67 protein-coding genes and 2 tRNA genes (1 of these 69 running past the window's edge) are annotated in these 53,879 nt (G+C 72.0%); 50 read left to right on the forward strand and 19 right to left on the reverse strand.

The window, feature by feature from the left end; translation table 11 throughout:
- The 3 genes from I6A60_RS01585 to I6A60_RS01595 form a co-directional block, all read right to left on the reverse strand.
- Positions 1 to 1,681, reverse strand: a 1,681-nt coding sequence (locus I6A60_RS01585) for a hypothetical protein (protein ID WP_203055538.1), incomplete at its 3' end; no start/stop codon positions are given.
- 1 nt (position 1,682) lies between these two features.
- Complete coding sequence (locus tag I6A60_RS01590; RefSeq protein WP_238434573.1) at positions 1,683 to 2,078, reverse strand: pilin; 396 nt, start codon at positions 2,076 to 2,078, stop codon at positions 1,683 to 1,685.
- A complete protein-coding gene (locus I6A60_RS01595; protein WP_203020997.1) occupies positions 2,075 to 2,863 on the reverse strand; it encodes a hypothetical protein in 789 nt (262 codons plus the stop codon). The genes I6A60_RS01590 and I6A60_RS01595 overlap by 4 nt, the downstream gene beginning before the upstream one ends.
- A 551-nt stretch (positions 2,864 to 3,414) precedes the next feature.
- On the opposite strand from I6A60_RS01595, the gene I6A60_RS01600 reads away from it, so the two are divergent.
- The 3 genes from I6A60_RS01600 to I6A60_RS01610 are packed head-to-tail and all read left to right on the forward strand — an operon-like array spanning position 3,415 to position 5,157.
- The gene (locus I6A60_RS01600) at positions 3,415 to 4,119 is read left to right on the forward strand and encodes a hypothetical protein (RefSeq protein WP_203020999.1); all 705 of its coding nucleotides are present in this window, start codon (positions 3,415 to 3,417) and stop codon (positions 4,117 to 4,119) included.
- A complete protein-coding gene (locus tag I6A60_RS01605; protein WP_203021001.1) occupies positions 4,116 to 4,664 on the forward strand; it encodes a hypothetical protein in 549 nt (182 codons plus the stop codon). The genes I6A60_RS01600 and I6A60_RS01605 overlap by 4 nt, the downstream gene beginning before the upstream one ends.
- Positions 4,657 to 5,157 (forward strand): hypothetical protein, encoded by a 501-nt coding sequence (locus I6A60_RS01610; protein ID WP_203021003.1) that lies wholly within the window; start codon positions 4,657 to 4,659, stop codon positions 5,155 to 5,157. The genes I6A60_RS01605 and I6A60_RS01610 overlap by 8 nt, the downstream gene beginning before the upstream one ends.
- Before the next feature lie 65 nt (positions 5,158 to 5,222).
- Here I6A60_RS01610 and I6A60_RS43270 read toward each other — a convergent pair whose 3' ends face one another.
- Both I6A60_RS43270 and I6A60_RS43275 read right to left on the reverse strand, forming a co-directional pair.
- Entirely contained in the window at positions 5,223 to 7,688 is a 2,466-nt protein-coding gene (locus tag I6A60_RS43270; protein ID WP_203021004.1) for a site-specific integrase, read from the reverse strand.
- Entirely contained in the window at positions 7,678 to 8,787 is a 1,110-nt protein-coding gene (locus I6A60_RS43275) for a tyrosine-type recombinase/integrase (protein ID WP_203021006.1), read from the reverse strand. Before I6A60_RS43275 ends, I6A60_RS43270 begins: the two co-directional genes overlap by 11 nt.
- A 96-nt stretch (positions 8,788 to 8,883) precedes the next feature.
- Here I6A60_RS43275 and I6A60_RS01625 point away from each other — a divergent pair, with 96 nt between their 5' ends.
- The 5 genes from I6A60_RS01625 to xerC all read left to right on the forward strand — a co-directional run bounded on the left by I6A60_RS01625 (position 8,884) and on the right by xerC (position 13,703).
- Entirely contained in the window at positions 8,884 to 9,210 is a 327-nt protein-coding gene (locus I6A60_RS01625) for a recombinase family protein (protein WP_203021008.1), read from the forward strand.
- A complete protein-coding gene (locus I6A60_RS01630) occupies positions 9,207 to 10,409 on the forward strand; it encodes a site-specific DNA-methyltransferase (protein WP_203021010.1) in 1,203 nt (400 codons plus the stop codon). Before I6A60_RS01625 ends, I6A60_RS01630 begins: the two co-directional genes overlap by 4 nt.
- On the forward strand, positions 10,406 to 11,386 hold the full coding sequence (locus I6A60_RS01635; protein ID WP_203021012.1) for a site-specific DNA-methyltransferase: 981 nt from the start codon (positions 10,406 to 10,408) through the stop codon (positions 11,384 to 11,386). Before I6A60_RS01630 ends, I6A60_RS01635 begins: the two co-directional genes overlap by 4 nt.
- Positions 11,383 to 11,868, forward strand: a complete 486-nt coding sequence (locus tag I6A60_RS01640; protein WP_203042551.1) for a helix-turn-helix domain-containing protein — start codon at positions 11,383 to 11,385, stop codon at positions 11,866 to 11,868. The genes I6A60_RS01635 and I6A60_RS01640 overlap by 4 nt, the downstream gene beginning before the upstream one ends.
- A gap of 275 nt (positions 11,869 to 12,143) precedes the next feature.
- A complete protein-coding gene (xerC, locus tag I6A60_RS01645) occupies positions 12,144 to 13,703 on the forward strand; it encodes a tyrosine recombinase XerC (protein WP_203021016.1) in 1,560 nt (519 codons plus the stop codon).
- Positions 13,704 to 13,738: 35 nt separating this feature from the next.
- Here the strand turns inward: xerC and I6A60_RS01650 are convergent.
- From I6A60_RS01650 to I6A60_RS01675, 6 genes are all read right to left on the reverse strand, one after another.
- Positions 13,739 to 13,814: transfer RNA gene (locus I6A60_RS01650), tRNA-Arg, on the reverse strand.
- 175 nt (positions 13,815 to 13,989) lie between these two features.
- The gene (locus tag I6A60_RS01655; RefSeq protein WP_203021018.1) at positions 13,990 to 15,489 is read right to left on the reverse strand and encodes an acyl-CoA synthetase; all 1,500 of its coding nucleotides are present in this window, start codon (positions 15,487 to 15,489) and stop codon (positions 13,990 to 13,992) included.
- A gap of 105 nt (positions 15,490 to 15,594) precedes the next feature.
- Positions 15,595 to 18,267 carry a bacterial transcriptional activator domain-containing protein gene (locus I6A60_RS43280; protein WP_203021020.1) on the reverse strand — a complete coding sequence of 891 codons (2,673 nt, stop codon included), beginning with the start codon at positions 18,265 to 18,267 and terminating at the stop codon, positions 15,595 to 15,597.
- Positions 18,268 to 18,829: 562 nt separating this feature from the next.
- On the reverse strand, positions 18,830 to 19,114 hold the full coding sequence (locus I6A60_RS01665; RefSeq protein WP_203021022.1) for a hypothetical protein: 285 nt from the start codon (positions 19,112 to 19,114) through the stop codon (positions 18,830 to 18,832).
- Positions 19,115 to 19,133: 19 nt separating this feature from the next.
- Entirely contained in the window at positions 19,134 to 19,403 is a 270-nt protein-coding gene (locus I6A60_RS01670) for a pyrophosphorylase (protein WP_203021023.1), read from the reverse strand.
- Positions 19,400 to 24,340 (reverse strand): FtsK/SpoIIIE domain-containing protein, encoded by a 4,941-nt coding sequence (locus tag I6A60_RS01675; protein WP_203021025.1) that lies wholly within the window; start codon positions 24,338 to 24,340, stop codon positions 19,400 to 19,402. The genes I6A60_RS01670 and I6A60_RS01675 overlap by 4 nt, the downstream gene beginning before the upstream one ends.
- A gap of 161 nt (positions 24,341 to 24,501) precedes the next feature.
- Between I6A60_RS01675 and I6A60_RS01680 the strand changes: the two genes are divergently transcribed.
- A tRNA-Ser gene (locus I6A60_RS01680) sits at positions 24,502 to 24,591 on the forward strand.
- 72 nt (positions 24,592 to 24,663) lie between these two features.
- Here the strand turns inward: I6A60_RS01680 and I6A60_RS01685 are convergent.
- Positions 24,664 to 26,193, reverse strand: coding sequence for a tyrosine-type recombinase/integrase (locus I6A60_RS01685; protein WP_307838655.1), 1,530 nt, complete (start codon positions 26,191 to 26,193; stop codon positions 24,664 to 24,666).
- A 321-nt stretch (positions 26,194 to 26,514) separates the two neighbouring features.
- Here I6A60_RS01685 and I6A60_RS01690 point away from each other — a divergent pair, with 321 nt between their 5' ends.
- Complete coding sequence (locus I6A60_RS01690) at positions 26,515 to 27,681, forward strand: hypothetical protein (protein ID WP_203055539.1); 1,167 nt, start codon at positions 26,515 to 26,517, stop codon at positions 27,679 to 27,681.
- Here I6A60_RS01690 and I6A60_RS01695 read toward each other — a convergent pair.
- The gene (locus tag I6A60_RS01695; RefSeq protein WP_203021865.1) at positions 27,675 to 27,929 is read right to left on the reverse strand and encodes a hypothetical protein; all 255 of its coding nucleotides are present in this window, start codon (positions 27,927 to 27,929) and stop codon (positions 27,675 to 27,677) included. The two genes, I6A60_RS01690 and I6A60_RS01695, sit on opposite strands and share 7 nt — an antisense overlap.
- 46 nt (positions 27,930 to 27,975) lie before the next feature.
- Positions 27,976 to 28,203 carry a hypothetical protein gene (locus I6A60_RS01700; protein ID WP_203021866.1) on the reverse strand — a complete coding sequence of 76 codons (228 nt, stop codon included), beginning with the start codon at positions 28,201 to 28,203 and terminating at the stop codon, positions 27,976 to 27,978.
- Positions 28,204 to 28,402: 199 nt separating this feature from the next.
- Here I6A60_RS01700 and I6A60_RS01705 point away from each other — a divergent pair, with 199 nt between their 5' ends.
- Genes I6A60_RS01705 through I6A60_RS01715 form a run of 3 tightly spaced genes read left to right on the forward strand, consistent with a single transcriptional unit; the run spans position 28,403 to position 30,711 of the window.
- A complete protein-coding gene (locus I6A60_RS01705; RefSeq protein WP_203021867.1) occupies positions 28,403 to 28,630 on the forward strand; it encodes a DUF397 domain-containing protein in 228 nt (75 codons plus the stop codon).
- Positions 28,631 to 28,651: 21 nt separating this feature from the next.
- On the forward strand, positions 28,652 to 29,551 hold the full coding sequence (locus I6A60_RS01710; protein ID WP_203021868.1) for a radical SAM protein: 900 nt from the start codon (positions 28,652 to 28,654) through the stop codon (positions 29,549 to 29,551).
- The gene (locus I6A60_RS01715) at positions 29,548 to 30,711 is read left to right on the forward strand and encodes a methyltransferase domain-containing protein (RefSeq protein WP_203021869.1); all 1,164 of its coding nucleotides are present in this window, start codon (positions 29,548 to 29,550) and stop codon (positions 30,709 to 30,711) included. The genes I6A60_RS01710 and I6A60_RS01715 overlap by 4 nt, the downstream gene beginning before the upstream one ends.
- 68 nt (positions 30,712 to 30,779) lie before the next feature.
- Here the strand turns inward: I6A60_RS01715 and I6A60_RS01720 are convergent, their stop codons facing one another.
- From I6A60_RS01720 to I6A60_RS01735, 4 genes are all read right to left on the reverse strand, one after another.
- Positions 30,780 to 31,382 carry a GNAT family N-acetyltransferase gene (locus I6A60_RS01720; protein ID WP_203021870.1) on the reverse strand — a complete coding sequence of 201 codons (603 nt, stop codon included), beginning with the start codon at positions 31,380 to 31,382 and terminating at the stop codon, positions 30,780 to 30,782.
- Entirely contained in the window at positions 31,382 to 32,698 is a 1,317-nt protein-coding gene (locus tag I6A60_RS01725) for a helix-turn-helix domain-containing protein (protein WP_203021871.1), read from the reverse strand. Before I6A60_RS01725 ends, I6A60_RS01720 begins: the two co-directional genes overlap by 1 nt.
- 170 nt (positions 32,699 to 32,868) lie before the next feature.
- Positions 32,869 to 33,051: a hypothetical protein gene (locus tag I6A60_RS01730; protein ID WP_203021872.1), complete on the reverse strand. Its 183-nt coding sequence runs from the start codon at positions 33,049 to 33,051 to the stop codon at positions 32,869 to 32,871.
- A gap of 428 nt (positions 33,052 to 33,479) precedes the next feature.
- Positions 33,480 to 33,947, reverse strand: a complete 468-nt coding sequence (locus I6A60_RS01735; RefSeq protein WP_203021873.1) for a helix-turn-helix transcriptional regulator — start codon at positions 33,945 to 33,947, stop codon at positions 33,480 to 33,482.
- Positions 33,948 to 34,100: 153 nt separating this feature from the next.
- On the opposite strand from I6A60_RS01735, the gene I6A60_RS01740 reads away from it, so the two are divergent.
- The 24 genes from I6A60_RS01740 to I6A60_RS01855 all read left to right on the forward strand — a co-directional run bounded on the left by I6A60_RS01740 (position 34,101) and on the right by I6A60_RS01855 (position 45,166).
- Positions 34,101 to 34,346 carry a helix-turn-helix domain-containing protein gene (locus I6A60_RS01740; protein WP_203021874.1) on the forward strand — a complete coding sequence of 82 codons (246 nt, stop codon included), beginning with the start codon at positions 34,101 to 34,103 and terminating at the stop codon, positions 34,344 to 34,346.
- Positions 34,343 to 34,606 carry a hypothetical protein gene (locus I6A60_RS01745; protein WP_307838656.1) on the forward strand — a complete coding sequence of 88 codons (264 nt, stop codon included), beginning with the start codon at positions 34,343 to 34,345 and terminating at the stop codon, positions 34,604 to 34,606. Before I6A60_RS01740 ends, I6A60_RS01745 begins: the two co-directional genes overlap by 4 nt.
- Before the next feature lie 91 nt (positions 34,607 to 34,697).
- A complete protein-coding gene (locus I6A60_RS01750; protein WP_203021875.1) occupies positions 34,698 to 35,027 on the forward strand; it encodes a hypothetical protein in 330 nt (109 codons plus the stop codon).
- Entirely contained in the window at positions 35,024 to 35,272 is a 249-nt protein-coding gene (locus tag I6A60_RS01755; RefSeq protein ID WP_203021876.1) for a hypothetical protein, read from the forward strand. Before I6A60_RS01750 ends, I6A60_RS01755 begins: the two co-directional genes overlap by 4 nt.
- Positions 35,263 to 35,664 (forward strand): hypothetical protein, encoded by a 402-nt coding sequence (locus I6A60_RS01760; protein ID WP_203021877.1) that lies wholly within the window; start codon positions 35,263 to 35,265, stop codon positions 35,662 to 35,664. Before I6A60_RS01755 ends, I6A60_RS01760 begins: the two co-directional genes overlap by 10 nt.
- Positions 35,664 to 36,191 carry a transcriptional regulator gene (locus I6A60_RS01765; RefSeq protein WP_203021878.1) on the forward strand — a complete coding sequence of 176 codons (528 nt, stop codon included), beginning with the start codon at positions 35,664 to 35,666 and terminating at the stop codon, positions 36,189 to 36,191. Before I6A60_RS01760 ends, I6A60_RS01765 begins: the two co-directional genes overlap by 1 nt.
- Complete coding sequence (locus tag I6A60_RS01770; RefSeq protein ID WP_203021879.1) at positions 36,188 to 36,580, forward strand: hypothetical protein; 393 nt, start codon at positions 36,188 to 36,190, stop codon at positions 36,578 to 36,580. The genes I6A60_RS01765 and I6A60_RS01770 overlap by 4 nt, the downstream gene beginning before the upstream one ends.
- Positions 36,577 to 36,813, forward strand: coding sequence for a hypothetical protein (locus tag I6A60_RS01775; protein WP_203042518.1), 237 nt, complete (start codon positions 36,577 to 36,579; stop codon positions 36,811 to 36,813). The genes I6A60_RS01770 and I6A60_RS01775 overlap by 4 nt, the downstream gene beginning before the upstream one ends.
- A 44-nt stretch (positions 36,814 to 36,857) precedes the next feature.
- Positions 36,858 to 37,052: a hypothetical protein gene (locus I6A60_RS01780; protein WP_203021881.1), complete on the forward strand. Its 195-nt coding sequence runs from the start codon at positions 36,858 to 36,860 to the stop codon at positions 37,050 to 37,052.
- A gap of 48 nt (positions 37,053 to 37,100) precedes the next feature.
- Entirely contained in the window at positions 37,101 to 37,466 is a 366-nt protein-coding gene (locus I6A60_RS01785) for a hypothetical protein (protein WP_203021882.1), read from the forward strand.
- Between the two features lie 27 nt (positions 37,467 to 37,493).
- The gene (locus tag I6A60_RS01790) at positions 37,494 to 37,802 is read left to right on the forward strand and encodes a hypothetical protein (protein ID WP_203021883.1); all 309 of its coding nucleotides are present in this window, start codon (positions 37,494 to 37,496) and stop codon (positions 37,800 to 37,802) included.
- A complete protein-coding gene (locus I6A60_RS01795; protein ID WP_203021884.1) occupies positions 37,799 to 38,068 on the forward strand; it encodes a hypothetical protein in 270 nt (89 codons plus the stop codon). The genes I6A60_RS01790 and I6A60_RS01795 overlap by 4 nt, the downstream gene beginning before the upstream one ends.
- A gap of 23 nt (positions 38,069 to 38,091) precedes the next feature.
- Entirely contained in the window at positions 38,092 to 38,508 is a 417-nt protein-coding gene (locus I6A60_RS01800) for an HNH endonuclease signature motif containing protein (protein WP_203021885.1), read from the forward strand.
- Positions 38,505 to 38,687 carry a hypothetical protein gene (locus I6A60_RS01805; protein ID WP_203021886.1) on the forward strand — a complete coding sequence of 61 codons (183 nt, stop codon included), beginning with the start codon at positions 38,505 to 38,507 and terminating at the stop codon, positions 38,685 to 38,687. The genes I6A60_RS01800 and I6A60_RS01805 overlap by 4 nt, the downstream gene beginning before the upstream one ends.
- Entirely contained in the window at positions 38,687 to 39,979 is a 1,293-nt protein-coding gene (locus I6A60_RS01810; protein WP_203055540.1) for a hypothetical protein, read from the forward strand. The genes I6A60_RS01805 and I6A60_RS01810 overlap by 1 nt, the downstream gene beginning before the upstream one ends.
- Positions 39,980 to 39,987: 8 nt before the next feature.
- Positions 39,988 to 40,230, forward strand: coding sequence for a hypothetical protein (locus I6A60_RS01815; RefSeq protein ID WP_203025205.1), 243 nt, complete (start codon positions 39,988 to 39,990; stop codon positions 40,228 to 40,230).
- 166 nt (positions 40,231 to 40,396) lie between these two features.
- Positions 40,397 to 40,750, forward strand: a complete 354-nt coding sequence (locus I6A60_RS01820) for a hypothetical protein (protein ID WP_203025206.1) — start codon at positions 40,397 to 40,399, stop codon at positions 40,748 to 40,750.
- A gap of 77 nt (positions 40,751 to 40,827) precedes the next feature.
- On the forward strand, positions 40,828 to 41,322 hold the full coding sequence (locus tag I6A60_RS01825; protein ID WP_203025207.1) for a hypothetical protein: 495 nt from the start codon (positions 40,828 to 40,830) through the stop codon (positions 41,320 to 41,322).
- Positions 41,323 to 41,334: 12 nt separating this feature from the next.
- A complete protein-coding gene (locus tag I6A60_RS01830; protein WP_203025208.1) occupies positions 41,335 to 41,634 on the forward strand; it encodes a hypothetical protein in 300 nt (99 codons plus the stop codon).
- Positions 41,635 to 41,637: 3 nt separating this feature from the next.
- A complete protein-coding gene (locus I6A60_RS01835; protein ID WP_203025209.1) occupies positions 41,638 to 42,150 on the forward strand; it encodes a hypothetical protein in 513 nt (170 codons plus the stop codon).
- 22 nt (positions 42,151 to 42,172) lie between these two features.
- Positions 42,173 to 42,529: an acetyltransferase gene (locus I6A60_RS01840; RefSeq protein ID WP_203025210.1), complete on the forward strand. Its 357-nt coding sequence runs from the start codon at positions 42,173 to 42,175 to the stop codon at positions 42,527 to 42,529.
- 8 nt (positions 42,530 to 42,537) lie between these two features.
- Positions 42,538 to 43,125 (forward strand): hypothetical protein, encoded by a 588-nt coding sequence (locus I6A60_RS01845; RefSeq protein WP_203025211.1) that lies wholly within the window; start codon positions 42,538 to 42,540, stop codon positions 43,123 to 43,125.
- A gap of 187 nt (positions 43,126 to 43,312) precedes the next feature.
- Positions 43,313 to 43,732, forward strand: coding sequence for a hypothetical protein (locus I6A60_RS01850; protein WP_203025212.1), 420 nt, complete (start codon positions 43,313 to 43,315; stop codon positions 43,730 to 43,732).
- A gap of 339 nt (positions 43,733 to 44,071) precedes the next feature.
- Positions 44,072 to 45,166, forward strand: a complete 1,095-nt coding sequence (locus I6A60_RS01855) for a hypothetical protein (RefSeq protein ID WP_203025213.1) — start codon at positions 44,072 to 44,074, stop codon at positions 45,164 to 45,166.
- Between the two features lie 80 nt (positions 45,167 to 45,246).
- Here the strand turns inward: I6A60_RS01855 and I6A60_RS01860 are convergent, their stop codons facing one another.
- On the reverse strand, positions 45,247 to 45,501 hold the full coding sequence (locus I6A60_RS01860; RefSeq protein WP_203025214.1) for a hypothetical protein: 255 nt from the start codon (positions 45,499 to 45,501) through the stop codon (positions 45,247 to 45,249).
- A gap of 77 nt (positions 45,502 to 45,578) precedes the next feature.
- On the opposite strand from I6A60_RS01860, the gene I6A60_RS01865 reads away from it, so the two are divergent.
- The 13 genes from I6A60_RS01865 to I6A60_RS01925 all read left to right on the forward strand — a co-directional run.
- Positions 45,579 to 45,857: an HNH endonuclease gene (locus I6A60_RS01865; RefSeq protein ID WP_203025215.1), complete on the forward strand. Its 279-nt coding sequence runs from the start codon at positions 45,579 to 45,581 to the stop codon at positions 45,855 to 45,857.
- 53 nt (positions 45,858 to 45,910) lie between these two features.
- A complete protein-coding gene (locus I6A60_RS01870; protein ID WP_203025216.1) occupies positions 45,911 to 46,051 on the forward strand; it encodes a hypothetical protein in 141 nt (46 codons plus the stop codon).
- A 130-nt stretch (positions 46,052 to 46,181) separates the two neighbouring features.
- Complete coding sequence (locus I6A60_RS01875) at positions 46,182 to 46,700, forward strand: helix-turn-helix transcriptional regulator (RefSeq protein WP_203025217.1); 519 nt, start codon at positions 46,182 to 46,184, stop codon at positions 46,698 to 46,700.
- On the forward strand, positions 46,675 to 48,246 hold the full coding sequence (locus I6A60_RS01880) for a terminase large subunit (protein ID WP_203025218.1): 1,572 nt from the start codon (positions 46,675 to 46,677) through the stop codon (positions 48,244 to 48,246). Before I6A60_RS01875 ends, I6A60_RS01880 begins: the two co-directional genes overlap by 26 nt.
- A gap of 12 nt (positions 48,247 to 48,258) precedes the next feature.
- Positions 48,259 to 48,417, forward strand: coding sequence for a hypothetical protein (locus tag I6A60_RS01885; RefSeq protein ID WP_203025219.1), 159 nt, complete (start codon positions 48,259 to 48,261; stop codon positions 48,415 to 48,417).
- Positions 48,414 to 49,595, forward strand: a complete 1,182-nt coding sequence (locus I6A60_RS01890; protein WP_203025220.1) for a phage portal protein — start codon at positions 48,414 to 48,416, stop codon at positions 49,593 to 49,595. The genes I6A60_RS01885 and I6A60_RS01890 overlap by 4 nt, the downstream gene beginning before the upstream one ends.
- Positions 49,592 to 50,437, forward strand: coding sequence for an HK97 family phage prohead protease (locus tag I6A60_RS01895; RefSeq protein WP_203025221.1), 846 nt, complete (start codon positions 49,592 to 49,594; stop codon positions 50,435 to 50,437). The genes I6A60_RS01890 and I6A60_RS01895 overlap by 4 nt, the downstream gene beginning before the upstream one ends.
- Before the next feature lie 136 nt (positions 50,438 to 50,573).
- Positions 50,574 to 51,989: a phage major capsid protein gene (locus I6A60_RS01900; RefSeq protein WP_203025222.1), complete on the forward strand. Its 1,416-nt coding sequence runs from the start codon at positions 50,574 to 50,576 to the stop codon at positions 51,987 to 51,989.
- A gap of 46 nt (positions 51,990 to 52,035) precedes the next feature.
- Positions 52,036 to 52,380 (forward strand): hypothetical protein, encoded by a 345-nt coding sequence (locus tag I6A60_RS01905; RefSeq protein ID WP_203025223.1) that lies wholly within the window; start codon positions 52,036 to 52,038, stop codon positions 52,378 to 52,380.
- Between the two features lie 39 nt (positions 52,381 to 52,419).
- Positions 52,420 to 52,623 carry a hypothetical protein gene (locus tag I6A60_RS01910; RefSeq protein ID WP_203025224.1) on the forward strand — a complete coding sequence of 68 codons (204 nt, stop codon included), beginning with the start codon at positions 52,420 to 52,422 and terminating at the stop codon, positions 52,621 to 52,623.
- A 63-nt stretch (positions 52,624 to 52,686) separates the two neighbouring features.
- On the forward strand, positions 52,687 to 53,133 hold the full coding sequence (locus I6A60_RS01915) for a hypothetical protein (protein ID WP_203025225.1): 447 nt from the start codon (positions 52,687 to 52,689) through the stop codon (positions 53,131 to 53,133).
- Between the two features lie 3 nt (positions 53,134 to 53,136).
- The gene (locus I6A60_RS01920) at positions 53,137 to 53,607 is read left to right on the forward strand and encodes a hypothetical protein (RefSeq protein ID WP_203025226.1); all 471 of its coding nucleotides are present in this window, start codon (positions 53,137 to 53,139) and stop codon (positions 53,605 to 53,607) included.
- Between the two features lie 4 nt (positions 53,608 to 53,611).
- Positions 53,612 to 53,879, forward strand: the 5' end (the start) of a protein-coding gene (locus I6A60_RS01925) for a hypothetical protein (RefSeq protein WP_203055541.1). 356 nt of this gene lie beyond the right edge of the window; the window shows 268 of its 624 coding nt (coding positions 1-268); its start codon is at positions 53,612 to 53,614; the stop codon falls past the right edge of the window.

Consider the following 53,879-nt stretch of genomic DNA (forward strand, 5'->3'; position numbering starts at 1 on the left):
CGCATGGTCGCAAGATCGCATCGGAGCCGGCCCGATCCCACCCCGCGAGGCGGGGACCTTTTGGTGACCGGCCCGCGCCCCCCCGGCGCGGGGCTGCCCGGGGGCGGCGGGGGGGCCGCGGCGCCCGGGGCACACCGCGGGCCGGGCCGGAGCGCCGGACCCTGGGGACGCGGGTCAGCGGGATGAGCAGCTGACCGTCGGCGTTGGCTTCGACGTGGTCGTAGGGATCGGCCGGCCCGCCGCCAGGACCGCGGCGCGGCCCGCCGCCCCGTCCGCCGCGGCCCCGAGGCCCGCCTCGTCCGCCCCGGCCGCCGCCTCGTCCGCCGCGGGGGCGCTGGGGGTCGACCCCTCGGCGCCGCGGTCCGAACCCGCCGCGCAGCAGACCCATCGCGCGGCCGAGCACGTAGGCGCGCACAATCCGGCCGAGGATCCCGCGGCCCTGACCGATCCTCGGCATCAACCAGAACGGGATCTTGAACAGGAAATAGACCATGGTGATGGCCGCGAGGAGGTTCACCACCCCGTCCGGGGTCGGCCCGAGGAGGGAGAAACCGCCCGGGGTGAAGAACACCCTGAAACTGGCGATCAGGACGAACGCCTGGGCGATCTGGATACCCAGGACGCTGAAGAACGCGCGCCACCACCAGAACGCGATGCGTTCGGTCTGCGGGAGCGCGTGGCAGGCCAACGCGAGCGGCGCGATGCCGATCAGGACCACGGTCAGGACGATCCGGCCGATGTAGACACACAGCAGCGCGACGATCGCCCCAGCCAGGAACAGGCCGAGAAAGACGGCGAAGATGCCGCCGTTGACGCTGTCGGGACCGCCCCCGAGCGCGCCGAGGACGATCGCGCGCAGTTGCGTGGACGCGGATTGTGGGTCGAGGCCCTGGCCGAGAATGGCGCCGGGCAGAGGGTTCGCCAGCTCGATGGCCTTGGCTGCCGCGAACTGGGAGAACCCGGCGGCCAGGAAACCCAGGGGAATACGCGGGGCGATCTCCTTGATCGTGATGCGGGTCTGGGTCGAGCCGTAGGCCATGGCCGTGATCCCACCGGCCATGATCAGCAGGCTGTAGGCGGCGACGGTGATAGTCCACGAGGTCGACCACAGCTGGCCGATCGCCGGCACGTCTGAGGGTGTGGGTGTCGTCAACAATGTCCGGCCGAGCAGATCCAACAATGGGTTCAGCCCGCCAATCACCAGTCCGCGAAAGAAGCTGTCGATCGCTTTGGTGATGTTGTCGGCGATCCAGCCGGCGACCCCACCGGAACCCCCGTCGCCGGGGATAGTCGGCGCGGGTGGGGTCGTCGTCGGGGTCGGCGCCGAGGGCGTGGCCGGCGTGGCTGGGGCGGCCGGTGTACTCGGCGTGGCGGGGACGGTGGTGCAGGTCGGGTCTGCGCTGGCGCACCCCTGCGGAGCCGGGCCTGTCGGGGTGGGCGTGGTGTTCTGGGGCGTGGGGGAGGTGCCGCCGGGCACGGTGGGGGCCGGTCCGGGCGCTGCCTGCGGTGTCGCCGCGGGCGTGCCCGGAGCGGTCGAGGGCGGTGGGGGCGCTGGGGTGGCGTCCGCTGCCCAGGCCGACGCCGGAGCGGCGACGAGCAGCGCCAGCGCGAGCAGTGCCGCCGCGGCATACCTGGCCGGGCGCGTCCGGCGGACGTGGCGACCCGGCGCGACGGTCGCCATCTCAGAACCCGAAGATCGACTTGAGGACTTCGACGATCGTGGGCGCCAGTACGGCGAGCCCGACGCCCTTGAGTCCGTTCTGGAAAGAGTCTTTCGCCTTGGCGAGCTCGCCCGGGTCGCTGTTGGCGGCCAGGTAGCGCAGCCCGGCGAGGGTGAAGCAGACCCCGGCGTAGGCGCCCAGGATCCCCATCACCCAGTTGCGGATGTTGGTCAGGACCGTGTCGAGGCTCGGCGGCGGCGGCGCCGCTGGCGGCGGCGGGTCCGCCAGCGCGACACCCGCACCCACCAGCACGATGACCGTCACCAGGACGGTCAGGACCACGAGGCGGTGGCCCGCGAGACGCCGCCCCAGCGAGAAGGCACGGCGTGCCATGGCCTGCAGGCGCGGGGCGGTCATGCCGGCGCCCGCTCGGTGGCCGTCTCCTGTCGCCCGGTCGCGGCATCGCGACCAGGCGCCGACGGATCGGGAACCCGACCGCCGCGGGTGGGAGTCAGCGCGACGGCGAGGCGTTGTTCGGCCTGCTCGCGTCGCCGGTAGGCGGTCCGTTCCTTGGTCGCGTGGCCGGCCGCCCAGGCAGGGAGCGAAACGGCGCCGAGGCGGGTCGCGGTGATGAGGTCGGCTTCGGTCTCGGTCAGGACCCCGGCCCTGACAGCGACGGCCAGGACGTCGCGCGGACCGCGGGCCGGCGACGGGGCGATCGCCTGGGCGTCGAACAGGTCCTCATCGGGGTAGGGGATCTGCGGGGTCTGGGTCACCAGGCGCAGGCCGGCGCGGTAGGCGGCCCAGCGCAGCCGGACCGCGATCCGCGGCAGGTCCAGGCGAATGGTCGCGAGCGCGGTCAGGAACCCGGTCAGCACCTCGGCCTCGATGTCGGCCGGATCGAGGGGGCCGTGAGCATCCAGGCTGGCCGTGATTGCGCGCAGCGCGGGTAGGGCCATCCCCGCGGCGCCGACGGTCCATGCGGCGTCGCGCAGGCGGGAGCGGCGGATGACGATCGCCCACGCGGTGTCGCGCACCGCCGGCGGGCAGGACGCGGCCAGCAGCCGGTCGCGCAGCTCATCCAACGCCACCAGCCGGTCAGGCAGTCCAGGCACGAGCCCGCCGTCCAGGGCGAGGGGCTCGGGGCCCGCGACCAGTAGCGCGAAACTCTTCTGCAAGGTCGTCAGCGGCAACACCGGCACGCTCGGCTTGCGTACTCGCGGGGGAAGGGAAGACGTTTCCTCGGGCATTGTTTCGAGGTCCTTCGGGTGTCGTGGAATGCGGACAGCCATCAGGAAGCCACATCGAAGACAGCGAAAAGACAGCGCGATCTTCCCGAACATGCACAGCAAAGATCGCTGTGCAGACAGCGGCTGCACAGCGGCACCGTGCAACCCCCGCCAGCCACCCGCCGGCCGGGCACCGCCCAGCGGCTCCCCAGCGCCTGACAGCGGGCCTCTTAACTGCGAAGATGCAAGATCGCTGTCAGGTTTCCGGCGGGCCGCCGTCACCCTGACAGTGATCTTCACGGGTGCCCGCTGGCACCCTCCGCAAAAATCTTGAAAAAGTTTTCCGAAGGCCCGCGGTGGTGCCTCCGCCCGGCATGACAGCGATCAATAGTCCGGACGGACTAGTCGCGAGACAGCGGAAAAAATCTTGAAAGAAATGTGCACGCTGGTGGCAGAAACCCGCACAGCAGACGGTCTCCTTTCACGACGGCGAAAACGCTCCCTCGTGAAAGGCAGGACCACCGATGGCCCATGGCTTCGACCCCGACCGCAACGACGACCCAGCCGACACGGGCCGGCCGGTGAGTGTCTGGCCGTACCCACCGGACACCGTCGGACGGGAACCGGCCGGCTGGCTCCAGGCCGCCGTCCAACGGCTCGTCGTCGCCACCACCCGGCCCGGCGACCCGGTCCTGGTCCTGATCCCACCGGCCCCGTCCGGACCGGCGACCTGGCCGGGTGACGACACCGGCGACGAACTTGCCGAGACCGACCGGACCATCGCCCGACTCGGCCGACCCGTCCAGGTCCGCACCGCGCCCGCCCACCCGGCCCCCCGGCGAACCGAAACCGGACCCGGACCGGACCCGGCGCCCGGCCACGGCCCGGCCGAGAACCGATACCGGCTGGTCGTCACGGTCCTGGACCCGACCCGGCTCGACTGGGTCCACCACATCGACTGGGACCGGCTCCTGACCACCGGCGGCACCCTCGCAGTGATCACCCGCAGCGACAGCCTCTCCGGCTGGCTGATCGACCCCACCGTCGACCTGACCGCCGCCACCGGCCGCCACAAGCTCCTGCTGCTGGACCGCTTCGTCCTGCTCGAAGTCCCCCTCGACGAGCTCGACGGCCCCTCGACACCCTCCCTCCGCGGGAGAACGGCCCGGCGCGTGCATGCGGATCTTCTTCTCTTCACCACGATCACAAGCGAAGGGCAGGGCCGGTGAGCCCCGCGCCCACCCCGGGCCGCGGGGCGACCGGCGGGATGATCCTCGACGCGGCGCCCGACGGCGGGTCCTGGACCGGACCCGGACCGGTCGACCTGGTCCTGAGGGCGATCGAACCGCCCGGCGCCGACGGGCATCCCGGTCTGGGCAGCGACCGGCCGCGCGGGCGGCGGGCCGACTACCGGGTCCTGGCCCGGTCCGGCGGTCACCTTGTCGTCCTCACCCCGCCACAGGTCGTCGGCCGGACTGACTACGCCAGTCAGACCGACGCCGCCGGCAGCGACACCGGCTGGCGTCCCGTCCAGCGGGCCATCGCGCGCACCGCCGTCCCGCACCCGGCGGAAGGCGGCGCGGGCGTCCCGTCGCAGCGGGTGCGCGCCTACCCGGTCCGCCAGGACGTGATCGTCGCGCGGGCCTACCGGCGGCGACCGGGAGAACCCGGCCGAGCACCAGCCCACCGCCTGCCCGTCGGCGCGCACCACCCGTGCGCGCTCGGCCCCTCCTCGTTGCTCGCCTTCCTGTGGCTGGAGCCCTGCGATGTCTGACCTGCTGCCGATCTCCGCGTTGCCACCCGCGCCGACCGAGCCGGGCGCCCGACCCGGCTGGTGGGCGCGGATCACCCACCGCCACGCCGCCCGCCAGGCCCGCACGCTCGCTGCCCACCACGCCTGGACCACCGACCGCGCCCGCCACGCGCAGATCGCCCTCGTCCGCGACGGCTACCACCTCGGCCCGATCCCGTATGGCTATCTGGCGCTGCGGGTCACGCCCAGCCGCGGCGCACCCCGCCGCCAGATCCGCCTCCTGATCGACCCGCGCCGGGCGGCCGTCGTCGCCGCGATCTACCAATGGCGGATCGCCGACCGGCTCCCCACCCGCGCGATCACCACCCGCCTGCGGGACGGCGCCGACCTGAACACCACCGACATCGACGCCACCGGGTTCCCCCGGCCCTGGAGTACCGCCACGGTCACTCGTCTACTGGCGTTCTCTGCACTTGTCAAGGTCGCTTCGTCGGCTCCCGGAGTGGCGGCGTGAACCGGCCGGCGATCGTGGCGTGCGGTGATCGCCGCTGGACTGGTCGACCCTCGGTGCGTTGGGGGTCATCGCTGCGGCATGGTGGGTATGCCGAGATTGACCTGGGCTGGCCCGCCGAGCCGGGCGTTGCGTTCTGCTTGGTCCCGCTTGCTGCGGAGGAAGGTCAATGTGAGATCGAGGCCCTCGATTTCACCCCGCCAGCCCTCGTGGTCTGCTCTATCGCGTCGGGCGAGCAGGTCTTGTTCGAGTTCGTTCAGGCGGGGCACCATCTTCGGGTCGATCGACAGCATGGGGCAGCGAATACAGGCGTGTTCGTGGGCGCAGGGTGTGCCGTAGGGCCTTCCGCAGGAGCCGAGTTCAACACGGCGTTTATCGAAGTGCTCCTGGAAGTCGCGCCATTCTTCGTCGGTCGGGGTGCGGTACTCGTCGTCGGGTCGCTGTGCTCGACGTCGGTCGAGAAACTGCTGGTAGTGGGCGATGACGTTCTCCTCGAACACGGAGACGTAGCCGCGGGTGGTTTGGATGTTGAGGTGACCGAGCAGCGCGGCGCCGATGTGGATCGGCAGGCCGTTGTTGACCAGTTCGGTGGCGAACATTCTGCGGAAGTCGTGCGGGGCGAAGGTGACGTCCGTGAACTCTGGGTGGGTTTGAGCCAGTGTGCTGGTCGCGCGCTGGATGTGCTGCCAGACCGCGCTCATCGACATGCCGCGGCGGGTGGAGTTACGCCGGCTTTGGAACAGGTAGGGCAGCGGCGAGCTCCACACCCGCTCGTGCACGTCGTAACGGATAGCGACTGGGACGGTGCCGTGTTCGCGGATGTGCCGGCGGATGATCTGTGCGATCACGTGGAACAGTTCCGCGGACATCGGTATCACCCGCTCTCGGTCGGTTTTGGAGGGGCCGACGACGAGCAGGGCCACGACCTCACCGTTAGGCCGCTGGTAGTTGCGGACGCTGAGGTGGGTCAGCTCGGTGAGCTCCTCGATGCGCAGGCCGGCCAATCGCAGAGTCTCGATCACGGCCCACTGCCAGAATGCATGATTCTCGTCGTGGGAGAGGCGGAGAAGGTCGCCGGTGGCACGGTTGATGACTCTGATCGGAGCGTGGTCGGGATTTTTCCAGCCGGTGCGGTCACGCTCGATCGCGGTTCGTTGATAGGTCACTCCATCGACAGTGAAGTGCGCGTCGAGTTCGACTGTCCGGGCGGCGTCCAGCAACGTCCGCAGCCGCAGCCAGTGGTCGTTGACATGCCTGGACAGGATGGGCAGCAGAGGCTGGCGTTCTCGGGTGCGGTGGGCCACCCGTTCCTGCAGCCGCCGGCGCCGGGCCTGGAATCTGCGCATATCGGCGTCTCTGATAGGGCAGGGCGCCACCCAGCGGGCCCACTTTTCGGGTTCGTTTGCCGCCCAGGTGTGCAGATCCAGGTAGAACGCTCGGACGGCCATCAGCGGTCCGCCCAGGTCCAGGCGTGGTTGGCCGTTGGGCAGCAGCCGCAGCCAGTCTCTCCATTGGCCGATCGTGTGTTCGTCGAGCCGCAGATCGCGCTGCGCGGGGTTGATTGCTTCTATCTGTTTCCAGAATGTGAGGGCCAGCCGGCGGGCCAGGTGGGCGATCGCGGAGTAATCCATCTCGGCGGACCGGCGGGTAATGTAGTCGACCAGCAGATCGCGGATTTCGATGGTGCGCAGATTGTGTCGGTCGACCAACTCGGCGATGGTGCGCTGGCCCTTGGTCACCGCGGCGCGCAACGTGTGCGGCGTGGACGGGGCGAAGTGCCCCATGTCGTGCAGCACGGGCCACGCGTGGGTGGCCGCGAAGGAGCCGTCGTCGGGGCGTGCCCCGGGGGTCAGGCCATGCTTGCGGGACTCGGCGGCGTAGTACAGCAGCGCTTCCGGCGTCAGGTCGGCCAGGTCGAGACCGAGCACGGTCAGCGCGCAGCAGACGTCGAACAGCGCCTGCCGCTGCGACTCCCGGCACATCGGCTGCGCCTCGACTCTGGAGCAGAACTCTTCCAGAAGGGGATCGGCCGCCGCTGTGCGGAACCACCGGGGATAGCATGCGAACAGGTAGGAACGAAATGTTCGCAGCGTCGGCTGGATCAGACGTCCGGCGAACGCCTGACCCGCTGCCGCGTTGAGTCTGCGTCGCAGCGTCGGGCTAAGTCGTTCTTCTCGTGCGCCGATCGTCACGCCCGGCTTGTTCAGGCCGGCCGCTTCCCACCGGTCCTGCCATGTGTCGCCAGGATACTGCTGAAGGTGGGTCAGCAAGGTGCGCATACCCCACCGCATATCGCCGCGTGTGGTCGTGGCGCCGCCGAACGTCTCGGTGACCAGCGGAACGATCTCGGCGATGGTCGCGGTGGCCAGGTCACCCAAGCCCCTCGGGGGCTTAACCGGCGGTGTCGGAGGCGCCGGGATGACCGTGGTCGGCGTGAACACGTTGTCGTTCACGTAGACAAAGTCGTGTCGATGGACTCGGCCCGTCGCCAGCTGCCCGAAGCCCTCGGCGGCGTCGACCACGTTACCGGGCACCGAAGACCGCCTCGATATCCGCCGGGTCGTAACCCGGGTTCCACTTCACCGTGGGTCGTGGCCGCTGGTAATGCTCCGCAAGCTTTTCCACGAGGTCTTCGATACCGACGACCGTGTAGAGAGCGGTGGTGGTAACGTGTGCGTGTCGCAGGATAGTCTGCACCTCCGCGAGGGTGAACGCAGGATCGCGGGCCAACCGGGTCGCGGCGGTATGCCGCAGATCGTGCAGAGTCCAATTGGCACCCAACGCTTCGCCGGCCCGCTGAATGATCCGCCGCGCCGCCCAGTAGGTCAGCGGCCGAGGATCGCCCCGGCGGGTACGCCAGACCGGTTCATCGTCTGCGGGCAGTCCCGCCTCCTCCAGGTAGGCGGCCAGGTAAGCCAAAGCCTGCGGCGACACCGGAACCTGCTGACGGGCCCGTGTCCCCTTGGAAACCACCCACAACCGGCCGCCGGACCATTCGACGTCACCGAGCCGGACACCCAGCAACTCGGACGCACGGGCGCCGGAAGAGACATAGCAGGCCAGCAGCGCCCGGTCCCGGGTGCAGCGCATCTGGGCGAACAGCTCCTCCCAGCGCTGGTCGGACATCGCCCGCGGCCGATACGCCGGGACCTTCGGACGCAACCGACCCCGCCGGTGCGCCGGCCTCGCCTCCATCGGGGAGCGGTGCGCCAAAGCGCCTCGACGCGCGGGATTCTCCGGCACCGGGTTCACCAGTGGGCCCCGACCGAAATGCAAATGGAAGGCGTAGAACTCGTGCACGGAGGTCAGGTTGTGGGCGATCGTGGCCGGAGCATACCCCGCTGCCGGTACCAGCTTTCCCGTCACCGGATTCACCGATCCAGGCGAAACACCGCCGGCAACGCTGCGCCGACGCTGCGGATTGAAAGCCGACCGCAGCCATCCCACCAACGTCGCGGTCTCGGTCTCGGTGGCTCTTTCCCACGCCACACCGACCGCCCACAGCACCCTGAACCACCGCAGCAGGTCATACGCGTAGCTGCGGCACGTCAGCGGGCTGCAATCCCCGAGCACCAGATCGCGCAAATAGCCACTGACCGGCTCGACCTCGCGACCCGCCTCGTCCCGGACCACCCACGGAAGGAGCGGACCGACACCACCAGCCACCGCCCCCACCCGGGGCAGCTCAGCACGACCTTCGAGCAAGCCCCGGTGCGCCCCAGTGAACCCATGATCCAACGCCATGCCCGGACGTCCCCTGTCTGTCACATACCGCGTCATACCGCCAGTAAGTGCAGTCAACAGAACAACCCTGTCTATACCGGCGTCACCGTCTGGGGCCGCACTCGCGGCGGACAGCCCGTCCCACCCTCGGAGTGGATCGTCGGCCCGAACGCCCACCAGTCGATCATCGACACCCAGACGTTCTTCCTCGCCCGGCAGGTCGCCCCGCCCGGCGCCGGCGCCGGCGCGTTCGACGCGGCCCTCGCCCACGCCACGCTGCGGCGCATCGGCGACACGGACGGTGCGGGCGGCTGGTGGGAGGGGCTGGTGTGAGGACCCTTCCCGAGCCCTACCGCGCAAGCCCCGGCGTGACGCTCTACACCGGCGACGCCATCGAGGTGCTGGCCGCACTGCCCGACCGGACCGCCGACTGCGTCGTGACCTCGCCGCCCTACTGGGGACTGCGCGACTACGGCACCGCCACCTGGACCGGCGGCCAGCCCGACTGCCCCCACGTCCCCTACTCTGACCGCAAGATCACCCGACGTCTCCGGCCCGGGAGCGCTGCGCCGGCGGGCATCGAACCAGACCCCCACGGGGCGGTCTGCGCCCGCTGCGGCGCGGTGCGCGAGGACCGCCAGTACGGCCTCGAACCCACCCTCGACGGCTACCTCAACCAACTGCGCGCCGTGTTCCAACAGCTCGCCCGAGTGCTGGCTCGTGGCGGGACGGCCTGGCTCAACCTCGGCGACAGCTACGCCACACCGACCCGCGCCGCGACGGCCACACCCGCTCCCGGCTCCCCAGAAGGTGGCACCGCGGGCCGGCCGCTGGCCGCGAAGGACCTGATCGGCCTGCCGTGGCGGGCCGCGTTCGCGCTACAGGCCGACGGCTGGATCATCCGGAACTGTGTCGTCTGGCACAAGCCGAACGCGATGCCCGAATCCGTCACCGACCGGCTTTCCAACCGCTACGAGCTGCTGTTCCTCCTCGTCCGCGACCGCCGCTACCACTTCGACCTCGACCCGATCCGCGTGCCACTCGCCCGCCCAGAAGCCCTCACCGAAGGCATCATGATCGGGTCCGAGGAAAGCCGCCACGGCGCCACCGGCGCGGCACGGCGGACCCGCGGCGCGAACACCTACGGCAGCGCCCCCGCAAACGCATTCCCCGCCGGGCCGCCCGGCGCGGCCACAGCGCCCACCGGCCAACGGCACACCAGCGCCCACCCGAGGGGCCGTAACCCCGGGGACGTGTGGACGATCAGCACCCGGCCGCTGCGAGCCGCGCACTTCGCCGCCTTCCCCATCGACCTGCCACTGCGCTGCATCGCCGCGGGCTGCCGACCCGGCGGGCTCGTCCTCGACCCGTTCTCCGGGGCCGCCACCACCGGCCTCGCCGCTCGCCAACTCGACCGGGACTACCTCGGGATCGACCTCAACCCCGCGTTCCACGACCTCGCCCTGACCCGCCTCGGCCTGCACCCACCCACAGGAAGCTCCGACGACGAAACCGCACGGAGAGCCGCATGACCCGGCCCGGACTGGCCCCCAAGACCGGCGGCGGCCTGGCGGCCCACCGTTATCACGCCGCGCCCGGCATCACCCTCTACCTCGGCGACGCGGCCACGGCGCTGCGCCACCTGCCGGCGGACAGCGTCGACTGCGTCGTCACGTCACCGCCCTACTGGCGGTTGCGCGACTACGACCCCCCGGCCGGCCACGGCGACGCCTCGCCCGCGCCGGGCGACCAGATCGGACTTGAACCGACCCTGGACGCCTACCTCGATCGGCTGCGCGCGGTGTTCGTTGAACTTGGCCGCGTGCTGACTCCGGCTGGCACTGTCTGGCTGAACCTCGCCGACAGCTATGCCGCGAACTCCGACGGCTATTACGTCACCCGCGGACTACCTGGACAGCCCCGCTACCGCCCCCGTAGCGGCCTGCCCGACAAGAACCTCCTCGGCCTGCCCTGGCGCGTCGCCCTCGCCCTCCAGGCCGATGGCTGGATACTGCGCAACGCCATCGTCTGGGAGAAACCCCACGCGGCCCCGACCCGGGCCTCCGACCGGCTCACCTGCCGCCACGAGCTCCTGTTCCTCCTCGCCCCCGCCCAGCACCATCTCGACCTCACCGCGCTCCAGGCCATCGCCGCCGGAAGGCGCCCGGCGGATCACTTTGTCTCCCGAAGCGGGGGCGAGGGGTCAACGCAGGCCGCTGGCGACGTCGGGGACGTCGGGGACGTCTGGACGCTTGCCGCCCGTCCAACGCCGTCGGGATATCCGCCCGCGTTCCCGCTCGAGATCCCCCTGCGTTGTATCGCCGCCGGCGCTCGGCCCGGTGGAGTCATCCTCGACCCCTTTTCCGGCGCCGGAACGACGGGTCTCGCTGCCCGGATGCTCGGCCGCTCCTACCTCGGCATCGACCGCAACGCCGTCCATCACGACCAAGCCAAGGCGGCGTTCTCCGCCCAGCAATGGGCGACTGGCGCTGATGGGTGTCTCGCATGAACCCTTCCAACCCGACCCCGAAGGCGCGCGGCACCGACGGGCATCGAGAGGACAGTCGCTCAGGAAGGTCGACCGCCGGCCGGTCGGGAGACCTCGGCCGTGACGCCATTCCTGGCACACCGCCGCGCCTGCGTGCGACCCCGACCCGGTCAGATTCGCCCACTCACGACGAGAGCCGCGCGGGAGTCGAGCCAAACGATCCAGGCACCTCACCCGATCCGCGGCGTAACGGGCGCACGAACACCGAGATTCATCGGCGGGTTCTCAGCCGTGCTGAGCTTCTCGCTCTGCCGGCCGTCGTCGATCTCCGCACTGCTGCCCGCGCGTTCGGACTCGGACGGACCAACGCCTACGAGCTTGCCCGCACGGGCCAGTTCCCTTGCCGCGTGTTGCGCATCAACAACTCCTATCGTGTCCCGACCGCCGAACTGTTGAGGGTCCTCGGCATCCATGACGGCACCGGCGGCCCCGAAGAACAGTGACGGAAAGCGCCGAGGAAGGCACTTTGTCGGGGCGCTCTTCCTGGGTAATACTTTCCTCGGCGCGCTGCGGACATCGGATGCGCGCCTTCTCATTGTCGCGGGCCGCAACCGTCGGCCATTGCCGTCGGCTGTAGCGATATTGCGGCGGACTGATCATCAGTCACGCGCCTGGCGGCGGCATGATCGCCCGCCAATCAATTCCGGCGGATTCCTGATGGGTGCGCCCGCTGGCAGATAAATGAGAGCCGCGAGCCCGCGAGAGGCGGAGGGTAGGAATGAAGAAAGAAGAGAACATCTACAAGCGGTGTGGCTGCGAGGACCCGACGTCCGGGCGGAAGGTGGGTGCGGCCTGCCCCCTGCTACGCAACGCCAAAGGCGGCTGGAGTGCATCGCATGGCACCTGGCACTACCGCATCGAGCTTCCTGCGGCCGTCGGCGACCGCCAGGCCCTGCGGCGTGGAGGATTCGCCACCAGTGCCGATGCCAAGAAGGCCCGCGAGGACGTCGCGGCGCTTCTCGCGATCCCAGACGTTGACGACGTCGACGCGATCCGTCTCGTCGTCAAGCTGGTACGCGAGGGAACGAAGAAGGGAGTGGTATTCCCCGCCTACGACGAGGTGCGCACCCGGGTGCGCACCCGGAGTCTCTCCCAGGACGACCTCACGGTCGGCGAGTGGTTCGCCACATGGCTGCAGGAGAAGGAGAAGTCCCGCGCCCCCAAGACCATCCTCGGTTACAAGTCCCACATCGATCTCTACCTGGCGCCCCACCTCGGAACGATCCGGCTCGACCGTCTGGCGCTCGCGCACGTCTATGACATGTTCGACGCCATCGAGGAGCGCAACGAGCAAATCCTCGCGGCGAACGAAGCCCGCCGACAGATGCTCGGGCACCTGAAGACCACCTGCGGCCGGGCCGCCCGGCGCCAGATCCGGGACCAGCTTGCCGCGATGGAGCCGTTCCGCAGGCCCGTGGGGGCGGCCTCGAAGCAGTCGATCCGCGCCACGCTGCGCTCGGCCCTGTCCAGCGCGATGCGCCGGGGAAAGATCACGATCAATGTGGCACGCAACGTCGAGCTTCCGTCGGGGAAGCCGCCGAGGCCGCTCCTGTGGACGCCGGGCAGGGTGGACGCATGGCAGCGGACCGGGGCGCGCCCCGGTCCGGTCATGGTCTGGACACCTGAACAGATCGGGGCGTTTCTCGACGCCGTCTACCACGACCGGCTCTACGCGCTCTTCCACCTGGCCGCGTTTCGGGGCCCCCGGCGGGGGGAGCTGTGCGCGGTGCACTGGCCGGACGTCGACCTGGATCATAAGAAGATCCTGATTCAGTGGCAGCTGGTCGTGGTCGGGTGGCAGGTGTTGCTCACCCGGCCCAAGACCGACGCGGGCGTGCGTGAACTCGTGCTCGACGAGGCCACGGTGGAGGAGCTGCGACGCCACCGGCGTCGCCAGGAGGCCGAGTGGCACGCCATGGGTCTCGCCTGGGATGACGCTGGACCGGTGTTCACCGCAGTCGATGGCGCGTTGCTGCATCCGGCCGCGGTCACGACCCGCTTCCAGGAGCTCGCTTCCGCGGCGGAGCTGCCGCCGATCCGGTTCCATGATCTTCGTCATGTGGCGGCCACCCTGATGCTCGGCGCCAAGGCCGACATTAAGGTCGTGCAGGAGACGCTCGGGCACTCGTCCTACGAGGTCACTGCCAATGCCTACACCTCGGTGCTCGACGAGCTAGCCCGCGCCGCCGCAGAGGGAGCGGCGCGGCTCGTCCCCCGGACCCCACCCACGACCCCCGCGCACACGTCGCGCACACGGGAGATCGACATGACCTCCTAGAGAGGAGATCAAATGACAAAAGTGCAGGTCAAACATGGTGCGCTCGGAGGGACTCGAACCCCCAACCTTCTGATCCGTAGTCAGATGCTCTATCCGTTGAGCTACGAGCGCATTGTTCAGTTGTCACGTGCTGCCGCCGCCCGCTCCCGCAGGCGACTGGAGCCACCTTACAGCACGAAGGACGGGCCGAACGAGCCGGTATCGGCTGCGGGGCGGAGGGTGCCGCCCGTCCCGCTGCCCCCATGGCCGGGTCGAGCCTGGGTCGCTGCGCCTCCCCAGGGCGTGGTCAGGAACTCGCGAGGAGCTTCTTCTGGACCTTGCCCATCGCGTTGCGCGGCAGATCCTCGACGACGCGGACCTCACGTGGGCGTTTGTGGACGGACAGCTGCGTGGCGACGAAGTCGGCCACTGTGACCGGGTCGACCGGTGTTGTGCCGTCACCGACGACATAGGCGACGATGCGCTGGCCCAGATCGGGGTCCGGCACGCCGACGACGGCCGCCTCGACGATCGTGGGATGGGCGAGCAGCGCGGCCTCGACCTCGCCGGCGCCGATCCGGTAGCCGCCGCTCTTGATCAGGTCGACCGAGGTCCGGCCGACGATGCGGTGCCAGCCGGCCGCGTCGACGACCGCCGCGTCGCCTGTGCGGAACCAACCGTCCGGGGTCCAACTGGCGGCTGTCACCTCGGCCAGGCCCAGATATCCGTCGAAAAGCGACCCACCACGCACCTGGAGCTCGCCTACCGACTCGCCGTCCCACGGCACGTTCTCATCCGCGGCCGGCCCGGTCGCCGCGAGGGTGTCGCCGGCGTCGGGCAGGGGGCGTAGCCGGGTCTCGACGGCGGGCAGGCTCAGACCGACCCACCCGGGCCGACGCTCGCCGTCGGACCGCACCGCGACGGTGATCAGGGATTCGGTCATGCCGTACCGCTCGACCGGCACCAGTCCGGTCAGGCGACGCAGCCGCTCGGCGACCGGGACCGGGAGTGGTGCGCTGCCGGACACCAACAGCCGGGCCTGGCCGAGCGACGCGGCGGCCGACGGCTCGTCGCACATCCGCGACCAGACGGTGGGCACGCCGAAGAAGAGGCTTCCGCCGTGCCGCTCGGCCGCGGCCGCGTACTCGGCGGGACGCGGCCGGCCGGTGTGCACCAGCGGGCTTCCGACGCGCAATGCGCCGAGAACGCCAAGCACGAGGCCATGCACATGGAAAAGCGGCAGTCCGTGGACCAGCACGTCATCTGCCGTCCAGGCCCAGGCGTCCGCCAGTCCGTCCAGGCAGGAGGCGATGGCACGTCGGGAGATCACGACGCCCTTGGGAGCGCCGGTTGTGCCGGACGTGTACATGATCATGGCGGTGGCGCTGGGGTCTGGCTCCGGGTAGGACGTGTCAGACCTGCGGGCCAGGTCGATCGGGACGACGGCCAGGTCGCGGCTGCCCTCGTTGGGCCGGTCCAGGTTCGCGGGTGGGTCGCCGAGCCAGAGCTCGGCTCTCGAATCGGCCAGGATGTGCGCTCGTTCACGCGGGCCCGCGTCGGCTGGTACCGGCACGACCGGGACGCCGGCCAGCAGGCAGCCGACGATGCCGACGACGGTCCGCAGGCTCGCGGACCCGTGCACCGCGACCACCGCCGAGCCGGCGACCTCGTCCGCGACCGCCGTCGCGGCGGCCCACAGCTCGTCGCGCCGCAGCGCCGCGTCGGCGACCCGCACCGCCGGACGCGCGCTGTCGGCGTGACCGGTGGCCCCGGCTCCGGCGGTGCCGAGCAGGCCGTGCACGTTCACGCGAGTACCTCCCAGAGAGCGGATGGCGCGAGGTGATGCCAGGGTGCGGGTTCTATCGTGCCTGTCCGCGCGCGGTGGGCGGTGGGCCGCCTCGGGACGGGGCCGTCAGCGGGGGCGGTAGCCGGGCAGCAGGCTCTGGACCAGCTCGTTCGTCTCCGGCTCGGCGCCTGCGTCGACGCGACGGCGGCCCAGAGCCGCCGGGTGATCCCGCTGGGGCGTCGATGCCGGTGGCAGCGCTCGGTACATCTCGGCGGCGACGGCCTGGAGGGCATGTCGGTCGCCGCGGGCCGCGACGGTTCGCAACAGGTCCCGCCACAGCGGCTCCGCCGTCGGGACGGCCCGCAGACCCGTCCGGCAGGCCGCCATGGCCGTCGCCGTGTCGTCGGCCGTGAGACTGAGGCCGGCCAGGCGGTGCGCCACGTCCACGACCGCCGCCCGGATCCGTTCGGCCAGCCCAGAGGCCAGCAACCAGCCGTATCGCCCGTCCGGGAGATCAGCCAGGACCGGGCCTGAGACCAGGCGCAGTGCCGCCACGAGGTCGGCCGCCGGTCCGTCGGCATTGCTTCCCGCCGTGCTGACGGCCTGACCCCCGGAGCCGGGCGCCTCGCCGCGGGACACCGCGCGGCGTGCCCAGGCGGTGAACAGCCGCCAGTCGCAGCGGACACCCGGGTCGAGCCGCGGCCGGCCGTCACCGCTGAGCAGTAGCCGGGGGCGGCCGACCGGATCCGCGCCGAGCCAGGCCTGAGCTCGGCGTATCGCGTCGGCGACGACCGCCTCCGTGGCGCCGCCCGGCCAGAGCGCGGCGGCCAGGATGCGCATCGGTGGGTCGGCCGGGTTCAACGCGAGGTAGACGACGAGCTCGGTCAACTCGTCGACCTGATCCGCCGGCAGCCGGCCGGGAGCGCTGACCACGGGTCGGCCCAGCACCTTGATCTCCACGTCCGTCGAAGGCTCCGGAGACTGGGCCCAGGAGGAATCCGGCGGCGACGGTGCTGGGGCGGCGACCCAGGGCAGTTGCAGGGGCGAGGCCGGACCGGCGGGTGACGGTCGTGGTCGCGCGGCCGGGGGCGCCGGAAGCGGCCGGACGGCGGAGTCGTCCTGTCCCGGCGGCTTGGCCCTCCTCGACGGCGCCGGGACCAGAATCGAGATCGGGCCGCGGGCCGCGGGCTGTCCCGGGCGGGGGAACCGGGTCGGTGGTGGCGCCGCTGGAGCGAGGGCGCCGGGCACCGTCCGCGGCGACGAATGCGGCAGGGACGAGTCCGGCGGCGGCGCGACGGCTGCGCGGGCGACGCTCGACGGATCTGATGTCGCCGGCCGGCGCGGGGCCGGCGGCACCGGTCTGGTCTGACCGGCCTCTGGGAGAACGGGAAGGAACGGCTCCGGCGGAGCGGCTGGTGGTGGTGGCAGAAATACTGGCGCCGGCGGTGTGGGCGGTTGTGGTGGTGTGCTTGGAGCCGTCGGGACCAGTAGGAACGGGCCCGGAGTCGTCGGTGGCTGCCGGCTGGGGGGACCTGCTACGGGGCGCGCGGTGGGTAGCTGAGCGACCGGGGCGGGCCCATGGGGGTGGTTCGCCCGGCTGGCCGCGATCGTCCAGCCCGCCGTCGCTGGCCGGGCGACGTTCGCCGGACCGACGGCGTTCTCGCCGACAGGGAGGGGGTCGGCCGGTGCCTCGTTCGCGGGATCGAGCGAACGGAACATGTCGATGATCGACGCGTAGGCCTGGGCGGGCAGGCGTTGCGCCGTCACGTCGAGGCCCAGGACACCCAGCGAGAGTCGGCCGTCGCGCGACGCGGTGAACACCCAGCGCGCGGCCGGGGTCTCACCGACCACCAGCACGCCGACCGCCCGATCCCGCCCGTGCGCGTACCGGGCGAGCACCTGCGCCGTGGTTTCGTCCGGCGGCTCGGCCAGCACCAGCAGATCGGGTGTCCACAGTGCCTGGGTCCTGGCCGCCTGCCGGCCGAGCAACACCGGTCCGGCCAGGCCGTCGTCCCAGCCACCGCCGGACGCCTGGGCGTTCACCCGCCGCCGCTGGTGGGTCGCGAGCTCGGCAAGCGCCGCCTCGACGGTGTCCACGGTCCGCAGCCGGCCCGGCGCGATCGCCGACGGGTCGTCCCCGAATCCGACCAGATAGACCCGCAGGGCGTCCGACCAGCGGTTGGTCGCGAGCTCGACGGCGATCGAAACCGCTGTCTCCCTCGCCCGGGTCGGGTGGCCGCCGATCGCGATCGTGCCTGGCGCGCCCTCGATGTCGACCAGGACCCTGGCCCGCTCGGCGGCGAACCCCACGGTCGCGAGCCCGGGAAACGGCGCCGGGGTCGTGGGCGGGATCGAGGCGGCCACGCCAGGGGGTAGGCCGTCTGGGGTGTCTGCCAGCCTGTCGACTCGCCAGGTCCCGGCCGCGGCCTTCCACCAGGGCGCCGGAGGTGGCTCGGCCGGGGCGGGCGCCAGGTGCAGGACCAGCGCGTCCTCGGTCAGCGTCGCCGCGAACGCTGGCGGTAGCGGCCGGCCCAGCGCCGCCAGTTCGGCGGACAGGAGCCGGGTGGCGCAGTCCAGGAAGTGTGCGCCGTCGGCGTCGGCGGCCAGGCGCAACTCCTCTCGGCGCCCACGGAACCACGCGGCGGGCAGCGCCGGCCGCCGCCCGGTCAGCTCGGCCAACAGGCCGGCCGCCAGCAGCGATGCGCCAGCCTTCGGGCGGTCCGGGCCGTCCGGGCGGTCCGGCTGCTCGCCGGTTCGTCGCGCCGCGCTGGTCGCAGGGTGCCGGCCTGCCGAGGGCACGGCATCGGCTCGTTGGCTCGTGCCGGAGCCACCGGCGTCCTGTTTCGTGCCTCCGCCAGATCGGGTCGTGCTGAGGCGACGCACGTCCGCCAAGGGTGGCCGCCGGACCAGCCGGGCAGTTGGCGGCTGGCCCGGCGGTTCGTCGGTGGAAGACCTACGCCACCGTCGCCAGGAGTCGGGAGGCCGTGGCAGCAGTGGCGTCGGGCCGGTCGCGGGCCGGGCGAGCCAGGCCCACATGCGCTCGGCGGCGGCCGGGTCCGTCGCGCCGAGAAGCATCGGAGGAGTCCCGTCCGTGGGTGTCGGCGGCCCTGGCTGCGCCGGCTCGATCTCAGACCGGACTGGTCGGGCATGGCGGCCGCCGCCCGGCCCACTCCCGCCCCAGACGGCCACCGGCCACCCTCCTCCCATGCTCTGACTACTGTGCGTCGTCCAGCTATCTGCCGACAAGAGGGGGTGCGGCCTTGGTGGGGCCGACTTGACGCTCATCGCCGAACCGTCGTGTCGACACCCGTTCCGAACCGCGCCCGGGAGACGTCCGAACTCGACCGGTGCCTCATCGCACTCAGCCCGCGTTCTGGATGTCGTCCTGGATCTCACCCAGTCGGACGCGCAACCGGTCGAGTTGGGTGTGCAGGTCGGTGAGGGTTCGCTGGTAGGACGGCCAGATCGTCGAGCGGAAGTCGGTGGCGGCGCGGCCGTCCCAGTTCTCCGGGTCGGTCAGCACTGCGGCGTGGCGGCGCAGCGCGTCGAAGTTGCGTAGCAGCGGCCCGTTGACGAGGGCGCCGAGACCGTTGACTGCCGCGACAGCCTCCGGCGTGCTGCGGACGGTCGAACCCGAGCTGGACATCGTTTCTCCTTGTGAGTGCTCAGGCGCCCGCGTCGGCGATGCGGCGGTTGACCTCGGCGACAGAGCGAGCCAGCTCGTCGAGGTTGCCCCGCAGGTTCGTCAGCGTCGTCTCGACGTCCGGCCACACCTGGGTGCGGAACGCCCGCGCCTTCGGGCCGTCCCAGTTCTGCGGGCTCGCCAACGTGTCGCAGTACCGGCGCAGGTCTGCGGTCGTGGTGGTGAGACTGGGTAGCTCGTCGCCGAGACCGCGAGCCGCCGCCTGCGCCGCCGGGGTCGTCACTGTTCTCATGGCCGCTCCTTGGTCGTTCTGGGGCTGCGAGTCGTTCCGGGGTGGGTCTGGGCGTGGACCAGCGCGTCGGATTCGGGACGTATCCGGTGGGGCACGGGACTGGTGGTCGGCGTGTTGGACCGGCGACGCGAGGCGGGCCCGATCTGAGTCGCCAGGGGGCGTCGAGGGGCGAGCGTCGGGGTGTCGTGGCGCGGGGTCCTCCGGGTGTGTGCCTCGGTGACCGCTGGCCCCGGCGGTTCGGGGACCTGGACCTGAGTCGCCGTGCCCCGCCGGAAGAAGAGGCCACGGCCGGGTCGTCGCGGCCCACCGGCCCAGGCGGACAGGCGCCGTCCGAACAGCTCGCCATCGCCCGGGCCTCCCGGCCACAGCAGCAGCCCGCTCTGGCCGCGTCGTGCGTCGAGCAGGAAGCCCCGGAACTGGCCGAGCAGTTCCTCCGTTGTGCCGGCGACGACCAGTGCGGCTCGCCGGTCACGGGCGGTCCGCAGGAATGCCCCGACCGGGGCGGCCAGCGGCCCGTCGGCCAGGAGCTCCGCATCGTCGATCACCACCGCTGTCGGCTCGTGGTTCCCACGGCTGGCCGGCAGCAGCCGGGCCAGGTCGTCCGGACTGGCGTCGGCGTCCAGGCAGCCGAGGACCCGGGCGGCGTCGGCGAGCCCATGCAGCGGTGACGGCCGAGAGGTGACGAGCACCAGCCGCGTTCCCCCCAGGAGCAGCGTCCAGGCCAGATTGACCAGGGCCGTGCTTCGGCCCGATCCGGGCGGCCCGGCGATCGTGAAACCCGGACCGTCCGCTGTCAGGTCGACGCTCAGCGCGGTCAACTCGTCGCCACCCACTCCGACCAGACCCACCAGCGGCCGCGGCGGTGACGGCGGAGCCGTCGACGCGGCCGGAGTGGTGTCTGGCGCCGTGGTGAGGGCCATGGCTTCGCCGAAGGTGAGCCGGGCCGGGAGCAGGTCGATCCGCATCGGTCGCCGTGGGTCGGTGCGGGGACCGGTCGCCAGTTCGGGCGCGAGCCCGTCGCGGACCGCGGCGGCCGCGCCCAGCCGGATGAGCGCCGCCACCTGTGCGCGTCCGGACGGATCCGGGTCGAGCAGCGCGAGCTGGGTCTCGACCGGCGGGCTCACCGCGCCGTGGGTGTTCCCGGCCAGTCCGGATTCCGTCGCGGCGTCGCCGATCCGGAAGCCACGGCCGGGTGGCAGCCCGTCTAGGACTGCCCCGCTGGAAAGGCCGACCAGTGGGTAGTCGGCCCGATCGGCGAGCCGCAGGACCAACCGGTTCTCGATGGCCGAGGCCACCTGGCCGATGAGGCCGCGGCGATCCGTGGTCAGCACCACCCGCAGCCCGGCTGCGGGGCCCTCACGGATCAACCGGGCGAGCTCGTCGACCAGCCGACCGCCGTCCAAGGTGTCGAACGCCGCCAGGAATCCCTCGTACCGGTCGAGCAGCACGATCAGGTAGGGCAGCGCGGCACCGGGCTCGGCGGCCCGCTGCTCGCCGAGGTCCGCGTAGCCGCGGCCGGCGAAGGCCTCCTGCCGGGCGGCGATCTCGGCACCCAGCCGGCGCAGGAGCCGTTCCACCCGGTCTGGCTCGTCGGCGCTGACCACAGCTCCGGTGTGCGGCAGCGCGGCGAGCGCCCGCAGCGCGTTGTTCCCGCAGTCGACGCCGTACAGGTGGGCGTCGGACGTCGAGACGCGGGAAGCGAGGGCCCCGGCGAAGGTCCGCAGCGCGGTCGACCGGCCCGACCGGGCGGACCCGACGATCATCAGATGTCCGGGCGACTCCAGATCGACCTGGTACGGACGTTGCTCCTGCTCACCGGGAAGGTCCGACAGACCGAGCAGGACTGGCGCCAGGCCCGTGGGCGTGGACAGGTCGGGGCGTTCGTCGAGCAGCGTGTCGAGGGTGATCCGTTCGGGCAGGGGCGGCAGCCAGGGCGCGCGCTGGCGAGGCACGCCGGCCAACGCGCCCGCCGCGCGGATCTGCTCGACCAGCACCGTCAGGTCGCAGGCACCGTCCTCGTCGGCCGCCGCTGGTCCCGACAGGGGCCCGGGAGGCGCGCCCAGCGCGGCCCACGGCAACTCGGTGACCCGCGGTGGCACTCGGCGCGGCCTGCTACCCGTCGCCGGGCCGGCCTGGTCCCCGAGCTGGACCGGCGACGCGGGTGAGCTCGACGGCGCGGCTCGGCCGCTGACCCGTCCGGCCTGAAACGGCACCAGCGACGTATGGCCCAGCCGGGCGAGGGCTCGGCCCGGAGCCGCTCTGGAGATCCGCGCCGCGTCCGGCGCGTCGATCACGTCGATGCTTTCGGCGGCATCGGTCATGCGCAGCGCGATCCGCAGGTTGGTGTTCGCCCGGATCTCCGGCGAGACCACCCCACCGGGCCGTTGCGTCGCGAGCAGCAGGTGCACGCCCAGGGATCGGCCCCGCTGGGCGAGCCCGACCAGGCCGGTGACGAAGTCGGGCAGGTCCCGGGCCAGCGACGCGAACTCGTCGATCACGATGACCAGCCGGGGCAGCCGGGGCGGCGTGTCGTCCACTGCGGTCCGTGCCAACTCGCGCTGGTAGGTCTCGTGGTCCTTCGCGCCTACCCCGGCGAGCAGCCGTTCGCGGCGGCGCAGCTCGGCTCCCAGCGAGGTGAGCGCCCGGGTGACCAGGTGGCTGTCCAGGTCCGTCACGAGTCCCACGCAGTGCGGGAGCTGGGCGCAGGCCGCGAACGCGGCGCCGCCCTTGTAGTCGACCAGCACGAACGTCAGCGCGTCCGGTGGGTTGGCGACCGCGAGCGACGCGACGATCGACTGCAGCAGCTCTGACTTGCCCGAGCCAGTGGTGCCCGCGATCAGGCCGTGCGGGCCGTCGCGGCACAGATCCAGCGTGAACGGTCCTTCCCGGCCCGACCCGATCGGCACGGACATGCGGCCGCCGGGCGCCGCCGCCCAGCCAGCCGCGATCGCGGCGGCTGTCGGCGAGTCGAGATCCAGGAGGTCCATCAGCCGGGTCGACTCAGGCAGCGCAGCCTCGTCCCGGTCGCCCCGCGGGTCGCGCAGCGGCGCCAACGCCCGCGCGACCTGGCCGCACCACGCCGCAGCGTCGGCGACGGCCGGTGAACCGAGCCCTTGCGTCGCCGGATCCATCCCGGCCGTGCCGATCAGGTCGGGCCGGACGTCCTCGACGCTCGCCCCGCCCGCCTCGCTGATCCGCAGCCCACCGGCCGACTGCTCCACCACCGCCTGGCACTCGGCCGGCAGGAGGCGGACGTCGTGGTCCAGGCAGACGCTGTACACCCCGACGGCCGGACCGTCGCGCAGCACCGTCACCAGGCCGGGCAACGCGCGCAGCGATCTCGCCCCGTCCAGGAGGACGAGTACGTCCGGCTCACCGGCGGGGGAGCCGTCCCGATGACTACCCCGGTCGGCCCCGCGGTCCACGATCAACCTGACCAGCTCGCCGATCCGGCCCGCTCTGCTCTCCTCGTCCGCGCCCACCAGGACGGTGGCGTCGTCGGCCGCGCGGGCGTGCGGCAGCCAGCGAACCCAGCCCCAGTCGGCTTCCCCGCCCGACGAGGTGAGCAGGTAGACGACAAGATCTCGCGGGCTGTGCAGCACCGCCGCTTGGGCGAGCAGCCAGCAGCCGAGTACCCGGGGAAACGCGCCACCGCCCGCCAGCCCGAGCACTCCACGTTCCGCCAGCGCCACCGTGACCGGCACGTCGGGCGCGGTGCGGCGCTCTTCTCGCCGGTCCTCCGGGGCACTGGGGTCCAGGGTCGTCAGCTCGCTGGGCAGGTCGGCCGTGCCGAGCCGCAGCCGGAGGTAGTCGTCGTCGGTCCGGCGGCGCTCCCACAGCCGGCGTCGTGGGCCGACGGCCGTCAGGAGCAGGTCGGCCGGGTCCGGAGCGGCGGCCCGCCGCGCCGCGCACTCCGCCGCCAGCCCGGCCGTGACAGCCCGTTCGACTTCCGCCAGCTCGCTCCGATGGTGGGCGAGCGCCCGCCGGTAGGTCTTCCGCGTTCGCCGCCCACCGCTGAGCCGTGCGCCGACGATGCCCAGCGGGGTCAGCAGCGCGAACAACAGCCCGTAGTAGGTGTGCAGCACGAACGCCATCGCCGCGGCGCCGGCGGCCGGAACGAGCGCCATCAGGACTCCGACCGGGTGCCGCTCGGGCCGCTCGGGGCAGGCCGGCAGCCGATACCTGGCCGTGGGTCGCGAGGCCGAGAGCCGGGGTGGGCGGTTCATCTCGAGCCAGCGCCCCTCCTTCGCCGGCCGGGTCGCGAGGTCGGGTGGCTCCGGCAGCGCTACGGCGAGCAGCACGGCGCCGACCGCCACCAGGGGAGCGGCGCGGACCCCTCCGCGCGACTGACCCCCCTCGACCGTGTCGGGCTCGGCGCCCGGCAGGGTCAGCAACTGCCCGGCCGCCCGCAGCAGCAGACCGTCGAGGAGCACCTCGTCGAAGCCGGCTCCCACTCCGGCCGGGCGAACCGCGCAGGAGCCGTCCGCGCCGACGACGAGCGTCAGTGCCGCGTCGGTGACCGTGGGGTCGACCAGCCGCACGGCGCAGTCGCGGCCGGTCCCGACCAGGAACTGTCCGGGCCCGAGGCGATGCACCACCCCGGCGCCAGGACCGCCGACCACGCGGATCTCGATCAGGCCGACAGGCTCGCCGGACGGCGCACAGCCCGCCGGCGACCCGAGGCTCACCAGCGAGCCCTCGACCAGCGGCGACCGCCTCAGGCTCAGGCCGGGGTCGACCGCCCGCCCGTGGACGAAGACCGCCCAGGGATCGGCGCCGCCGACCGCGTCCGCAGGCGCGTCGCTGCCGGCGCCCGGACGCAGGCAGCCGGCGAGCGCCCATCCGACCTCGCCGACGGTCGCGTCGTCGTCCGTGTCCACCAGGACGTCCGCGCCGACGCGACGAAGCGGGTCGACCGCGGTCAGTGTCACCCTCATGGCCGCGCACGCTATGGCCAAGCCAACCGGAACCCAACCAGACCGGACACCCCCGCACCGGCCCCCCGCTTGACAGACTCGCGTCCGCCGTGCGCGGTGACCGCCCGCCCGCCGGCTGCCACACCCGCTGTCCGAGACGCTATAGTTGGCGGGCACCGCTGGGAGGCTTCGCCTAGTCCGGTCTATGGCGCCGCACTGCTAATGCGGTTTGGGTCTACAGCCCATCCGGGGTTCAAATCCCCGAGCCTCCGCAAGTGATCAGGGGCCTGACCTGCTGGTCTACTCGCAAGAGTGGATCTTCGGGTTGGGCCCCTGATTTCGTTCTAAGATCCAGAACTGGCCTGTGCTCGCCCGTTGCTCGCCCCAACGGCGTGGATCTTGTGTCGGCGGGGCACGAACGCCGCGATCGCGGTCGCTGCGGCCTCCGCCATCTCCTCCGCCACGACCGCGTAGACGTCGCTCGTGAACGCGACCGAGGCGTGGCCCAGGACGTCGGAGACGAGCTTCGGCTGCGCGCCGGCGGCGAGCAGCATCGTCGCCGCGCCGTGGCGCAGGTCGTGGAACCGGATTGGCGGGAGCGGCATCTCCGCGGCGATCTCGACGGCCGCGACGGGCACCCGGAACTGACCGGCCGTCCGCTCCGGTGTCCACCCGGGTTTCGCGAGTCGGGCGCGGATCGCCGCGTGCCGGGCGACCAGGGCCGTGAAGCGCGCCGACACGTTGGCCGGGCGCAGCGCCTCGCCGTTCTCCCGGGTGAAGACACGGCCGGAGTCGGTGTAGGCCTCGCCCCACTTCAGGCGCTCGCGCGCCTGGCGGGTGAGCTCGGCGCGCAGCACCGTCTCGGTGCCCTCGTCGAAGACGACCGTCCGGTCGGCGTTCTCCGTCTTGCCCTCGTCCAGGTCCCCGTCGACGTCGTTCTGGCGGACGTGCAGCCGGCGGCGGGGGAGCGAGAGATCGGCGCGGTCGAGGCCGACGAGCTCGCCACGCCGCAGACCGTAGTAGGCGTCGAGGTGGAACAGCGCCTGCAGCCGTTCGCCGGTCGCCTCGGAGAAGTCCAGCCAGTTCCCGGCCTGCGCCGAGGTCCAGACCATCACCGGGCCCGGGGCGACGCCGGTCTCCTGCCAGCGTTCGACCCGCTCGGCAGTCCACAGCAGCGGTCGGGCCCGGCCTGACCGGCGCCGCTTGCCCTGCGATCGGAACACCCCGTCAGCCGGGTTCGCGTCGATCAGCTTCGAGAGGACCAAGGCGTCGTTCAGGATGCCGGTCAGCACCGCGTGCACCCGGCGGATCCGCGCCTCGGAGATTGGCCGGGTGTGCAGGCGGAGGCCATCCTTGCCCAGCTTGCGAACCGCGGCCAGCCGGCGCACCAGCTCGGCGAGGTCGCCAGGGTCATGCTCGCCCTCTCGGTTGATCAGCCGCATCGCCGCGTACAGATCGCGGATGTGATCGTCGGTGACGTCGACGAGCTTGAGGTGCCCCATGCCCGGCTTCAAGTACAGCGCGATGGCCTCATGCTCGGCGTCCAGCGTGGACTTCTTCAGGCCCTCGCCGGTCTCGTACTCGGCGCGCCGCCAGGCGTACCGCTTGTCGGCGTACGCCCCGAACTTGATCTTTGCGTCGGCGTTGTAGCGGGCCGTGGTGACCCGGGCTGCCGTGGTCGTGATCGCGGTGCGGGCAGCCTTCTCGGTGTCGTACGGACCGAGCAGCGGACGGCGCCGCTTCCCGTCGGCGCCGGGCGCCTCGACGCGGACGTACCACTTCCCGTGGGCCTTCTTCTCGAGCTCGGGGCACCGTCTGCGGAGCAGCCGTCCCGTCGCCGGGTCGCGGCACCAGCACTGCTTGAACGGCTTCACGACAGTCCGCCCGCGAGGGGACGGCAAACACGCTTGTTCATGATCGCTCCGGAAGTCTTCGCGGGTGACCGCGGGAGAGGAAGACGACGGACCGCCGGGCAGAACCTGGGCGCTCTGGGTGCGCTGCCGGCAATGGAGCGTAGCGCCGCCGCTGCGCCCCGTCCGACCGACGGGCGTCGGAGCGGGCTCCCGCATCCTCACCCGGGGCATACGTTCGTTCATACGTGCATGCCAGATATGAACGGACGAACGGACGAATGGGCGAGCGGGTGGGATCCCTCGCATTCGACACGAGCGTTCGTCTATGCGTATATTCGCGCCATGAACGAACGAACGGACGAACGGACCGATTCGGGTCCGGCCGAGAGCACCTGTGCCTACCCGGGCTGCGAGGAGCCGACTGCGCCTCCGCCGGCGACCGGCGGGCCGGCGCCGCGATACTGCGCGCGGCCGGACCACACCGCGCAGACCGCGTTCCGCGCCCGACGTGGCGCCGGCCGCCGGGCCGCTGCGGCGCCGGCCCGGCCCGCCAGCGGCGACCAGGCGGCCGAACGGCCCGCGAGCCTCGCCGGCGCGTCCCTGCGCGAGACCGTCGCCCGCCTCGGCCAGCTGCTCGCCGACTTCGAGGCGTCCGCCGCCGGCGCTCGGGAGCTCCTCGATGCCGCGGTCGACCCGGCCGCGGTCGAAGCAGAGCTCGCCGCCGTGCGCGCCGACGCGCTGCGTACCGTCGCCGAGGCCGAGGTCGCCCTGGCGGCCGAGCAGTCCGCTCGGCTCACCGCCGATGAGGCCGCCGAGGCGATGGTGGCCGAGGTCGAGCGGGCGCAGGCCGATGCCGCGGCGGCGCGGCGGGAGACCGCGGCCGCGGCCTCGGAGGCGGCCGCCCACGCCGCTCGCGCGCAGGACGCCGCCTCGGCCGCGCAGGCTGCCGAGCAACGCGCTGCCGACGCAGACCGGCGCGCCGACGTCGCCGAGGCCGACGCCACCGCTGCCGAGGCCCGCGCGGCCGCCGCTGACCAGCGGGCCGAGCAGGCCCTACGCCGAGCCGAGGTCGCCGAGACCGAGGCTGGCCACGCACGCACCGACGCCGACCGGGCCGCCCGCCTCGCCGCCGACGCCCAGGCCGCCGAGGCCCGCGAGCGCGAGGCCCGGGACGCCGCCGAGACCACCACCGCCGAGGCGCTGCAGATCGCCCGCGACGAGAAGCAAGCCGCCGCGCTCGCCGCTCAACGTGCCGAGGCAACCGAACAGCTGCTCGCCGCCGCCCGCGAGACCGCCGACGCCCAGCGGCAGCGCGCCGACCAGGCCGTCGGCCAGCTCGACGCCGCCCGGGCCGAGGCCCGTGACGCGATCGAGCGCGCCGCCCGCGCCGATGCCGCCCGGGCCAGCGCCGAGCAGGCCCGAGCCGCGGCGGTCGCCGATCTCGCGGCGCTCGCGGGTCAGGAACCGGCCGATGACCAGACCGGCGTGAGACCAGCGCCGGGTCAGTGACCCAGGAGCCGTCGCAGGGCCTGGTCGACGCGAGCCCAGGCCAGCGGCGGGACCGGGCCGAGCGGATGCGAGAGACCCGACACCGGTTCCCAGGCCACGAGCTCAGGCAGGACGGTTCCCTCGACCGGGTCGGTGAGGATGGCGACCGTCGCATAGTCCGGGAAGGCGGGCCGGCCAGGAACGATCGGACAGGCGATCACACGGCCGGTCGCCGCCCGGTTGTAGCTGTCATCGGAGACCACCAGCACGTTGCCCCGTCCAGCGGCCCGCGCCCATACATCGCCCCTGCGCGGCTCACCCGGCAAGGTCGAGGCCTTCCCGTGACGCGTACTCCCGCGCCAGCCACTCGTCGTCGACGCCCAGCTCACGGTTCACGGTCTGCTGCTCGCGCCACCGCGCGGTCCAGATCGCGTCGGTCAGCGTCTGGTCAACCCAGGCGGAAAGGGTGACTCCGGCGGCCTCGGCCCGCGCGCGGGCATCGGCCAGCGTGGCCTCCCGCACCGACACGCTCAGATTCGGCATGGCATCGATCATAGGACGCCGCTTCCCATACGGCCTCACAGCTTCGACTCACATGTGACTGATCACCGGTCACACCCGGGTCACACCCTCGCCATAGCCCGCCGGCCCGGGCGATCGTCTACTTGCGCGCGCCCGGCGTCCGGGGGGTTCTGGACGTCGGGCGGGCGTGTCCACGGCCGAGCGATCAGGGGAGAGCGGCATGCAGCGCAACGAACTGGCCGCGCTCCTCTCCGAACACACCCACCGCCTGCTGTGGCGCCGACCGACTGGCACTCCGCCCGGCGAGGACACCGTCGAGCTCCTCAAGGTCGAGTCCGGCGTCCTGCTGCGCGGCCCGGGCATCCAGCTCGAGCTGATCCTGACCACGCCGGAGTGGCGGGTTTTCGTGCGAGCGATCAAGGCCGGCGAGTTCGACGACACGATCTGACCCCTTTGACGGAGGCACGCGATGACCGTGACCCTTCCCGACCCCGTCCGTGCACAGACGGACCCCGAGCAGACACGGCTGCTATGGCTGGAGCTCACCGGCCGTTGCCAGCTGACCTGCGACCACTGCTACGCGGATTCCTCCCCGCTCGGTGATCACGGTGTGATGACCCTCGAGGACTGGGTCACGGTCCTTGCCGATGCCGCAGCGTACGGCGTCGAGGAGGTCTGCCTGATCGGCGGCGAGCCGACCCTGCACCCGGACTTTTCGGCGCTCGTCGACATCGCGCTCGGCTACGGCCTCGGCGTCGAGGTCTATACCAATCTGTATGCGCTGCCTCCCACTGTCCGCGCCGTGCTGACCCAGCCCGGAGTGCGGGTCGCGACCTCCTACTACGCGCCCGACGCGGCCGGCCACGACACCGCGACCGGCCGCGCCGGCAGCCACGCCCGCACCCGCGGCTTCCTGGCCGACCTCGCCGCCGCCGGTGTGCCCCTGCGGGTAGGAGTCGTCGCGGTCGCCGGCGACGGCCAGGCCGCTGCCGCGGTTGACGATCTCGCAAGTCTCGGGATCACCAACGTCCGCGTCGACCGGGTCCGGCCGTTCGGCCGCGCCGCCGCCGATGCGGATGGTCAGGCCGGCGGTTGCGGCCGCTGTGGCCACGGCCATGCGGCCGTCCTCCCGAACGGCGCCGTCGCCCCCTGCGTGTTCACCCGCGCGGCGGCCATCGGCGACATCCGCGCCGAGGGCCTGGCCGCCGTGCTCCTCGGGCCAGCGTTCGCCGCCGGGGTCGCACGCCTCGACCGAACGCGGGCGCTCGCGGTGCGGCCGCGGACCTCGACCGGCTGCAGCCCGGACGATTCCGCCTGCGGTCCCGACAGCGAAGCGTGCGGGCCCGACTTCCCAGAGGTTGGTGCATGACGTCCGTCGCCAACGAGGCTGGCGTGTGGCCGGCCCTCGCCCGCGACCTCGCCGACAGGGTGACGCACCCTGGATCTCGGTGGCATCGCGTCGTCGCGTCGACGCCCCGGCATGCCTTCGTGCCGGCCTGGTGGGCCCGGACCGACGGCGGGTGGCAGCTGCGCCGCGGCCCGCTCGCCGAGGTGTACGCCAACCAGACGCTGGTGACCCGCGTCGGCACGCATCACGCGAACCATGGCTACCCGTCCGGCGGGGCACCCGTCGGACGGTCGACCTCGTCGTCGACGCTGCCGGGGCTGCTGCTGACGATGTACCGACACGCGCAGCTCGCCGAGGGCCACGACATCGCCGACATCGGCACCGGCTCGGGCTACGGCGCGGCGCTGCTCGCAGGCCGGTACGGCGCCAGCCACGTCACCACCATGGACGTCGACCCGTACCTCGTCGAGGCCGCGGCCGGCACGCTCGCCGCCGGCGGGCTGGCCCCGGACGCCCAGGTCGTGGATGCGACCGGGCCACTGCCAGGCACCTACGACCGGATCATCTCGACCGTGTCCGTGAAGTCGATCCCACCGTCCTGGCTGGCGGTGCTGCGGCCCGGCGGACGACTCGTCACGACCATCACCGGAACGTGGATGATCCTCACCGCCTGGCGGATGCCCGACGGCGAATTCCGGGGCCGCGTGGCCCCGGATTGGGCCGGGTTCATGCCCACCCGGTCCGGTCTCGACTACCCGCCCGAGTGGGCCGACTTCGACGACCTCGCGACCCGGCAAGGCGAGGAGGTCAGCGCCGGCCGCTACCCGGTCCTCGACATCGCGGATGCCTGGGAGCTATCCACGATGCTCGCCCTCACCGCCGGCGTCGACGTCGCCCACCGCTACCTGCCACCCGGCCCCGACGGAATCCACACGGCACTACTGGCCCACCCAGACGGGTCGTGGGCCAGGGCCGCCGGCCACGGCACCGACCAACCACTCGTGCACCAGGGCGGCCCACGGCGACTGTGGGACCTGCTCGACCAGACCCGCGACGACTGGGTACGTATGGGCATGGCCCCATGGCTCGGCGCCCACGCCTTGGTGAAACCAACCGGCGCGGTGGCCCTCGCGATGGGCAACTGGCGGGCGGTAATCCCCGCAGCAGCACCTGGCCGATAGCTCGCCGCCGTGACAATCTCCGAGGCCTCCGCCCCAACGACGTGGCGGAGGCCTCGGCCGTCGCGCGCTTACGACCGTTCGCTGCCGGCCTGGTGCGATACCTGGTCGCCGCTGTCCCGGCTGGCCCAGGCGTCGCGGGTGACCTCATAGACGAAGTTGTCCGCCCACGGTCCGATCTTGTCGGCCTCGCCAATGAAGGTCATGCCGAGTGCACGGGCAATACCCTGCATCCCAGCATTGTGACGGTTGGTGAAAGTGATGATCCGATCGACATCAAGGTGGTCAAAGCCCCAGGCGACCGCTGCGGTCGCGGCCTCGGTACCGAGGCCTTGGCGCCACCGGTCACGACGCACCGAGACGGCGACCTCGACACCCGGCCAGCCGGGACCGAAATAGAGCCCTGCGCGGCCGAGGAACTCTCCGGTCGTCCGATCCTGTAGCGCCCACATCCCGTGCCCGCGGAGCGGCCACATGCCGATCAGGTGGGTAACGAGCCGCTCCGTGGAATCGCGGCCGAACGTCCCGTCGAGGTAACGCATGGTGTCGGCGTCGCCGTTCATCGCGGCATACGGGTCGACGTCGGCCGCGCACCAGGCACGCAGGACAAGCCGGGCGGTCAGCACCGTCGGGACGCCGATGGCGGATGGCTCACCGAGGGTGTAGTGAGTCATCAGACGCCTCGAACGAGGGCAGGTCGCGGTGCGCTGGCAACAAGCTCGTGGAAGTCGCGCACCGCCGGAACGGTCCTGAATGACGTCAACTCGTCGCGGAACCTACGGGCCCGGTCGAGCACGGTATGCGTGGGCCGGCTTTCCATAAGGACCATCGCCTGCGCTGCCACTGCCGCGGCCTCGTCGACCTCGGGACGGTCGCGCCGGACAAGCGCGGCCGCGAGGACAAGCAAGGCATGCCCCCACTCCTCCAGGTGCGCTGCAGGCCCGGCGGCCTGATGACCGGCGATTGATTCCCGGGCTGCCTGCTCGGCGGCCTCACCGGCGCCGACGCCACAGAGGACGACGCCTTCGAACATGCTCGCCGCAGCCTCACTCAGCGGGAGGTCGCCGGGCTGGCCGTGCTGCCCGATCGGGCTGTGGCGCATGACATCGAGTTCGGCAAGGGCCCTAGACGCATCGCCCTGGGCCGCGTAAGCGCGGGCGCGGTAGGCCGCGTTCCGCGCCCGGCTATACGGAGGATCAGGACTCTCGAAGGCACTCGCCGCTCCGCCGTAGTCCTTCCGGTAGTAGGCGATCCCCGAGCGCATTCCGGCGATCGAGGCGAGGATGACGCGGTCTTCAACCTGTGTCGCGTACCGGTCAGCGAGCTCTGCGAGCCGGCCGGCAGCGCTCAGATCGCCCAGATTGAATGACAGCCGGGACAGGTAGTAGGTCAGGCGTCCCCCCGCAGCCGTCAGTCGCCGCCGCGTACCGAGGCTCGTACGTCCGCCGAGGGCGACATCCACCTTGTGCCAGCGCTCGGCGATCTCCTCGAACAGCGTCGCGTGTGGCACGAGGGTATAGGTCGTTGCGTAGCGCTCTATTGCTTCCTCGGTCTCGATCAGCGAGAGCACGTCGCAGTGAGCATCGTCGGTCGCGATCTGGCGGAGCCGGTCGCCCGCGAGCGCCGCAATCGCGGCAAGCCCAGCGGCGCCGATCGCCGTGCGTCTGTCCGTGGGGTCCTCCTCAGCCGTCGTCGGGGCGCCAGCTATAGCTATGGGCGCTGATGCTGTCGTGCGCCGTCGCGAACTTCGTCTTTGGGCCGCACCAAGGGATGAGAGTGGCGTGCCGTCAGCGCCGAGCACGCCGTCGATGGCATGGAGTATCGCTGGCGACGGCGCCACTCGACCACGTTCACACTTCGAAATGATCGTTCTGACTGACTCGCGTTCCCAGCCGGTCAGGCAGGCGGCGAGGTCGCTTTGGGTCAGACCAGCCGCTTCCCGTCGTCGGCACAGCTCAGCGCCCAGTTGGGCGAGAAGGTCGTCGTCCATCCGCGATCCCCCCGGGTGTGACAAAACGGCGGTCACAGTTGTCACATGTGACTGATCGAACTCACATCCTTGCTCCCATCGCGCCGGATCTGGTGCGATCAGTGTCGTGACGAAGCGAACCATAGCCGGAGCGTGACGATATGTCTCCAGGGAGTCGATACCCGGCCGGATCAGTCCGGGCGGCGAGGCTGCATGGTCGGTCGGACCTGCACGTGCGCAAGCGCGATCCGGATCGCCCGGACATCCGCCTGTGGCAGGTCGGCGCGTACGAGCAGCACCGGATCCCCGCTGCCGTCCTGCCTGACCGCCGCCCCCGCTTTCAGTCGCGCCTCGACGCGCATCTCCGCCCCCATCACCGTTTGTTACCACCCGACACGTTTGTCGGACGGAGACGGAAGCTAGCCGCGCAGCAGTGGCGTTCGACAGAGACAACGCTGTAGATGTGCGCCAATTGAGAAAAACGGCTAGATCAGTTAAAGGTGCTGGCCAGAGGTCGCCAGATGCCACTGGTGCATCCACGTCTTGACGCGCCCCAAATAGTGCGCACTGTGCCCAACCCGTTCGCCAGAGTATCCAGCAGTCACGCCGAAACCATCCGGACGATCACTCAGAGAGACGATTCATCCCGTGAGTCGCGCGTCACGCCAGCCAGGGCGGTGCTGTCCGGTCGCCGAGGCGCCCGCGCAGCCCGGCGTCGGCGCCGGCCGCCACCGACGACGGTCGGCGCATCACGAGTCCGGGTTCGCCCGGGAGGAGGAACGACCCCTGGGCGGACGCGGGACTATCGATCCCCAGTCGCGTCAGAGAGCGCGGCCTCGGCCATGCGCAGCACGGTCCGCGCCGTGCCCAGGTCGCGAGCCGCCAGCAGGTCCCAGACCTCGATCCACCGCTCGCGATCCGCGGCCCCCTCGCCCAGTTGAGAGTCGTCGACGATGGCCTCGATCCGGCGATACGGCCGGCCCTGCTCATCGGTGAGGTCGCGGATCACGGCGCGCGGATGGTCCGCCGGCAGCGGGCTTCCGCCGGCGATGACGAGCGCGACCGAGCCCGCTTGCCAGTCCACTGCTAGCTCCAGGCCGACGATGGTGTCGTCGGTGATGGTGCGGCTCCTCGCCTGCTCGATTCGGCCCAGCGTCGCCACACTGATGTCGCCCTTTGCCGCTGCCTCGTGCTGGCTCCGGCGTAGCGCGATCCGCGCCTTACGCACCTCCGAGGCCAGCCGGGCCGCGTGGTCGTCGTCGAGCTCCATTGCACCGCCGGTCGTGATCGCTCATGCCGTCTCATAACTGTGCACGACATGGTCTCGTATAGAGGAGTAGTCGCGCCGCCGATCCAAGATCTGTGAGCTAGTTGGGATTAGTTGCGTTGACATGAGCGTGCATGAGCGCTCATGCTCGCTCACATGGCAACGCTGACGATCCGGGTGAACGGGGCGAAGATCCGCGAAAAGCGGATCGACCGTCGCCTAACTCAGACCGAGCTCGCCCACGCTGCTGGAGTTGACCAGGGCTGGCTCAGCAAGATCGAGAGTGGGCGCGTCAAGACGATCTCAGTCAAGTTCCTGCGGGCCATCGAGGAGCAGCTGGGCCCGATCGAGGTCACAAGCGAATCGGACGCCGAACACGCGACGCCGCTGGTTTCGCCGTGACGCCGCCCCGGCTGTCGGTGGTGTGGACCCGTGCCCAGATCGAGGCGCTTGGTCCGACGACGGATGTGCCGACCGCGGCGAGCGTGCTTGGGGTCTCGGGTTGGTTGGCCTACGACCAGATCCGTCGCGATTCCTGGCCCACTCGGGTGCTCCGGCTCGGTCGGAAGCTCCGCATTCCTACGCACGACTTGATCGGGCTGCTCTACCCGGCGGCGGGCGACCTCGGCGAGGCGCCGGCGGCTGCCCGGGAGGCGGGCTGATGTCCCGTCCAGACCGACCCGGAGGCGGGTCTGGACGGGCCACCCCTGATGACGCGCCTCCGGCCCCTCTCCAAGAGCGAAGGACGACGTGATGGCAACCCTACCGATCTCTGCCGAGGCGCGGCGAAGCGCGTTGCTTCTGCTGGCTTCCCGGTGCGCGGGTCACGGCTCGCTGTCGGCGATACGCCGGGACGCGGACAGCTACCTGCCTGACCTGGCCGACCTCACAAACACCGAGGAGCGGGCAGCCGCTTGGTCGGAGCTCCTCGACCTGGTCGACCGGCCGATCCCGTCGACGCAGCTCGAGCTGGTCGGGTGGACCTCGATGATCCGCCGACAGCTGCTGATCCTGGTCCCGCCGACGGCCTTGAACTATCCCGTCCAGCCGGCCGCCGAGGCGACGCAGGAGGTGTCGGCGTGACGGCGATCGCTCCGACGGGTAACGACGGCCGGTACAGCCGCATCTACCTGTCCGCCCTGGAGCCGACCGCCGAGGAAGTCGCGGAGGCCGCGGACGCCGGTGGGCCTGAGCCGAGGTCGCTGGTCGAGACCGTTGCGCGCCTCGACCGGGCGCTGACCGCCAGGGACCGCCAGCAGGCGGCGCGCCTGATCCGCGCGTTGCGCGCCGGTGCCCGCGGCGCTACGGAGGTGCCGTCGTGGGTGTGACCGTCGAGCGGATGACCCTGCTCCTGCCTGACCCAGTGTTGGCCGGGCCGGCGTGCTCCGGCTGTGGTGGCAAGGGGATCACGGGCGACCAGTACGTGTGGTCGGAGTCGACGCCGGAGCTGCTCGTCGACGTGCTTTGCCCGGTGTGCACCGGTTGCGGCTCGGCGGACCACGTCGGCTGCGAGACGACCCGGCACGCCGAGCAGGACGACGAGTACGACGAGTACGACGACGAACAGGCTGACCCCACGTCGTGTCCGTCCTGCGGCGGTCGCCGTTGGTGGGCGTGCCAGGGCTTCACCGACACCGAGGCCTACACGCTGCGGGTGCCGTGCGGCTGTTCCGAGGCCGAGTTCACGCCCGTCCCGGCCGGCTCGGCGGTGACGCGGTGATGCCCGTCGTCTCTCCGGGCGCGTACCAGCTGGCGCTCGGGGAGCGGCTGCGGGCGATCCGCAACCAGCAGGGGTTGTCGCTGAAGGGGGTCGAGGAGAAGTCCGGCGGCCGGTGGAAGGCCGTTGTCGTCGGCGCGTATGAGCGGGGAGACCGGGCGGTTACGGTCGACCGCCTGGCCCAGCTCGCCGAGTTCTACGGCATCCCGGTGGCAGAGCTGCTGCCCGAGGGCGGCTCGCAGAGGTCGGCGGCGGCCGACAGGCGTCCGAGGTTGGTTGTCGCGCTGCCGGCGCTCGCGGCTCTCCCGCGAGAGGCCGCCGCGATCAATCGGTACCTGCAGACGATCCGTCAGGAGCGAGGCGACTGGGCGGGGGACGTGCTCTCGCTGCGTGCCGACGATGTCCGGGTCTTGGCTGTGATCCTCGGTGTGAGCCGCTCCGGTCTTTTCGAGGCCTTCGCCGACTGGGGGCTGCTCGCGGCGTCGTCCGCGAAGGCGGCCGACCTGGGCGATGGGTACGAGCCGTGGTGACCCCGCTCGCGACCGCGGCCGGCGTGCCGGCGGCGCTGGCGGCACAGGTCGATGCGCTGCACACCGCCGCCGACTGGGTGGCCGCGCATCCCCATCTGCCGATCGGGGAGATCTCGGCGCGGCCGGGCGGGCAGATCAGGATCCACCTTCGCGGCTCGGGCCCGGATGAGGCGGCCGGCGCGCTGCGTCGCCTCGGCGCCGGGTTGCCCTCGGCCGAGCTGCGCCCCTGCGAGGGCCGGGAGCTGTCGGCCGGCCGGTGGGGGCGCCGCCTCGAGCTTCATGTCCCGGTGCCCGGGATCGAGCTGATCCTGTGGACCTACGAGGCGGTGCCGGCGCCGCGTATGGCGGCGGCCGGTTGTCGTCCGGCCCGTCTGGCGGCCGTCCGATGACCGGGCTCGCCGGTCCGCTGACCGAGACTCAGGTGCGGGTACTCGCGGCCGCGCATGACGCTCAGGTCACCGCGAACGGCTTCGGCGCGCCGGGCTGGACGTCGACCGCGGCCGCGCGCCGGGTCCTGCTGATCTTCGGCCGTGCGGTGCCCGCGGACGCGCTCCTGGCGGCCCTCGACTTCCTCGCGGCCCGCGGGGACCTGGCCCACAAGGTGTCCACGGCCGGGGTGTAGCTGTACCGGCTGGTCGCGCTGTCCGCACCGCGAGGTGATGCCTGATGGCGGACTCTCCGGGCAAGACGCTCCAACCGGATCTGGTGCTGCGTCCTATCACGCCTTCGGAGGCGTGGCGCACGGCGCTGTTCGCGGCGTCGCTGACGACCGACGTCGACGAGGTCCGTACCTGGATGGCGATGCTCGGCCTCGGCGTCGATCTGCTGCGCGCTGGCCGGAAGGAGGCCGGCCGTGGCTGAGTCCGCCAGGAACGCCGAGGAGCTGGCCGAACTGCCGAGGAGGCGTGGATGAGCGCCGAGGTACTTCCGCTCGCCGAGCTCGTCGAGATGGACGCCCAGGCGAAGACGTCGCTTCGGCACCTGCGGGAAGCGAAGTGGCGGCGGGAGCGGTCCGCGCACACGGGGACCTGCCGGGGTTGCACGGTCGAGATCGATTGGGTGCTGACCACGTCGAATCCGCCGGAGTGGATGCCGCTCGACAAGGAGCCGGCCGCGGACGGCACGGTCGCCGTGATCAAGAGCGGTGTCACCGATGTCGGCGTCGTGAACCCCGGGCCCGATGTCGACCCCGGCGGGCCGCGACGGGTGCCGCACTGGGCGACCTGCATCGGCGTCGATGCGTTCCGCCGGCGACATCGGGAGCGCCGCCCCTAACCCCATCACCAGACGAGAGGAACCGCGATGCCCTTGCCGATCCGCTTGGCGGCCAGGCTGCCGAAGAAGTCGCAGGAGAACGGCCTGCTGGCCATCGTGGCTGACTTCCTCCGCCGCCCGCACGACGAGGTGATCGCGGTCGTCCGCCTGCGCACGACGAAGAAGACGACCGACTTCGAGTCGGACGATGGCGCGGTGCCGACGATCGGCATCTTCGACATCGAGCCGATCCTCGACGAGGCCTCCGCGGCGCGAGTCGCGGAGGCCTCGCGGGATGCCAAGGACCGACGCACCGGGGTACGCCGGCTCCCGTTCGTCGACGAGGCGTCGTCGTGAGCGCGATGAGCGCCGTGACCGCTGGTGGGGTCCTGCTCTACATCCTCGGCGGCGTGTCGATCATCGCGCTGATCGCGTGGGTCAGCTGGATCGCACTGCAGGGCCTGGTCCAGATCGCGCGGCTCGCGGACTCCCTGTCCCGGTCGCGCACGGCCCGCGCCGAGCGCCGGGCCCGGTTGGAACAGGCCGAGAAGACCCAGGTCATCACCCGCACGCCGGGCCGCGGGATCAGGCGCGACTCCTGGCCCTTGGACCGGGGGCGGTGACAGGAGCGCGACCGCCTTGGCTCGTGAAGCCGGACGAGGCGCCGGCCGGCCTGGCGACCGGGCTGCGCGATGAACCGACGCCCGCGACCCGGCGACTCGTTCTTGACCGTGCCGAAGGGCACTGCGAGTCCTGCGGCTGTCTCCTGGTCCCGGGCCGGTACAGCGTCCACCATCGCCGGCCGAGCGGGATGGGAGGGACACGCGCCGAGATCGCGCATGGCCCGTCCAACCTGCTCGTGGTCTGCGGCCGAGACAACCGCTCTGGCTGCCACGGCCTGATCCACAGCAATCCGGTCGCTGGCCGTGACGCGGGGCTGCTCGTGCGCCAGGGCGCCGATCCCGCCGTCGTCCAGGCCCTGATCCGCGGCCGGCTGGCGTGGCTCGGCGCAGATGGCACCTACCACTTCCTACCGACAGATTCCGAGGAGCCCCACTCGTGATCGCCTTGCTGATACCCGCCGCGCTGCTGTGCGTGGTGCTCGCCGCGCCCGAGCTCCTGGCGCCCGTGCGCGCGCTGCTGCTCCGGGCCCGGGCTGGCGGCGCCGCTGGGGCGTGTGCGGAGCACGAGCCGGTCGCGGCGTCGGCTGTGGCCGTCCACTCGACGACCCGGAGGCAGTAATGCCGTTCGGGAAGATCTGCGACACCCTCTGGCACCACCCGAAGTGGCGGTCGGCGAGCAAGAACGCACGGTCCCTCTGGACGACGGCGCACTCGCATTGCGACGCGAACCTGACCGACGGCCTGGTCCTAGCAACCTCGCTGCCCATGCTGGACGGCACTGAGGAAGAGGCCGCGGCCCTCGTCCAGGCCAAACTGTGGGACCCCGTCGCGGACGGGAACGGCGTGCTGGTGGGTTGGCAGTTTCACGACTGGCTCGACTACAACCCGAGCCGCGCTGAGGTCCTGGCCGACCGCAAGCTGCGCGCCGCAGCCCGAGCACTGCCCGGGCTGCGCCGTGAGGTCCGCGGCCGCGACGGGTCGACATGCCGGTACTGCGGCCGGCGCGTCGTCTGGTCGGATCGTCGGTCCGGGATCGGCGGAACGTACGACGTGGTCGACCCGGCCGAGGACGTGACTGCGGACAACCTGGTCGTCTCCTGCCGGCGGTGCGCCGGGCAGAAGGCAGGCCGCGACGTCGACGCCGCTGGGATGCGCCTCGGCCCGGCCGAGTCGCCTGCCACCGGCCGGCCGGGACAGTCGAGCGGCATGGTGCGCCCGTTCTCGCCACGATCCGAGACCGTTCCTGAGGCTAACCCAGGACGTTCCGAGACCGTTTCTGGATCGAGTCCTGGTCGTTCCGAAATCGTGCCCGAGTCGGACCTGGGTATGCACCAGCCCCCATACCCAGCCCCATCACCCCTTCGGGGTGGTGATGGGGCTGGGGGCGTACCGCCACGCGCCCGGCGGCCGCGGGCCGTGCGCACGGCCACGGCCCCGCAGCCTCCCGCCTTCACGGCCGCGGATGCGCCGCCGCGTCCCAGGCCGGACGTAACCGCACGTGGGGGAGCCCAAGCCCTCGACGAACTGCGCAGGGCTCAGGCGCGCCGCGACGAGCAGGCGCAGGAGCGCCATGCCGCCGAGCGGACCGCCCGCGAGCGCCAGCGCCATGCCGCCGAGGAGCTCCGCGCGCGCGAGCAGCTGCGCCTCGCCGAGTTCGCCGCGCCGGCGCCGGCGCCGGCCCCCCCCGCCCCGCCGGGCGCGCACGCGCCCCCCCCCCGCGCGCCGCCGCTGGCGGGCGGGGCCCCGCCCCGCCCCCCCCGCCCGGTCCGCCGCCGCGACGCTCCCGACGTCCCGTGGAGTCAGCTCGCGCTGCGGCTGCTCCTCGCCGTGCCCGATGCCACGAACACCGTGAGCACGACCGTCACGACTGAACGACGGCCCGCCCGCCGCGCGCTGACGGCGACCGCCTGAGGAGACCGATGGGTACCGAGATCACAACCATTGACGCGCTGTCGAAGCGGCTCGGCGAAGTCGAGCGACGGCTCGCCACGGTGGAGCGCACGGACAACGTCCTGGCGGGCGCACTGCTGCCGTTCGCCATGTCTCCGCTGCTCGGTGCCTCGACGTGGAAGTCGCTGGAGCAGCTGCACACCGCTGTGAAGGCGTGGCTGGACGCCCGCGCCAGCCTCGGACCGGAGCACGAGGACGATCCCCATGGATAACCGGGTGGATCTTGTCATAGGTGATCGTCACTATCGGTTGCGTGGGCTACTACGTATGTTCGGCGGACCGGGACGAGGCCGCGGACTGCGCCGTCCCGCTGCCCTCGCCTGCCCACCCGGCGGACTGCCCAGGCCTCGTCGAGACACCGGACGGCCGGGCGCGGCCGTGCCTGATCTGCCGGCCGTGGCTGCGCACGACCCTGCGCACCGGCCGGGCCCGGGTCAGGGCCATGTCCGCGTCCGGGCGGCGCCGCCAGGCCTGAACGGCCGCTGGGAGCCTGCGGCCGAGGCGGTCGGGCCGCTGGTCCTGCGAATCGCCGAGCTCGAGGAACTCGCTGCGGCCTGCACCTGCGACAGGGCCACCCGCGCCGACCTCGGCACGCGATACATCGGCGACCGGGCGCTGACGGCCACCGAGGCCGCCGAGATGCGCGCGGCAGTCGCGGCCGCCCAAGCCTGGCACGACTCGATTCGGCTCGGCGGCGCCGTCCTCGACCAGGACCACCCGCTCATCCCCTGAAACGGGTGCGGCCGGCTGGTAGCACAGCCGGCCGCGCGGCCCGGACCCCAAGACCCGACGAAGGAAGGCCCGAACCGATGCCCATTCTGCGTCACCAGCTGGAGCTCGCGCTGGGAGGGACCGCCGCCGATTTCGCCGCCGCGTTCGCCTCCATGGACCCCGCGACCCGGCTCACCGAGGTGGTGCTCACGGACGCGTCCGGCCGGCCCGTTACCCGGCTGAACCTCACCGTCGCCCGGCTCATCCTGACCGCGCCGGCGGTCCCAACCCTGCCGCCAGCCAAGCCGGAACCCGCGCCGCCTACCGAGCCGGAACCCGCTGCCGCCCCACCGGTACAGCCCAAGCCCATACCGGTACGTACCGACGCTGAACTGCGCGTACAGCTGCTCCGGCTGGAGCGCCGATCCGACGGCACCGTAGCGATCCAGCGGGCCGCGAAAGCGCTCGGTATCGGTTCCTACCGCGCCGAGCGGCTCCTCCGTGATGCCGGTCTGCTCCGCGAGAAGAACAAGCGGGTATCCCGGACCACTTCACGAGCGACCAGCGTCCGCCGGGCGCTGGCCACCGCCTGACCAAGGAGCACGATGACCAAGATCCTGAACCTGGAAGTCCGCCTCGACGACGCCGCGGCAGTGACCTGCTTCCGACGCCTGCAGCGCGCTGCGCTCGCTGTGGTCGGCGACGGCCTGCACAGCGTCACCGTCACCATGACCGACCACGTCGCGGGCGCCGACGCCGCTAGCCACCGCGACATGGCCGTCGCTGTCGCGGACGAGCTGGCACTGCGCAGTCTCGAGACCCGCGTCGACGAGCGGGTCGCCGATCATCTCGCGCCGCACCTGGGCCTGGTGCGACCTGCACCGACCGTCGCGGCGGAGGTCTGACCAGTGACGATTCACCTGCCAGGCACCTCGGCCGAGCACGCCCCCCGCACCACGCCCGACCAGCCATGGGGCGTCGCCGTGTGGTCCCTCCGACAAGCCGCCGACGACCTCGCCAACATGACGATCGGCGTTGGCGCCGATGCGATGCTCCCTGCCACGGAGGTCAACCGGATGCTGCGCCGGCATGGCCTCCTCGCCGGCGAAACCACCGCACCCGCACTACCGCCGTGGACGGTGCTCTGGCCGACGAGCCAGCACCTCTTCGCTATCCCGGCGGTAACCGTGACCGATGCCGAGGCGCTGCGAGCCGCGATTCGTGCCACGGGCGGCGAGGCCCTCGTGGCGGTGCTCGTGGCCCCGGATCACGCCAGCGAGCTGGCAGCTTCCGCCCGCGTCGCGGTCGAGGCTGACCAGGCCGCCGCTCGGCGCCGCGCCGAGATGCAGTCGTCGCTCACCCAGCTCGTGCCGTCAGCTCCGCCGCCCGCATCCACCGGGTCCGCGGGCGATGTCAGCTGACCTGACCATGGAAGGACCGTCCATGACGACCAGCACCACGCCGCCGGCGGCCGATACCGCGAACGCTCCCCTCGACGTGTGGGCGATCGTCGAGCTCATGGGCCGGGTCCGCCGCGCCGGCCGCGTCCGAGAAGTCACCATCGCCGGCGCGGGCATGATCCGCCTAGACGTGCCCGCCGGCGTGGACGCCGACGAGCCAGCCGTGACCCAATTCCTCTCGCCGGCTGCGCTCTACGCGATCACTCCGGTCGCCGAGGACGTCGCCCGGGCGGTCGCGATCCACCAGCGGCCCGAGCCCGTGCATAGCTGGGAGCTGCCGCAGGCGCCGGCGGCCGAGCCGTCGATCCCCCATGTCTATGACGAAGACCCGGAGTTCTGATCATGCCGATGACCCCGATCAACATCCGGCCCGACCTCAGCGCTGACCCCTGGTCCGACCTGCAGCCCGCCACGCTGACGCGCGGCACGCTGACGCGCATCGGCCTACTCCGCCACGGCCCGACCGGCGGCCGCGCCACCGTCGGCATGGTCATCGAGACGGACGAGAGCCAGGTCATCATCGCCGAGACCACCTGGCGCCTACTCCGCGGCGCCGTCCGCGTCCTAGCCGCCAGGCCGGTCGCCGCGGAGGAACACGATGACGGCGAAGCGTTCCGGACCACGATGCACGCCGCGGCAGCGTCCACACCGCCGCGTCGCGGCCCGTCAGCGGTCCCCGACGACCACCTTCTCGACGGCCTTGGCGACCTGGCGCTCGCGCTCGGCGGCTCGCCGAGCTCCTGGACATACAACGCCCTCCTGCTGATCAAGAAATCCGACCTGGAACGCCGCGGCTGGCTCGCGGCCGCGATGCCCGACCTCGTCGCCGCCGTCACGATCTGGGAAGCCATCCACCCAACCCTGACCGCCGGCCAACTGCTCGAGCTACTGAAGACAGCCGGCGACATCGTCGACGAGAACGGTGGACGGTCTTGATCGCGACGTGTACGAACCACCCCGAGGTCACCTCGACGCACACTGCCGCGATGCCCACCGCGACCAAGCAGGCGGACGGTAGCTACACGGGGCCGATACCGCTCTGCGGGCCATGCGCGGACCGAGTCGGGACGATCGGCTTCACGGTCACGGCCGAGCCGCCGGCACCAGCGGGCGGCCGGCGCCCATGACCGACGCGCTGCCAAGCGACCACGAGGACGTCCTTGCCTGCGCCGACCTCTGCGGCCGCGCCGGCGCCCGTTCCTTCACCATGGGCTACCTACGCGACGACCCGGCCGATCCCGGCTGGTGGGCGCACGCGCAATACCGAGGCGCGCGGATCAGCGTCGAGGGACACGCCACCGCGGAAGCCGCCGCCCTGGCGCTGGCTACCCGCGTGCTGACGGGCGCGAAGTGCCGGTGCGGCAGGCTTGTCGCCCTCGCGCCGGACGGCGCCCACGTCTTCGAGTCCACGCTGGTCACCGGCGAGCGGTGGGGCCCGAAACAGGCGAAGAAGGTCGGCCAATGCCTCTGGCGCCGCGCCGGCGCTCGGTGGGAGCCAGGCTGCGATGCTCCGCCCCTGGTGCTTGCAAAGGACCGCCGATGAACCATCACGCGACCGACGACATCGACGTCTATCGCGTCGCCCTCGGCCACGATCTCCACCGGCTCTGGTGCACTATCCGACACGGCCACCCCAGGATCGGCCGCCGGCGAGCCGCCCGAGCAAATCTCCGCCTCATCAGGCGTGACCTCTGCCGAGGGCCAAAATGGTGGGCCCTGTGGCAGGCCGAGTGGCCCGGCTGCCGCCGCGCCGTTCGCGGCCTTACCGCCCGCCATGCCTACTACCGGGCCCGACAGCGCCGTCGGCGCCCTGACCTCGGCGAGCAGTCGCGACACGGGCGCAACGTCGCAGGTCGGGGCAGTTCGGACGGATGATGTCGGCATGGCCGATGTGCACACCGCGGACGACTGGATCCGTGACCTGTGCCGCGAGATACCCGCCCTATATGCGGAGCTGGGCGCCGAGCTCGGTGCCCAGCTCGACGGCCCCGACCAGTCCACCCCGAAGAGCGCCGCGCCGTCGTGGTGTCTCACCCACGGCCAGGCGCACCCGGACGACCGCTGGGACTGGGAAGCGACGTACGAACCCGAGACCCAAAGCTGGACGGGCACGAGGTGCCAGGCCCGACTTGGCTATGCCGACGCCGGCCACCTCATCGGTGCCACTGTCACCGCCACGCCGACCCGCGGCGAGCATGTCGCCCGGTCGGGCGCGCCCGGCTCAGGAGCACCCGACCACGCCTTGGTCTGGCTCGGCGCCCAGTCCGACCTATGGACCACGGTCGATGACCTCCTGATGCGGCTACGCGAGGCCCGCCAGCTGCCCCACCCGGAGTGCTCGCCCATGCCCGCCGGGAACAGCCCGAAGGAACTCGGACGCCGCTGCGGCCTAGTCCTTCCCCTGCTGGACGCGCTCTCGCAGGACCAGCGCCGGGCCCGATGGTTGACCATCGCGCTCGGCCGTCTCCGCGGCGCCCATGTCCGGGCGCTCGCCGCACTCGGGGAGATCGGACCGACCCAGATCCTCGGCCTGTGCCCGGTCGTCCAGGAGCCATACCCGGGCGCGTGGGACGCGGCCGGCACGGTCGTCACCGCCTGGTGGGAGGACGGTCAGTGCCGGCGCTACGACTATGCCGCGTCGGTCGAGGCGGGCCAGGATTTGTGGGTCCGCTCGGTGCTGCGCGTGGACCCGCGGGCGGCGGTGGCGACCCGCGAGAGTGATGTGCGGTGCCCGGGCTGCGGCGTCCGCTGGTCCGGCGAGGACGGCCGGCGCCAGCTCGGCCGCCTCCTCGGCGGCCTCGGGCCGGACCCGGCGACGGCGGTGCAGATCGAGCGCTGGCATGGCATCCCCGCGTCCACTATTCGCAACTGGGTGTCGGAAGGCGCGCTCAGTGGTGATGGTCATCGGCCGATGCGGTTCGCCGTGGCCGACGCGCTGGCCATCCGGGATAGGCGTCAGGGTGGCGTGACGGCCTGACCTGCGTGGACATATGCTTCGCCCAGGGTCGGTGAGCTGTGCGCATCCACCGCTTCTGAACACCAGCCCTGCGCTGCAGGTCATCGGCGGCGCCGACGGAACAGCGGGAAGGCGGCCGGGCCCTTCGGGCCCTCCGACACCGACCACTCGGCCAGCGCCCAGCCTTCATACTCGACGGCCTCGATGATCTCGGCCCAGTCGCCGACCGTTCCGGTCATGTCGCCGAGTCGCTGCGGCGTATTGAGCCGCACGATGAAGACCCAGCGATCTTCTTCGAGTGCCCGCCGAGCCTCGTCCGCTACCTTCTTGACCTTGACGTCTCGGATCATTCCCATGGCGCTGCCCCCATTGGTCAATCAATGCGGCAGGCAGCTTCCCACGGCGTGAATGTCCGTCGTTTCCGGGGGTGCGAATGGGCAGCCCAGGTGTCACTCACCGTCGATACCGCAATGCGCGGGCGCAGGTGCTCGCCGAGTCCGACACCTGCCACCTGTGCGGCCATGCTGGCGCGGATGCCGCTGACCACCTGGTGCCGCGTAGCCGAGGCGGCGCCGTCGACGACCCGAACAACCTCGCGCCGATCCACGGCGTCGCCGGCTGCCCGACATGCGGACGCAAGTGCAACAGCGAGCGCGGCGCCAAGCCGCTGTCGGCGGTCCGTGTGCCGACCTCGATCGACTGGTACGCCTGACCGGCCAGCCCGGTCCGGTCGATATTCCGGCCCGGCCCATAGAAGGAGCCCCCGTGGACGAGACCCCTGCCTATGTATTCGACATCCTCGACGCCTTGAAGTCCGGCGAGCCACTGCACTTCCACGGTCACCAGGTGCCGGCCGATGTGCAGGCGTGGTGCGCGGCGAACCTCGAACCAGTCGAAGTCGACTGACCTCGGGCCCGGGCGGGCCGAGATTTTTTCTGAGCGGGCCGGCCGGCGACTCCGCGCCCACCTTCCATTTTTCTCTCCCCGCGCGGCGCGCGGGCACCCGACTAGAGGGTGACGCGCTGAGGGGGTGGCCATGGCCGAGCCGGAAGCGGCGCCGACAGGCGCGCGGGTCGCGGCGGTCGACTTCGTCGCGCGGGCCCGGGCGGCGCGGCTGGCGGCGGGCCGGTCGCAGTCGCAGTTCGCCCGCCAGCTCGTCGCGGCCGGCCTGGACGCATGGCGGCAACAGACCGTCGGCAAGGTCGAGTCCGGGCAGCGGGAGCTCACCCTCGCCGAGGGCTACGCCATCGCCGAGCTCCTCGACGTGCCGCTCGTCGAGGCGGCCGCCGGCGGCGCCGTGGCGACGGCGAGGCCGGTGGGCGGGTCGCCGGTCGTCGAGGCGGTCGAGTCGGACCTGGAGGCGCTCGGCGACCTGGTCGGTATCGAGCCGTCGCTGGCGGCGGTCGCCCTGGCGCTCGCCCGCCAGATGGACGCCCCTGACGGGGGCACCTCGCTGCCATCGCTCGCCCGGGAGCTGCGCGCGGTGCTCGCCGAGCTGGCCAGCGGCCGGCAAGGTGACGACGAGGACGATGACGACCTCGCCGCGCCGGACTGACGGGACTGCCTGGGAACGTCCGCCGGAGCTCGCCGCCCAGCTTCAGGAGCTGTACGGGCTGGCGTGCCCGCCGCTGTGGGGGATGCCGCGGCGCCTGGACCGGCCGACGCTCGGTGGCAAGGCCGCGAAGGTGATGACCCGGCTCGGTTATCCGCCGATGCCCTGGCAGCGCTACACCCTCGACGTCGCGCTCGAAATCGACCCGGCGACCGGGCTCCTGGCGTACCGCAACGTCGGGCTGTCCGTAATGCGCCAGCAGGGCAAGACTCAGGAGCTGCTGGGCGTGAAGGTGCACCGGGCCGCGGCTTGGCGGCGCCAGCGCGTCATCTACGCGGCGCAGACGCGGTCGATGGCCCGCGAGCGCCTGCAGGACGAGTGGCTCCCGGTACTGGACTCCAGCCAGCTGCGGGGCCGCTACCGGCCGCGCCTCGCGAACGGCAACGAGGCGATCATCTGGCAGGCGACCCGGTCGAAGATCGGGATCACGGCGAACACCGAGGAAGCGGGACACGGGCCGCCGCTGGACCTCGGCGTGATCGACGAGGCGTTCGCTCACCAGGACGCGCGCCTGGAGCAGGCCATGTCGCCGGCGATGCTGACCCGGCCGAACGCCCAGCTGTGGTGGGCCTCGGCCGGCGGCACCGAGAAATCGGTCTGGCTGAACGGCAAACGTGAGACCGGCCGGGCGCTCGTCGAGGCGCTCTGGCGCGGCGGCCTGGACCACGCCAGCTGGCCGCGTACGGCCTACTTCGAGTGGTACGCGCCCGACGATTTGCCCCGGGACGATCCGGCGACCTGGCGCGGCTGCATGCCGGCGCTCGGCTACACGGTCACCGAGGACGTCATCCGCGGCGAGCTGGAGAAGTTCGCCGGCCAGCCCGGCGAGTTCGACCGGGCCTACCTGAACCGGACCCGCAAGGCCGAGCCGGCCGCGGACCTGAACATCCCGACCGCGGAGTGGACGCGCTGCGTCGACCGGGCGTCCAAGCCCGGCACGGACATCGCGATCGCGATCGACGTCTCGCCGCGGCGGGACTGGGCGTCGATCGGCGCGGCCGCGCTGCGCCCCGACGGCAAGGTCCATCTGGAGCTCGTCGACCGGCGGTCGGGTACCGACTGGATCGTGCCGGCCGCGCTGCGGATCGCCGAGCGGCGCGACGTCGTCACGGTCGCCGTCGACCGGATCGGTCCGGCCGGCGCGCTGCTGGACGACCTGCGCCGCGCCGGGCTCACCGAGCCGGACGACCCGGCGCGGCCGCGGCGCGGTGAGCTGATCGTGCCCGGGACACGGGACGTCACCGCGGCCTGCGGCCAGTTCGCCGACGCGGTCCGCGCCGGCGACGTCGTGCACCTGGACCAGGGGCCGCTGACAGCGGCACTCAACGGCGCGCGCACGAGGCCGCTGGGCGACGCGTGGGCCTGGACTCGGCGGGCCGCGCAGGTCGATATCACGCCGCTGGTGACCGTGACCCTGGCCCGCTGGGCGCTTCTGACCCGGCTGCCCGCGCTCGTCGCGGACTATGACCCGCTGGACTCGATCTACTGACGGGGGTGAGCGGTGCGCGAGGCCGTCACGACCGCGCTGGACGCGCTGGGTCTGCTGCTCGTTGCGGCCGGCGCCGGCGCGGCCGCCTGCTCGCTCGTCGGCCTGGGCGGCCTGGCCGCGAGCGGGGCCGTCGTCCTCGGCGGCTCGGCGCTGGCGGCGCGGCGCCGGTGAGCCTGTTCTGGCAGCGCGCCGACCCGGGCTGGCCCGGGGCCACCGCGGACCAGCTGATCCCCGTACGGCCCCAGATGGCCGCCGGCACGCCGGCGGTGACGCAGGAGTCGGCGCTGCGGCACTCCGCGGTCTGGTCCTGCCTGCGGCTGCGCGCGAACCTGATCTCGACGATGCCGATCGACCTGTACCGGCGGGTCGACGGCATCCAGGTCGAGGTCCCGAAACCACCGGTGCTGCTGCGCCCGGGCGGCGCCGAGGGCATGGGGATGCTGGAGTGGCTGTACGCGAGCCAGTTCGACCTGGACCGGGGCGGGAACGCGTTCGGGCTGATCCTGGCCCGCGACGGGATGGGCTTCCCGGCGGTCATCGAGCTCGTCCCCCTGGCCGAGGTCACGGTCCGCCGCCGCGACGGGAAGGTGTCCTACAAGATCCACGGGACGGTGTACCAGCCGGGCGAGATCTGGCACGAGCGGCAGTACACCGTCGCCGGCCTGCCGTTCGGCCTGTCCCCGATCGCGTACGCGGCCTGGTCGATCGGGGAGTACCTCTCGATCCAGCAGTTCGCGCTCGACTGGTTCAAGAACTCCGGCATCCCGTCCGCGCACCTGAAGAACACCGAGAAGACGCTCACCTCGACCCAGGCCGACGAGACGAAACGCCGGTTCAAGGCCGCGGTGCAGTCCCGCGAGGTGTTCGTCACCGGCCAGGACTGGGACTACGACATGATCCAGGCCGACAGCGCCGGCGCGGACTGGATCGACGCGAAACGAGCGACCGCCACCGAGATCGCCCGGTTCTTCGACGTCCCCGGCGACCTCATCGAGGCCGCCGTGTCCGGCACGTCGATGACCTACGCGAACATCACCCAGCGCAACCTGCAGTTCCTCACGATGAGCCTCGCCCCGGCGATCATCCGCCGCGAGGACGCGCTGTCGTCGCTGGTCCCGCGCCCGCGGTACGTGAAGCTCAAGACCGACGCGCTGCTGCGCATGGACCCCGCCACCCGCGCCACGATGATCAAAGCGCAGATCGACGCGCGGGTCCTCGCGCCATCGGAGGCGCGGGAGCTCGATGACCGCCAGCCGTTCACGGACGCCCAGCTCGCCGAGTTCGACCGGCTGTTCGGCAAGGGCGCCTCGCCGGCGCCGACCGCGGCCATCCCAGGAGGGAACCCATGAGCGAGATCGCCACCCTGCGCGCGCAGGCCGCCGCCGCCCGGGCGGCCGCCGGCGGCCAGCCGGGCGCCCTGCCGGCCGACCGGCCCGAGGCGGCCGAGGTCCGGTTCTCCGCGCAGCTGCGCGCCGAGGTCGTGCGCCGCGACGGGATGGACTGGTACCAGGTCGAGGGCTACGCGTCGGCGTTCGAGCGTGGCTACGAGATGTGGGACATGTTCGGCCCCTACACCGAGATCGTCTCCGCCGGCGCCGCCGACAAGACCCTCGAGGCGAACCCCGAGGTCGTGTTCCGCTTCAACCACGCCGGCACGCCCATGGCGTCGACCCGCAACGGCCGCCTCGAGCTGTGGGCGGACGACACCGGCCTCGGCCAGCGGGCCTGGCTGAACCCGAAGCGCGCCGACGTGCAGCTCCTGGTCCAGGCCGTCGAGGACGCCGACGTCCGCGAACAGTCGTTCATGTTCCGGATCACGTCCGGCCGCTGGTCGCCGGACTACACCGAGTACCGCATCGACACGTTCGACCTCGAGCGCGGCGACGTCGGCCCGGTCACCTACGGCGCGAACCCGCACACCTCGGTCGCGGCCCGCTCCGGTGAGTTCCTCTCCCTGATCCCGTCGCTGCCGCCGCTGCTGGCCCGCGAGGCGATGGCCCGGCTGTCCGCCCGCGCGGACCTCGCCGCTGTCGCACCGTTGCAGACCGGGGGCACGATCACCACGCCCGCGCTGGCCGATCATCTCGGTCCGCCGCCCTTCACCGCGCCGGCGCAGACGCCGCCGGCCAGCCGGGGCCGCTCCATCGCGATGGCCCGCACCCAGCTGCTCGTCGCCGCCTGGAACGACTGAGCAGCCCGCTCCACCCGTCTCGTCGGTACCGCCGTCCGGCAGATCGCCCGGAGGCCCGACCCCGCCGCACCCGGCAGACCGCCCGGGGAACGCCGGGTCGCCGTCGCCCCATCCGATCCACCGGAAGGAGATCACCATGCCCGCGATCGACGAGTTGATCGCCTCGATCGAGGTCGAGCTCGAGGCCGCGCTGAAGCGGCGCGCCAAGTGCGCGAAGGAAGTCGAGCTCATCCTCGGCAAGGCGCAGCAGGACGGCCGCTCGACGCTGACGCCGGAGGAGGACGAGCGGGTCACCGAGCTGTTCGCCGCCCGCGACCAGGCCGTGACCGACGCCGACGGCATCCGGGTCAAGCTGGAGCGCGCCAACGAGATCAAGGTAGAGGAGGCGTCCCGGGCGGACGAGGCGAGGAAGGTCCTCCCGACCGGCACGCGCAAGCCCGCGTACGAGGACGTCGCTCGCGTCGGCGCCGAGGAGCGGACCTACCGCAAGGACCAGGACCCCTACGGCAAGGGGTTCCTGATGGACATCTCCCGGCAGTTCATGTTCCAGGACGTTGAGGCCTCCCACCGCCTCGCGCAGCACATGCGCGAGGAGCGGGTGGAGCGCGCCGACCAGGTCGCGCGCGCGGTCGGCACCGGCGCGTTCACCGGCCTCGTTGTCCCGCAGTACCTGACCGACATGTACGCGCCGGCGACCGCGGCCCTGCGGCCGTTCGCCGACATCTGCAACACCCACCCGCTGCCCGAGCAGGGCATGTCGGTGAACATCTCGCGGATCACCACCTCGACGAGCGCGGGCCTGCAGGCCTCGGAGAACTCGGCCGTGTCCGAGACGGACATGGACGACACCCTGCTGACGGTGAACATCCAGACCGCGTCCGGGCAGCAGACGATTTCCCGGCAGGCGGTCGACCGTGGCGCGGGCATCGAGGACGTCGCGATGCAGGACCTGTTCAACCGGGTCGCGACGAGGCTCGACAACACGCTGCTGAACCAGGCATCCACCGGTCTGACCAACGTCGCGCAGGCCACCAGCTACACCGACGCGTCGCCGTCCGGCTCCGAGATGTACCCGAAGATCCTCGGCGCGGCCGCCGGCGTCGAGGCGGCGCTGCTGGCGATGGGCCGCCCGACGCACGCGGTCATGCACTCCCGGCGCTGGTACTGGCTGTCCAGCCAGATGTCCTCGACCTGGCCCCTGATCAACTGGTCGAACGTGCCGGTCCAGACCATCGGCACGGCGACGCCGAGCACCTACGGCTCCGGGCCGCGCGGCGTGCTGCCGTGCGGCCTCGAGGTCATCGTCGACAACAACATCGCCACGGGCCTGGGCGGCGGGACGAACGAGGACGAGCTCTACGTCGTGCCTTCCGCCGAGTGCCACCTGTGGGAGGACCCCGCCGCGCCGATGTTCATCCGGGCCGAGCAGCCGCAGGCCGCGAGCCTCGGCGTCCTGCTCGTCGCCTACTCGTACTTCGCGTACACCTTCGGCCGCTACGCCAACGGCATGCAGAAGGTCGGCGGCACCGGCCTGGTCACGCCGTCGTTCTGACCCATCCGCCGGCGCGCACCCGCCCAACCCCCTCTGGAGGCAAGCCGTGGGACTCAAGCCCGTTCTCGCCGACGTCGCGCTGCCCTCGGCCGCGCGCACCACCGGCACCTTCACCTCCGGCCCGGTCGCCCCGGCGGGCGCCGCCAACGAGGTCCTCATGACCGTGCACGCCACCGCCGTGTCCGGCACCCCCACGCTCGACGTCTCACTCGAGCAGTCCGCGGACGGCTCGTCCTGGTCGGCGATCCCCGGCAGCTCGGCCGCGCAGCTGACCGCCGCCGGGAACCGCGTCGTCGCGGCCGCGGTGACCGCGAACTACGTCCGGGTCACCTCCGCCGTCGGCGGGACGACCCCGAGCGTGACCTACAGCGTCGGCCTCTGGCTGCGCTGACCCCCGACCACCCGCGGACCTCCCGACAGGAGACCGGCCATGGACCGCAACGAGAACATGATCTCCGCGCTGCGCCGCGAACGCGCCGCCTACGCCGCCCGGGGCCTGACCGACCGCGTCGCCCAGGTCGACGAGCAGCTCGCGCACCACGGCGACGCGCCCGAGCCCGCCGGCGACGCGCCGGCCGGCCGGCAGACCCCGGCCGCGAAGCAGCAGAAAGCCGCCGCCCCCGCCAAGCCCTGACGCAGCACGTCGCCCCGCCTGCCACCGGATGGCATTTCCTCATGCCCCTAGAAAGGAGCGCACATGGCGAACATCGTGTTCAATATCGCGCTCGGCAAGGTCGCCTACTATGCGGGCCTGCCGCTGACAAATGACGCGCTCATCGCGATCCCGATCGAAACGTCCGGCATTGTCTCGGACGCGACCATGCGCGACTACGCCGACCTGTCGACCCTGCTGGCCGGCGCCAGCAACGAACAGACCACCATGGGCCGGAAAACCCTGGCGTCGGTCACGGTCACCGTCGACAACACCAACGACCGCGTCGCGCTCGACGCCTCCGACATCACCTGGACCGGCGCCACCGGCAACGCGATCTCCGCGCTCGTGATCTGCTACGACCCGGACACCACGACCGGCACCGACTCCGACCTCATCCCGCTGACCAAACATGATTTCTCCATCACGCCGGACGGGTCCGACGTGACGGCGACGATCAGCGACTTCCTGCGCGCGACGTCGGCAGCCTGAGTCATGTCGAAAGCGGGCTACTCGGCGGTCACCGGCGGCGCGGTCGCGCTTTCCGCCGCGACCGCGAAAAGTATTCTCGGCGTCAAGGGGCACGCGAACTTCGGTATCGACCTGACCCATGTCGAGGTCGGCTTCGACGGCGTGTCGGCCTCGGCGGTGCCGGTGCTCGTCGAGCTGTGCTACTGCACGTTCGGAGCGAACTCGCCGGGGACGAACTCGACGTCGGTCACCCCGCCGCAGCTCTACGGCCGGGCGGTCACGGTCGGCGCGACCGCCGCGAAGACGTGGACGACGGAACCCACGACGATCACCGTCCTCGAGGAACGGCTGCTCACGCCGAACGGCGGCCTGGTGATCTACGACTGGCCGTTGGGGCGCACCCCGGACAGCAACGTCTCCGAAGGCTTCGTCGTGCGGTGCACGGCGCCGGCCACGGTGAACGTGCGGGCCACCATGGAGTGGGAGCGGTGCTAGGCCGATGGCCCGCTACACCGAGAGCTGGCCGACGACCGGCAACCCGACCGCGGTCGCCGAGGACCTGACCTGGTCGCAGGTAACCGGGACGACCCATCTCAATGTGTCGTCGGCCGGGGTGCTGACCGGCACGGGCAACATCGCGGACAACGAGCGGATCCGCGCCGCCTCCGACACGGAGGCACCCGACCAGTACGCCACGCTCGTCGTGTCGGCGGTGGCCGCTGCCTCCCAGCGAGGCGTCGGCCTGTGCCTGCGGTACAGCTCGTCGG

Origin of the sequence: Frankia sp. AgB1.9 (genome assembly GCF_016786355.1) — a bacterium.
Lineage (GTDB): Bacteria > Actinomycetota > Actinomycetes > Frankiales > Frankiaceae > Pseudofrankia.

Coding starts and splice junctions, on each gene's coding strand:
- I6A60_RS01700 (WP_203021866.1), bottom strand. CDS start 28,203: ATGCCGAATCTGAGCGTGTCGGTGCGGGAGGCCACGCTGGCCGATGCC.
- I6A60_RS01845 (WP_203025211.1), top strand. CDS start 42,538: ATGACCCCGATCAACATCCGGCCCGACCTCAGCGCTGACCCCTGGTCC.
- I6A60_RS01725 (WP_203021871.1), bottom strand. CDS start 32,698: ATGGACGACGACCTTCTCGCCCAACTGGGCGCTGAGCTGTGCCGACGA.
- I6A60_RS01640 (WP_203042551.1), top strand. CDS start 11,383: ATGAACCCTTCCAACCCGACCCCGAAGGCGCGCGGCACCGACGGGCAT.
- I6A60_RS01850 (WP_203025212.1), top strand. CDS start 43,313: ATGACCGACGCGCTGCCAAGCGACCACGAGGACGTCCTTGCCTGCGCC.
- I6A60_RS01785 (WP_203021882.1), top strand. CDS start 37,101: ATGAGCGCCGAGGTACTTCCGCTCGCCGAGCTCGTCGAGATGGACGCC.
- I6A60_RS01910 (WP_203025224.1), top strand. CDS start 52,420: ATGGACCGCAACGAGAACATGATCTCCGCGCTGCGCCGCGAACGCGCC.
- I6A60_RS01855 (WP_203025213.1), top strand. CDS start 44,072: ATGGCCGATGTGCACACCGCGGACGACTGGATCCGTGACCTGTGCCGC.
- I6A60_RS01750 (WP_203021875.1), top strand. CDS start 34,698: ATGGCAACCCTACCGATCTCTGCCGAGGCGCGGCGAAGCGCGTTGCTT.
- I6A60_RS01610 (WP_203021003.1), top strand. CDS start 4,657: ATGTCTGACCTGCTGCCGATCTCCGCGTTGCCACCCGCGCCGACCGAG.
- I6A60_RS01665 (WP_203021022.1), bottom strand. CDS start 19,114: ATGTCCAGCTCGGGTTCGACCGTCCGCAGCACGCCGGAGGCTGTCGCG.
- I6A60_RS01670 (WP_203021023.1), bottom strand. CDS start 19,403: ATGAGAACAGTGACGACCCCGGCGGCGCAGGCGGCGGCTCGCGGTCTC.
- I6A60_RS01830 (WP_203025208.1), top strand. CDS start 41,335: ATGACCAAGATCCTGAACCTGGAAGTCCGCCTCGACGACGCCGCGGCA.
- I6A60_RS01840 (WP_203025210.1), top strand. CDS start 42,173: ATGACGACCAGCACCACGCCGCCGGCGGCCGATACCGCGAACGCTCCC.
- I6A60_RS01635 (WP_203021012.1), top strand. CDS start 10,406: ATGACCCGGCCCGGACTGGCCCCCAAGACCGGCGGCGGCCTGGCGGCC.
- xerC (WP_203021016.1), top strand. CDS start 12,144: ATGAAGAAAGAAGAGAACATCTACAAGCGGTGTGGCTGCGAGGACCCG.
- I6A60_RS01730 (WP_203021872.1), bottom strand. CDS start 33,051: ATGGGGGCGGAGATGCGCGTCGAGGCGCGACTGAAAGCGGGGGCGGCG.
- I6A60_RS01690 (WP_203055539.1), top strand. CDS start 26,515: ATGAACGAACGAACGGACGAACGGACCGATTCGGGTCCGGCCGAGAGC.
- I6A60_RS01590 (WP_238434573.1), bottom strand. CDS start 2,078: ATGACCGCCCCGCGCCTGCAGGCCATGGCACGCCGTGCCTTCTCGCTG.
- I6A60_RS01710 (WP_203021868.1), top strand. CDS start 28,652: ATGACCGTGACCCTTCCCGACCCCGTCCGTGCACAGACGGACCCCGAG.
- I6A60_RS01675 (WP_203021025.1), bottom strand. CDS start 24,340: ATGAGGGTGACACTGACCGCGGTCGACCCGCTTCGTCGCGTCGGCGCG.
- I6A60_RS01705 (WP_203021867.1), top strand. CDS start 28,403: ATGCAGCGCAACGAACTGGCCGCGCTCCTCTCCGAACACACCCACCGC.
- I6A60_RS01810 (WP_203055540.1), top strand. CDS start 38,687: ATGCCGTTCGGGAAGATCTGCGACACCCTCTGGCACCACCCGAAGTGG.
- I6A60_RS01720 (WP_203021870.1), bottom strand. CDS start 31,382: ATGACTCACTACACCCTCGGTGAGCCATCCGCCATCGGCGTCCCGACG.
- I6A60_RS01825 (WP_203025207.1), top strand. CDS start 40,828: ATGCCCATTCTGCGTCACCAGCTGGAGCTCGCGCTGGGAGGGACCGCC.
- I6A60_RS01895 (WP_203025221.1), top strand. CDS start 49,592: ATGAGCGAGATCGCCACCCTGCGCGCGCAGGCCGCCGCCGCCCGGGCG.
- I6A60_RS01900 (WP_203025222.1), top strand. CDS start 50,574: ATGCCCGCGATCGACGAGTTGATCGCCTCGATCGAGGTCGAGCTCGAG.
- I6A60_RS01815 (WP_203025205.1), top strand. CDS start 39,988: ATGGGTACCGAGATCACAACCATTGACGCGCTGTCGAAGCGGCTCGGC.
- I6A60_RS01765 (WP_203021878.1), top strand. CDS start 35,664: ATGCCCGTCGTCTCTCCGGGCGCGTACCAGCTGGCGCTCGGGGAGCGG.
- I6A60_RS01740 (WP_203021874.1), top strand. CDS start 34,101: ATGGCAACGCTGACGATCCGGGTGAACGGGGCGAAGATCCGCGAAAAG.
- I6A60_RS01780 (WP_203021881.1), top strand. CDS start 36,858: ATGGCGGACTCTCCGGGCAAGACGCTCCAACCGGATCTGGTGCTGCGT.
- I6A60_RS01775 (WP_203042518.1), top strand. CDS start 36,577: ATGACCGGGCTCGCCGGTCCGCTGACCGAGACTCAGGTGCGGGTACTC.
- I6A60_RS01875 (WP_203025217.1), top strand. CDS start 46,182: ATGGCCGAGCCGGAAGCGGCGCCGACAGGCGCGCGGGTCGCGGCGGTC.
- I6A60_RS01860 (WP_203025214.1), bottom strand. CDS start 45,501: ATGGGAATGATCCGAGACGTCAAGGTCAAGAAGGTAGCGGACGAGGCT.
- I6A60_RS01915 (WP_203025225.1), top strand. CDS start 52,687: ATGGCGAACATCGTGTTCAATATCGCGCTCGGCAAGGTCGCCTACTAT.
- I6A60_RS01600 (WP_203020999.1), top strand. CDS start 3,415: ATGGCCCATGGCTTCGACCCCGACCGCAACGACGACCCAGCCGACACG.
- I6A60_RS01735 (WP_203021873.1), bottom strand. CDS start 33,947: ATGGAGCTCGACGACGACCACGCGGCCCGGCTGGCCTCGGAGGTGCGT.
- I6A60_RS01865 (WP_203025215.1), top strand. CDS start 45,579: ATGGGCAGCCCAGGTGTCACTCACCGTCGATACCGCAATGCGCGGGCG.
- I6A60_RS01790 (WP_203021883.1), top strand. CDS start 37,494: ATGCCCTTGCCGATCCGCTTGGCGGCCAGGCTGCCGAAGAAGTCGCAG.
- I6A60_RS01880 (WP_203025218.1), top strand. CDS start 46,675: ATGACGACCTCGCCGCGCCGGACTGACGGGACTGCCTGGGAACGTCCG.
- I6A60_RS01920 (WP_203025226.1), top strand. CDS start 53,137: ATGTCGAAAGCGGGCTACTCGGCGGTCACCGGCGGCGCGGTCGCGCTT.
- I6A60_RS01625 (WP_203021008.1), top strand. CDS start 8,884: ATGATCCAACGCCATGCCCGGACGTCCCCTGTCTGTCACATACCGCGT.
- I6A60_RS01715 (WP_203021869.1), top strand. CDS start 29,548: ATGACGTCCGTCGCCAACGAGGCTGGCGTGTGGCCGGCCCTCGCCCGC.